Raw genomic sequence first — 50,512 nt, forward strand, 5'->3', positions numbered from 1 at the left:
ACTGCGACGAGCTGATCCGCGGGGAGGCCAAGCACACGGCGGGCCAGGCCCTGTCCCGGCTGCTGAACCTCACGGACGGGCTGCTCGGCCAGGGCCGCAACGTCCTGGTCGGCGTCACCACCAACGAGGACCTGGAGCGGCTGCACCCGGCCGTGGTGCGGCCGGGCCGCTGCCTGGCCCGCATCGAGGTCGGGCCGCTGACCCGCCGGGAGGCGGTGTCCTGGCTGGGCTCGGAGGAGGGCGTCGGGCGCGAGGGCGCGACGCTGGCGGAGCTGTTCGCCTTGCGGCGCGGCAGCGGGCCGGCATCGGTGCCGGCGTCGCGGGACGGCGGGGCGGACGCGGGGTTGTACCTGTGACGTCCGCGGGCCGGCGGCGGCCCTAGCCGTACACCGCCCGCAGCGCTTCTTCCGCCGCCGCGCGGGCGGCCTCCCGGTCCAGGCCGAGCCTCTGTGCCCGTTCCGCGAAGGCGGCGGCCGCGGCCGCCGCCTCGCGGGCCGCCGTGTCGCCCGGTGCGGCGACGAAGGAGCCGTGGCGGCCGCGGGTCTCGATGACGCCGTCGGCCTCCAGGGCGCGGTAGGCCTTGGCGACGGTGTTCGCGGCGAGGCCCAGCTCCTCGGCGAAGCCGCGGACCGTGGGGAGCTTGTAGCCGACGGGGAGCTCGCCGGAGCGGGCGCGCTCGGCGATCCGGGCACGGATCTGCTCGAAGGGCGGCTCGGCCGCGTCCGGGTCGACGGTGATCTTCAGGGCCACGGGCCGGACTCTACAGCTCCAGCGCAGTGTCGTGCATGCGCAGCCAGGTGTCCAGGTTGAGGACGAGCTCCGTGGCGGAGCGGAAGGCCTCGCCGGCGTCGTCGGCGAGGGACCCGGCGACGGCCCCGGTGTCGAGGAGGGGCCGTACGGGCGCGTCCTTGTCGGCGAGGACGCGGGCGAGCTCGGTGCGCAGCGCGGCGGCGTAGCGGGGGTCCTGGATGCTGGGGTAGGGGCTCTTGACGCGGTCGGCGACGACGTCCGGCAGGACGTCGCGGGTGGCGGCGCGCAGGAGGGACTTCTCGCGGCCGTCGAAGGTCTTCATGGCCCAGGGGGTGTTGAAGACGTACTCGACGAGGCGGTGGTCGCAGAACGGGACCCGCACCTCCAGGCCGACGGCCATGCTGGCGCGGTCCTTGCGGTCGAGGAGGAGCTGGACGAAGCGGGTGAGGTGCAGGTAGCCGATCTCGCGCATGCGCCGTTCGAGGCCGGCCTCGCCGGGCAGGCGGGGCACTTCGGAGAGGGCCTCGCGGTAGCGGGCGTCCTCGTACGCGGTGAGGTCGAGCTTGGCGAGGAGGCCGCGGTCGAGGAGGGCGGCGCGGCCGCCGCTCTGCTCGCCGGCGAAGCGGTCCGCGGCGCGGGCGGCGGCCCAGGGGAACGTGTCGGCCCGCACGTGGTCGGGGTTGTGGAACCATGCGTAGCCGCCGAAGACCTCGTCGGCGGACTCGCCGGACAGGGCGACGGTGGACTGTTCGCGGATGGCCTTGAAGAGCAGGTAGAGGGAGACGTCGCCGTCGCCGAAGCCGCTGATGGGCATGTCGCGGGCGGTGAGGACGGCGTCGCGGTTGGCCTTGGCGATCAGGTCGGCGGCGTCCAGGACGATGTCGGAGTGGTCCGAGGAGACGTGGGCGGCGAGGGCGTGGGCGTAGGGGCCGTCGGGGGTGGGCCGCATGGGGTCGGGGCGGAAGTTCTCGGTGTGGCCGGTGAAGTCGACCGAGAAGGAGCGGACGGGCCCGGCGCCGCCGGCGGCGAGGCCCCGGGCGGCGAGCGCGGTGATGGCGGAGGAGTCGAGGCCGCCGGAGAGCAGGGTGCACAGGGGGACGTCGGCGATGAGCTGGCGGCCGACGATGTCGTCGAGCAGGTCGCGGACGTGGCGGACGGTGGTGTCGAGGTCGTCCGTGTGCTCGCGGGCCTCCAGGCCCCAGTAGCGGCGGAGGACCAGGCCTCCGCGGCGTATGCGGGCGGTGTGGCCGGGGGGCAGTTCGTACATGCCCTTGTAGGCGGCGTGGCCGGGCGTCTTGGTGAAGGCGATGAGCTCGGCGAGGCCTTCGGCGTCGACGGCGGGGCGTACGGCGGGGTGGGCGAGGATCGCCTTGGGTTCGGAGCCGAAGAGGACGCCGTCGGGGAGCGGGAAGTAGTAGAGGGGCTTGATGCCCATGCGGTCGCGGACGAGGAGGAGTTCCTCGGTGCGCGGGTCCCACAGGGCGAACGCGTACATGCCGTTGAGGCGCTCGGTGAAGGCCTCGCCCCATTGGAGGTAGGCGTGCAGGACGACCTCGGTGTCACTGCTGGTGCGGAAGGCGTGGCCGTGGCTCTCGAGTTCGGCGCGCAGCTCGCGGTAGTTGTAGACCTCGCCGCTGTAGGTGGTGACGAGGAGGGTGCGGCCGTCGCGTTCGGCCTGCATGGGCTGGGCGCCGCCGGCGATGTCGATGACGGCGAGGCGGCGGTGGCCGAGGGCGGCGTGGGTGCTGATCCAGGTGCCGCCGGCGTCGGGTCCGCGGCAGGCCATGGTGTGGGTCATCGCGTCGAGCGTGCCGCGCGCGGTGGTGAGGTCCTGGTCGTAGGAGATCCATCCGGTGATCCCGCACATCGTTGCGGTCTCCCTCTCGGTAGGCCGCCCGGGCGCTCCCGGGCATGGCTGATCCCCCGTCGGGCGCGGTCCCCGCCTCGGGGGCGGCGGGGACCGCGTGGATCACGGTACGCCCATTTAGATGCATGAGCCATCCATGTCGGAGTGAAACGCCGGGAAACCAGTGGGAACCGGCCAACTGCGGTGCGCACGGCTGCCCTTTGCCCGGCCGGCCAGCTGCCCGGCTGCCCGGCGCCCGCGCGGCGTTTGCCCGGCCTCCCGGCATTTGCTCAGGACAGGAAGTGGAACCCCGGGGCCGGGTGCATCAGGAACGCGTGGTGCGAGATGTTCCACGCGTACGCGCCCGCCATCGCGAAGGCGATCCGGTCCCCCGCCCGCAGCCCGGCCACCGGCACCGCCCGCGCGAGGACGTCCTTCGGCGTGCACAGCTGCCCGCAGAGGGTCACCGGCTCGTCCACCGCGGCCGGGCGCGGCCAGGGCCGGTCCCACGCGCCGGAGGGCAGCACGGTGAAGGGCTGGTCGTGCCCTTTGGCGGCGGGGGTGCGCAGGTGGTGGGTGCCGCCGCGCACCACCGCGAACGCCTCGCCGTGGCTGTGCCGGACGTCGAGGACCTCGGTGACGTACCAGCCGCAGTACGCGGTCAGGGCGCGGCCGGGCTCGATGCGCAGCCGGTGGCCCGGGTGTTCCGCGGCGAGCCGGGCGAGGCCCGCCCCGTAGGCGGCCCAGTCGAAGCGGGCGCGCGGGCGGGTGTAGTCGACGGCCATGCCGCCGCCCACGTTGACCTCGCCGAGGCCGAGCCCGTGCCGCCGGTCGAGGTCACGCGTCCAGGCGGTGACGCGGGCGGCGACGGCCAGGAGGGCGGGCGCGCCGAGCCCGCTGGCGAGGTGGGCGTGGATGCCGCGCAGCCGCAGCCGGGTGCCGCGCAGCAGGGGCAGGCAGGCTTCGGCGCGGCGCGGGTCGAGGCCGAAGGGGCCGGGGCGGCCGCCCATCGCGAGGGCGGCGCCGCCGAGCTCCCCGCCCTCCGCGGGCAGGTTGACGCGGAGCAGGACGTCCACGGGTGCGCCGCCGGGGCGTTCCGCGGCGAGGGCGGCGAGCAGGCGCAGTTCGCTCTCGCTCTCGACGTGGATGCGCTCGGCGCCCAGTTCCAGGGCGAGCCGCAGTTCGGGCTCGGTCTTGCCGGGCCCGCCGAAGGCGACCGGCAGGCCGGGGACGGCCTTGCGGAGATGGGCGAGTTCGCCGCCGGAGGCGGCCTCGAAGCCGCTGACGTGCGGCGCGAGGGTCCTGAGGAGCTCGGGGGCGGGGTTGGCCTTGGCCGCGTAGTACAGCTCGGTCTCCGGCGGCAGGGCCGCGCGCACCGCGGCGGCGTGCCCGGCCAGGTCCGCGAGGTCGTGGACGTAGGCGGGCAGGCCGGCGCCGGGCAGGCCTGCGGCGTGGGCGGCGACGCGGGGAGTGATCACGGCGCGGCGCTCCGGGTCCCGGTGCGGGCGGGCGGGGCGAGGCCGGCGAAGGTGGACAGCAGGTCCGGCACCAGGGGCGAGGCGATGCGGACGTAGCCGGCGTCGCGGTCGGCCTTGCGCTCCCAGCGCGTGAGGAGGTTGGCCTTGGCGGGCAGCGGCGCCCCGGCGACGAGGGCACGGAGCGGCGGGGGGTTGCCGTGGGCGGCGGCGCGGCCGGCGAGGACGCGGCGGACGGCGGACCACAGCCCGGCTTCGAGGCGGGGGTGGCGGTCGGCGAGGACGGCGAGCATCTCGGCGATGTGGTTGACGACCAGGCAGTACACGAGGCGGTCCCAGCCCCGTTCGCGGTCGTACGTCATGGGCCGGGCCACCTCCGCGGGGAGGGCCGCGAGGGCGGCGGCGTGGTGGCCGGGGAGCAGCTTGGTGCCTTCGAGGTCGCGGAAGAGGACCTGCCGGGGCGTGCCGTCGGCGGCCACGCCGAGGACGACGTTCTGCAGGTGGGGTTCGAGGACGACGCCGTGGTCGAAGTAGGCGGCGAGCACGGGCGGGACGAGCAGGCCGAGGTAGGAGCGCCACCAGGCGAGGGCCGCGGCGGGGCCCGCGCCGTGCAGCAGTCTGCCGAGGTGGGCGCCGCCGGTGGGGTACTCGTCGGCGACGGCGGCGGCCAGCAGGCCGGTGACGCCGGGGGCGAGGCGGGCGCCGAGGCCTTCGCGGACGATGACGCCGAACCCCTCGGCGAGTTCGCGGCCGCCGAGGCCGAGGGTGCGGTAGCCGGGCTCGCGGAGCAGGGCGGTGCCCGGGAAGCGGGCCTCCAGGTCGGTGGCGACGGGTTCCAGCAGGCGGGTGAGGGCGACGGCGCCGGCCAGCTCGTACTCGGCGTTCTTGCGCAGGCAGTTGGTGATGCGGACGTTGAGGCTGAACTTGAGGAAGTCCCGTCCGTCGTAGAGGGTCCGCACGGACGCGGTGGGCTCGAAGGGCTCGCCGCCGGGGCCGAGGTCGAGGACGTCGCCGCGGGCGACGGCGGCGCGCAGCACCGGGTGGTCGCGCAGCATCGCGTACTGCCAGGGGTGGGCGGGCAGCAGCAGATAACCGCGGGGGACGGGCCGCTGCCGGTCGAGGGCGGCGAGGGCCCCGTCGGCCGCGGTCTCCTGCCGTACGTGCTCGCGCCGCACGGCCAGGTGGTGCAGGGGGAAGCGGGCGCGGGCCTCGGGGGCGTAGCGGGTCCAGTCCGCGGCGGTGCCGGTGCGGGCCTTGGGGGTGGGGTGGAAGCGGTGGCCGAAGACCAGCGACTGCTCGGAGTCCATGTAGGCGTCGGCTCCCGCCCCGGTGCGGGGGGTGCCGAGGGCGGCGGTGACGCCGGCGTGGCTGGAGGCCACCTGGCCGAGGAACTCCTCGTTGCGGACGCCGGTGCGCAGCTCCAGCTCGCGGTGGATGTGCTCGGCGAGGGCCTGCCAGGTCAGCTCCGTCCAGGTGCCGTCGCGCCGGGCGCGTACGGGGCCGGTGAAGCGGTGGGCGCCGATGAGGGAGACGCGGCGCAGCCCGACGCGGAGCAGGACGCCGCAGCGGGGCAGCCGCAGCAGCAGGTGGCCGTCGGCGACGGCGGTCCGGTGGCCGGGCCCGGAGACCTCGCGGAGCAGGCAGTTGAGCAAGGTGTGGGCGACCACGTGGTCGGCGGACGCCACGCCGGTGAGGGCGGCGGGTGGGGAGGACATTCAGCGGCTCCAGCGGGTGCGGAGGAGGTGGGGGTGCTGGGGCGTGCCCACGAGCATGGCCTGGCCCGGCAGCCGGCCGGCGTCGAGGGCGCGGGCGCGCGGGACGGCGGCGGCCGCGGGCAGGAAGCCGAGGGTGACGGAGCCGGCCGGGCTCAGCGCGAGGAGGTGCAGCCGCACGGGGTCCGCCTTTCGGCAGGGCTACGGGGTGGAGGTGCGGCTCCCTTCCCGGTGGTTCGCGCGCTCCCCCACGTCCTCAATGCCCCGTCCGCGACGCCCGGAGCCTTAGCTTCCCAGCCCGATCCGCCGGTAGCGCGCACGCCGCTCGGCCAGGCGTTCGCCCTGCTCGCGCGCCCCGAGGGCGGCCATTTCGGCGCCCAGAAGGGCTCCGAGGCGCGGCAGGAAATCGCCGGTCGCCGCGGCCGGCCCGGCGTCCGGCTCCTCGACCACAAGGTCGGCGATGCCGTGCGCGAGGAGATCCGCGGAGCGCACGCCCTGCCGGCCGGCGACCTCGTGGGCCCGGTCCGTCGTGCGGTGGAGGATCGCCGACGCCCCCTCGGGCGGCAGCGGCGACAGCCACGCGTGCCGGAGCGCGACGACGCGGTCGGCGGGGAGCAGGGCGAGCGCGGCGCCGCCCGCGCCCTGGCCGAGCAGCAGGCACAGCGTCGGCGCGGGCAGGGTCACCAGGTCGGCCAGGCAGCGCGCGATCTCGCCGGCCAGGCCGCCCTCCTCGGCGTCCCGGGACAGCGCGGCGCCCGCCGTGTCGACCACGGTGAGCAGCGGCAGGCCCAGTTCGGCGGCGATCCGCATCCCGCGCCGGGCCGCGCGCAGTCCGGCGGGGCCGAGCGCCTGCCCGGCGGCGGGCACGCCACCGGCACCCCCGGCGGCCTCGGCACCCCCAACGCTCCCGGCATCCCCGGCCGTACGGCTTCCGCGGTCGTGGCCGAGCACCACGCAGGGCGTGCCGCCGACGCGTGCGAGCGCGAGCAGCAGCCCGGGGTCGCGCTCCCCCGCGCCCGTGCCGCTGAGGAGGGTGACGTCGGTGGCGGCGGCGTCCAGCAGCGTGCGGACGCCGGGGCGCCCGGGGTCGCGGGAGCGGCGGATCGACTCGGCGGCGGAGGGGGCGGGGACGGGGGCGGCGAGGGTCTCGGGGGTCTCGGGGGTCTCGGGGGTCTCGGGGGCTTCCGGGGGCTCGGTGGCCTCCGGGGGCTCGGTGGCCTCCGGGGCTTCCGGGGTCTCCGCGGCCTCCCGGGAGGAGGCCGCGGGCGACGGCTCGCCGCACAGCACCGCCAGCGCCCGCCCGATGACCCCCGGCAGCTGCTCGGCGGTCAGAACGGCGTCCACGAGGCCGTGGGCCAGCAGGTTCTCCGCGACCTGCACTCCCGGCGGGAACTCCTCGCCGTACAGGGCCTCGTGGACGCGCGGGCCCAGGAAGCCGATGAGGGCGCCCGGTTCGGCGGACGTGAGGTGGCCGAGCGAGCCCCACGAGGCGAGGACGCCGCCCGTCGTGGGGTGCCGGAGGTGGACGAGGTAGGGCAGGCCGGCCGCCTTGTGGTCGGTGATGGCGGCGGCGACCTTGACCATCTGCAGGAAGGCCACCGTGCCCTCCTGCATCCGCGTGCCGCCCGAGGCCGGCGCCGCGAGCAGCGGCAGCCGCTCGGCCGTGGCCCGCTCCACCGCGCGGACCAGCCGCTCCCCCGCCGCGACGCCGATCGACCCGGCCAGGAAGCGGAACTCGCAGGCCACGACGGCCACTCGGCGGCCGTGCACCCGCCCCTCGCCGGTGACGACGGACTCGTCGAGCCCGGTGCGCTCGCGCGCGGCGAGGAGGTCGGCGCGGTAGGCGGGGTCGTCCGTCGTGATGCCGGCGGGCTCGTCCCAGCAGTGCCAGCTGCCGGGATCCACCACGGTGCGGACGAGATCGAGGGCGGGGGTGCGGGAGGCAGGGGTGCGAGGGCTGCGGCTCGCGCCCGCGGGGCTGCTTGCGTCCATGCCGTCACCCTGTCACGAGCGGCCCCACCACGTCCTTGGTCACGTGCTGGTAGATCACGGAGCTGCGGAAGTCCACGACCTCGCGGCGTCCGGAGAAGCGGTCCATCAGCAGGCTGTGCAGGTCGTCGACTTCGGGCACGGCCACGTGGACCAGGAAGTCGTCCCCGCCCGCGACGACGTACACGTTGAGCACCTCGGGCAGCCCGATGAGATACGCCTTGAAGCCCTCGATGACCTCCCGGCTCATCGGCCGGATCCGCACCGACAGCAGGGCCTGCACCGGCCGCCCGAGCGCCCGCAGGTCGACCGTCGCCCGGTACCCGGTGATCACCCCGCGCTGCCGCAGCGCCCGCACCCGCTCCAGGCAGGTGGAGGGGGCGATGCCGAGGGTGCGGGCCAGGTCGCGGTTGGTCTGCCGTGCATCGCGCTGCAGTTCCCTGACGATCGCCGAATCTATGTCGTCCATGGGGCCACATAATGCCGCACGCGCCGAATTTCGTTCGGCGGGATCCCCACGCTCCCACCGGTCCGGCTAACTTCGGCCCCCGTGACCGTACGAACCACCCACGCTCCCGCCCCTCCCCGGCCGTCCGTTCGGCGGCTCGGCATCGGCGGCGGTACCGCCCTGTGCGCCGGGGCCGTCCTCGGCCCGGGCGTCCTGGCCCTGCCCGCGCTGGCCGCCGACGCGGCCGGCCCGGCCTCGATCCTGGCCTGGCTGGTCCTGCTCGTGACGAGCGTGCCCGTGGCCCTGTCGTTCGCCGCCCTGGGCGCCCGGTTCCCGGACGGCGGCGGGGTGGCGACCTTCGTGCACCGGGCGGCGGGCCCGCGGGCCGCGGCCGCGGTCGGCTGGTGGTTCTACGGGGCCGTGCCGATCGGCGTCGTGGCGGCGGCCCTGATCGGCGGCCAGTACGTGGCGGGGGCGCTCGGCCTGGGCACGACGGCCGCCACGGCGATCGGGGCCGTGGTCATCGCCGCGTCGTTCGCGGCCAACTGCGGCGGGCTGCACCTCTCCGGGCGCGTCCAGCTGCTGCTCGTCGGCCTGCTGGCGGCGGTGCTGCTGGGCGCCGCGCTCGCGGCCGCGCCCCACATGACCTCCGCGCACTTCACCCCGTTCATGCCGCACGGCTGGGGCTCGGTGGGCTCCGCCGCGGGCGTGCTGTTCTTCGCCTTCGCGGGCTGGGAGGCGGCCAGCCACCTGTCCGGCGAGTTCGCGGACCCGGCCCGCGACCTGCCCCGGGTCACCGCGTACACCCTGGCCGTGGTCTCCGTCCTCTACCTCGGCCTCGCCGTGACGACGATCGGCGCCCTCGGCCCGGCCGCGGCGGACACGGACACCCCGCTGACCGACCTGCTCGCGCAGAGCGCGGGAACGGCAGCCCGCCCGATCGCCGCGGTGGCGGCCCTCTTCCTCACCTTCGGCGCCGTCAACACCTATCTCGCCGGCGCCTCCCGCCTGGGCGCCGCCCTCGGCCGCGACGGCGCCGCGCCCCGCTGGCTGGCCCGCGGCGGCGGCCCCGGCGAGGTGCCGCGGCGGAGCCTGGCCGTACTGGCGGGCGCCTGCACGGCGGTCGGCGTTGCGGCCCGGCTCGGCGGGGGCGACCTGGACGGCCTGATGCGCGCCACCTCCACCTGCCTCGCCTCGGTCACCCTGGCGGGCCTCCTGTCGGCACTCGCCCTCCTCCCCCGGCGGACGTGGCTGCGGTACGCGGCGGTGGGGAGCTCCCTGCTGACGACGGGGGTGCTGGCCTTCTCGGGGGCGCTGCTGCTGATCCCGGCGGTACTGGGGGCGGCGTCGCTGGGCTTCTCGTCCTTCCGGAGGGGAAGGGGGCGGGACTAGCAGCTGAAGCACGCCTGTTCTTCCCTGACCGGCCTGCCGGGACCCTAACCGGCCTGCCGGAACCGCCGCCCGGCGAGGCCCGTCAGCGAGGCCACCGTTATCCGCGGGGGACGCCGGAGGTCCCGGTCGGGGCGGAGGAGCGGGCGGGCCAGGGCCCGGACCAGAGCGCCGAGGACGAAGCCGTACACCGCCACCAGTCCGTGCCCGTTGGACTGGGCGAACCACATGGCCAGGCCGGCGACGGGCACGGCGAGCGCGAGCAGCCGCTCCACCGGCGTACCGCCACGGGCGGCGCGCAGCAGGAGGGCGGCGGCGAGGGTCGCGGCGAGGAAGTAGGTGGCGCCCGAACTCCCGGCGAAGTTGCGGGGATCGGCAGTGGCCCGGTCGGACTCGCCGAAGAGGGCGTCGATGTGCTGCGGCAGGAGAATGCCCGCGGCGAACAGGCCCACCATCAGAGGGGCGCCCCAGAACCACTCCGCGAGCGCGGCGACGACCACGAGGGTGGCGATGTTCCACGCCCCGCCGAAGAGGCCGCCGTTCTGCATGAAGACCGAGGTGACCACGCGCCACCAGCCCGTCTTGCCCGGGTCGGCGTCGAAGGCGTCCATCGCCCCCGACCAGCACAGCTGCGTCACCACCGCGCCGATCGCGATCACGGCCAGCCCGGCCGCGGCCCACGGCGGACGGCGCCGGCCCACGGTCTCCGGCCCGATCAGGGCCATGCCGGCCTTGAACATCAGCACCATCAGCCCAGCCGTGGTCACGTTGAACACGATCGCGCCCATCGCCGCCCCCATCCCCCTGTTTGACCTGCGATGACAGGGACCTTAGCGGCAGCGGCGGCCAGATTCAAACAGTGTTGGAAAACTGTGGATACCCTTGCGTCCATGAAGCTGACCGCGGACCTGATCATCGACGCAGGCATGACCGTGTTCGCTGAATCGGGATATCAGGGACTGTCCATGCGAAAGGTGGCGGAGCGGCTCGGCGTGCACGCCGGGAGCCTCTACTACCACGTGCCCAGCAAGAGCGCCCTGCTCCAGCTGATGGCGGACCGGCTGGCCCGGCAGGCCTACGACGCCGGCACGGCCGCGCTCACGGCCCTCCCCGGGCAGGCCGGCTGGAAGAGCCGGCTGGAGGCCCAGGCCGTCGCGCTGCGCCACAGCATCCGGCAACATCCCGGCGGTGCCGACCTGTTCGCCGACAGCCCGAAGGTCCTCAGCACCGGAGCGCTGTCGTTGATGGAACGGCTGCTGCAGACCCTGCTGGACGCCGGAGTGCCCGAGGGGCAGCGCGGCGTCGCCGCCGATGCGCTGCTCAGCCACGTCACCGGGTTCGTGCTGCAGGAGCAGGGCGATCCGCCCGCCGTGCCCGTCACACCCGGGGCCGTCGCCGAACTCCACGAACGCTTTCCGATGACCGTGTCCGCGGCGTCGGCCTCGGCCCATGACCTGGACGAGAAGTTCGTACGGAGCGTGCGGTTGCTCTGCGACGGCATCGAAGCCCAGATCCGGCCGCCCGCACACCCCTGACCCGGGCCGGCGCGAGCCGGACCCTTCAGGGGCGGGGCGGCCTTGGCCGCTCCGCCGCCGATGAGGCGGCCGGCGCCGGCGGTCGCAGCCGCCGCAGCGTCGCGCACGCCATCGTCACCGCCACTCCCGCCACCGCCCATGCCGACAGCACCAGCAGGGGTGCGGTCAGGCCGTTGCCGTGGAAGTAGGCGATGGAGCGGGCGGACCAGGTGCCGGCGCCCGGCGGGAGGGCGGGGCCGATGGCGTTCCAGAAGGGGGGCAGGAGGGGGTACGGGTAGGCGCCGCCCGCGCTGGGGTTGCCGAGGACGACCACGATGGCGATGGCCAGGCCGATGCCGACGATGCCGGCGAGGCCCTGGAGGGCGAGCGTCGTCGCCCCGACCGCGAAGACCACCAGCGTTCCCAGGCCCCACAGTCCGAGGATGCCGCCGGGCAGCGCGTCCAGGACGGGGCCCGCGATGACGGTCCCGAGGAGGCCGGCGGCGGCCGCGTAGAGGGCGAGGGCGCCGAGGCGGATGACGGCCCGGTGGGGGTTGGCGGGCCGGGCGCCCGCGCTGATGGCGAGGATCGCGGCGCACAGGTAGCCGCCCACGCACCACCCGACCACCAGGTAGAAGGACGTCAGGCCGCGGGCGTCGCCGGCCGCGGCGGGCGCGACGTCCTTGACCCGTACCGTGCGCCCGTCGGCCGCCTCGGCCCGGGTGAGCACCGCCTCGGTGGCCTGGGCGAGGGAGGCGCCCGCGCCGCCGGCGACGAGGAGGGTGTCGGTGGTGCCGCGGGGGTCGACGACGAGGGCGGCGTCGAGGTCGCGGTTGCGGATCTTCGCGGCGGCCTCCGGCTCGCCCCCGTCCACCGTGCGCGGGTCCAGGGGATCGCCCGGCAGCCCGTCCAGCCGCTGCACCAGCTGCCCGCCGATCTGCCGCGGGGCGACGACGCCGAGGGCGACGTCCTTCGGGCGGGGGCTGTGGAAGGCACCGACGTAGGACGCGATGAAGGCGAGCTGGAGCACCAGGGTGCCGATCACCAGGACGGCGGCCCGGCCCGTCACCGCGCTCCGCAGTTCCTGGACGAATGAGGGCATGCCCCGAGCCTGCGGGGTGCGGCGGCCCCGCGCAGGCCGTGCGGGCCGTCCGGGTGATCGCAGCCCCGCCTCGTACCCCGCCGTCGTGGCCGCACCTTCCCCGCACTCGCAAACGTGTTCGTACGAATGTTCGAGAGCGTGGTTTATGGTGGAGAGAGAGGGCGGTTTTCAGCCAGGGGGTGACAGGAACGGCAGGAGGTGCGATGACCGGGGTCGGCGCGTTCACGCACCTGCACACCGCATCGGGCTTCTCGATGCGCTACGGGGCCACGCACCCCGAGCGGCTGGCCGAGCGCGCCGCCGAGCGCGGCATGGACGCCGTCGCCCTCACCGACCGCGACACCCTCGCCGGAGCGGTCCGGTTCGCCGTGGCGAGCGCCGCGGCCGGAGTGCGCCCGGTGTTCGGCGTGGACCTGGCCGTGCGGGAGGAGCCGCCGCGGCAGGACCCGCGGCGGCGCCGCACCCCCGTGCGCGGCGGCGCCTTCGTCGACGAGTCCGCGCCCCGCGCCGTCTTCCTCGCCCGGGACGGCGCGCGCGGCTGGGCCGCCCTGTGCGGGCTGGTCTCCGCGGCCCACGCGAACCCCGCCGCCGGCCGCCCCGAGCTCACCCGCGACGACCTCGCAGCGGCCGCCCCCGGCATCCGCGCCCCCCTGCACGTCCTCCTCGGCCCCGCTTCCGAGCCCGGCCGCGCCCTCGCCGCCGGCCGCCCGGACCGGGCCGCCCGGCTGCTCGCGCCCTGGCGGGAAATGTTCGGTGACGCCCTGCGGCTGGAGGTCGTCTGCCACGGCCGCACCGGTCCCGGCTCCCTGCGGCTCGCCGCCCGTACCGCCGGCTTCGCCGCCGACCAGGGCGTCCCCGCCGTCCTCAGCAACGCCGTGCGCTACGCCGACCCCGGCCAGGGGCCCGTCGCCGACGTCCTCGACGCGGCCCGCCGGCTGGTGCCGATCGACCCCCGTGAGCCGGAGTCCCTCGACAGCGGCGAGCGCTGGCTCAAGGGGCCCGCCGCCATGGCCGCCCTCGCCGGGCGGATCACCGAGGCGGCCGGGCTCGGCCGGGACGCGGCCCGCCGGCTGCTCGCCACGACCGAGGAGACCGCCGCCGCGTGCCTGGTCGACCCCGAGGACGACCTGGGGCTCGGCGGCATCCACTTCCCCGAGGCGCACCTGGTCGGCGCCGGTCGCCGCACCGCCGACCGCGTGCTGCGCTCCCGCTGCACGGCGGGCATGGTGCTGCGCGGATACGACCGGAAGCACCGCTACCGGCAGCGGCTGGAGGAGGAGCTGGACACCATCGCCCGGCGCGGCCTCGCCTCGTACTTCCTCACCGTCGCCCGGGTCGTGGACGACACCCGCGCCCTCGGCATCCGGGTCACCGCCCGCGGTTCCGGCGCGGGCTCCCTCGTCAACCACCTGCTCGGCATCGCGCACGCCGACCCCGTCGAGCACGGCCTGCTGATGGAGCGCTTCCTGTCCGCCCACCGCAAGGCGCTGCCCGACATCGACGTCGACGTGGAGTCCGCGCGCCGCCTGGACGTCTACCGCGCGATCTTCGACCGCTTCGGCGCGGACCGGGTCGCGACCGTCTCCATGCCCGAGACCTACCGGGTCCGGCACGCGATCCGGGACGTGGGCGCGGCCCTCGGCAAGGACCCGGCCGAGGTGGACCGGCTCGCCAAGGCGTTCCCGCACATCCGCGCCCGCGACGCCCGCGCGGCGCTGGCCGAGCTGCCCGAGCTGCGCGAGGTGGCTGCGGAGGACCACGGCCGGCTGTGGGAGCTGGTCGAGGCGCTGGACGGGCTGCCGCGCGGCATCGCCATGCACCCGTGCGGCGTGCTGCTGTCCGACGCGACCCTGCGCGCCCGCACGCCCGTCGTGCCGACCAGCGGCGAGGGCTTCCCCATGGCGCAGTTCGACAAGGACGACGTGGAGCGGCTCGGGCTGCTCAAGCTCGACGTGCTGGGCGTGCGGATGCAGTCCGCGATGGCGCACGCGGTGGCCGAGGTCGAGCGGGCCACCGGGCGGCACATCGACCTCGACGACCCCGCGGACGTGCCGCCGGGCGACCCCCGCACGTACGAGCTGATCCGCTCCACCGAGACGCTCGGCTGCTTCCAGATCGAGTCGCCGGGCCAGCGCGACCTCGTCGGCCGGCTGCAGCCCGCGACCTTCCACGACCTCGTGGTGGACATCTCCCTCTTCCGGCCGGGCCCGGTCGCGGCGGACATGGTGCGGCCCTTCATCGAGGCCCGGCACGGGCGGGCGCCCGTGCGCTACCCGCACCCGGAGCTGGAGGAAGCGCTGCGCGAGACGTACGGCGTGGTCGTCTTCCACGAGCAGATCATCGAGATCCTGCACATCATGACCGGCTGCGACCGGCACTTCGCGGACGAGACGCGCCGCGCGCTGTCGGACCCGCAGCTGGTGGGCCGGGTGCGGGTGTGGTTCGAGCGGGAGGCGGCGAAGCTCGGCCGCTCGCCCGAATCCGTGCGCCGCACCTGGGAGATCGTGGAGGCGTTCGGCAGCTACGGCTTCTGCAAGGCGCACGCCGTCGCGTTCGCCGTGCCGACCTACCAGTCGGCGTGGCTGAAGGCCCATCACCCGGCGGCCTTCTACGCGGGGCTGCTCACCCACGACCCGGGCATGTACCCCAAGCGGCTGCTGCTCGCGGACGCGCGGCGGCGCGGGGTGCCGATCCTGCCGCTGGACGTGAACCGGTCGGGCACGGCCTATTCGATCGAACTGGTGTCCGGTAATCAGGGGGACGGCGGCGGCGTGTGGGGACTCCGCATGGCCCTCTCCGACGTCCAGGGCATCGGCGAGGCCGAGGCCGCGCGCATCGCGGACGGCCGCCCGTACACCTCCCTCCCCGATCTGTGGCACCGCGCCCGGCCCGCCCGGCCCGTCGCCGAGCGCCTCGCCCGGGTGGGCGCGCTGGATGCCTTCGGCGGCAACCGCCGCGACCTGCTGCTGCACATCGCCGAACTGCACCGAGGACAACGACATGGACAGCGGCATGGGCAGCCGCGCGGGGGCGCGACCCAGCCCACCCTCGTCGACGGCGTCCGGGCCGAGCCCATCGGCCTGCCCGACCTGGACGCGGAGGAACGGCTCGGCGCCGAGCTCGGCGTGCTCGGCATGGACGCCTCCCGGCACCTGATGTCCGACCACCGCGCGTTCCTCGGCGAGCTGGGCGTCATCCCCGCCCGGCGGCTGCAGGGCGCCCGGCACGGCGAGACCGTCCTGGTCGCGGGCGCCAAGGCCGCCACTCAGACGCCGCCGGTCCGCTCCGGCCGCCGCGTCATCTTCACCACCCTCGACGACGGCACGGGCCTGGTCGACTGCGCCTTCTTCGACGACAGCCACCCCGCCTGCGCGCACACCGTCTTCCACTCCTGGCTGCTGCTCGTCCGCGGCGTCGTCCAGCGCCGCGGGCCGCGCAGCCTGAGCGTGGTGGGCGCGGCGGCGTGGGACCTCGCGCAGCTGACGAGGCTCCGCGCGGAGGGCGGGCTGGACGCGGTCGCCGCGCTCCTCGCAGAGGGCACCACCTCCTCCGCTGCCGCCCCCTCTTCCGCCTCCGGCACCGACGCGTCCGGCCGCCGCATCCACCTGCCCACCGGTTACGTCATGCACCCCTGGGCCGACCTCCGGCCCGCCGGCGAAGGCACGCCCACGGGGCGCAAGCTGTGGCACGCGAGCCCGGGGAGCGCGGGATGAGCGCCCGGCCGCGGCTCGCCGCGGTGCCGGACGCGCGGCCCGGCCCGCCCACCGTGCTGTACCTCCACTTCCACGCGGAGGGGGGCGCGCCCCTCGGCGAGGAGACCTACGACGGGCTGCTCGCGCTGCTCGCCGAGGTGTCGCCCGTCGTGCAGGCGGTCCCGCCGGACGCGGCGCTGATGGAAGTCCGCGGCGCCACGCGCTACTTCGACCGGGATCCCGCCGGGCTCGCCGCGCTCGTCCGGGTGCGGGCCCTCGCCCGGTACGGGGCCGACTGCACGGCCGGCATCGCGCACAACCCGATGCTGGCCAGGATGGCCGCGCAGGACGGCCCGCCCGGCGCGGTGCGCACGCTCCCCGGGGACCCGGCCGCCGTGGCCGCGTTCCTCGCGGGCAAGCCGGCCGCCGCCCTGTACGGCGTGGGCCCGGCCACCGCCCGCACCCTGGGCACGTACGGGCTCGGCACGGTCGGCCGGATCGCCGCCGCGCCGCTGCCCGCGCTGCAGCGGATCCTGGGGCCCGCGGCCGGGCGGCGGCTGCACGAGCGGGCGCACGGCATCGACCCGACCCCCGTCACCCCCGGGGCGCGGGCCCGTTCGGCGGCCGCGGAGCACCGCTTCGACCGGGACGAGCTGGACGCCGGCCGGCGCCGCCGCGCGCTGCTGACGCTCGCCGACCGGCTGGGCGCCCGGCTGCGGGAGAGCAACCAGGTCGCCCGGGGGCTGACCCTCACCGTGCGCTACGCGGACGGGTCGGCGACCACCCGCTCCCGGACCTTCGCCGAGCCGACCGCGCACACCCCCGAGCTGACCGCGACCGCGTACGCGCTGCACGACACGCTCGGGCTGCAGCGCGCCCGGGTGCGGGTGGTCGCGCTGCGCGCGGAGGGCCTCGGCGACGCCGGAGCCACCGCGCACCAGCTGTCGTTCGACCCCGCCGACGAGAAGGCGCGCCGGGTCGAGGCGGCCGTCGACCGGGCGCGCGCCCGCTTCGGGCCGTCGGCGGTGGGTCCCGCGGCGGCGCTGGGCGGCCGGCGGCACGTGGCCTGACCCGCAACCGCCGCGCCGTAGCGGCCTCCTGTTACGTGGCTGATTCCTGAGCATGAAAAACACGTGTCTGCTTCTTGACCGTTCAAGGTCCGCAACGCATTCTTACTCGCAGGTAAGTTGACGCCGTTTCAGCCCAACTCCCGTACCCGGTCACCCGTGTGCCCACCGCCGGGGACCACCCCCCACCAGCGAGGTGTTCATATGAAGCTGCCCTGGAGACCCCTGCGCACCCTGCTCCCCGCCCTTGCCCTCGCCCTTTCGGCCGCCGCCCTCACCGCTCCCGAAGCCGCGGCCGCTCCGTCGCCCGGCTCCCGGCCCGCCACCGACTCCCGCGCCTCCGCCGCGACCGTCAGCAGCGGCTGGAACGACTACTCCTGCAAGCCGTCGGCCGCCCACCCGCGCCCCGTCGTCCTCGTGCACGGCACCATGGGCAACTCCGTGGACAACTGGCTCGTCCTCGCGCCCTACCTGAAGAACCGCGGCTACTGCGTCTTCTCCCTCGACTACGGCAAGCTGCCCGGCGTACCGCTCTTCCACGGCCTCGGCCCGGTCGCGAAGTCGGCCGAGGAGCTCTCCGCGTACGTCGACAAGGTCCGCACCGCCACCGGGGCGGACAAGGTGGACCTCGTCGGCCACTCCCAGGGCGGCGCGATGCCGCGCTACTACCTCAACTTCCTGGGCGGCAAGGACAAGGTGAACTCCCTCACCGGCATCGCCCCCAACAACCACGGCACGACGCTGTCGGGCCTGGTCACCCTCATGGACAAGATCCCCGGCGCCCGCAACGCGCTCGGCGGCCTGACCCCCGGCCTCACCGACCAGGCGATCGGCTCCGACTACCTCAAGCGCCTGAACTCCGTGCCCGACACCGTGCCGGGCGTCCGCTACACGGTCATCGCGACCAAGTACGACGAGGTCGTCACGCCGTACACCTCCGGCTACCTGTCCGGCCCCGGCGTGCGGAACGTCCTGCTCCAGGAACTCTGCTCCCTGGACTTCTCCGAGCACATCGCGATCGGCACCGTCGACCGCGTCGTCGCCCACGAGGTCCTCAACGCCCTCGACCCGGCCCACGCCACCCCGACCACCTGCGCCTCGGCGGTGACCGGCTAAAACCGGTGGCCCCGGCCCTCCCTCATGGGGAAACCTCAGCCCCATGAGCACCTTGGATCCCTTGAACGCGTCGAGCACCTTGAGCTCTTCGAGCACCACCCTTGAGGCCGGCAGTGACGTGACGGTCACGCTGGTCAAGGAGTCCCGGTCCGGTATCGGGTACCCCGCGGTCGTCGTGCGCGACGACGGCGTCCACGCCGTCGTCCGCGCCCCGTGGGCGGCCCCGGCGGACCGGGACTTCGGCTTCGTCCGCTTCGAACGCGGCGACGTCCTCACCGAGCACTACTGGCGCGACCGCTGGCACGCCGTCAAGGAGGTGCGCGCCGCCGACGGCACCCTGAAGGGCTGGTACTGCGACATCACCCGCCCCGCCGGGATCACCCCGGGCGCCGTCGTCTCCACCGATCTGGACCTCGACCTGTGGGTCTCGGCCGACGGCGCCACGGTGCTCCGCCTGGACGAGGACGAGTTCGCGGAGAGCGGCCTGGAACGGCGCGACCCGGAAGCCGCGGCGAAGGCCCGCGCGGCCCTGGACGAACTGGAGGGCCTGGCCCGGGCCGGAAGGCTGACGGACTTGCTGGGCCAGGGTCTGGGGGGCTAGGGGGCTGGGGGGGCTGGGAAGCGTCAGCCCTGCGCGTGTCCGTACCGAGCGCTGAGCGGCGCGAGGTCCGGCTCGCCGAACCGGCTGCGCAAGGCCTGGAACGCGGCGGTCTTTTCCGCACCGAACCGGCTCACGTGCGCGGCATAGGCGTCGAAGGAGAGGAAGGCCGGAGGAGCGGTCTTCGTGTGGAACTTGTCCGCGTACATCACCAGCCGCTCCTCGCCGGTCTCGGCCACGTAGTCGGCCGCCGGCAGGGGCAGCCCCTGCCGCTCGACGTCGTGCCGCGTGATCCCGACGCCGGTGTGACAGGAGCAGAAGCGGCACAGCCGCTCGGGGAAGCCCTCCTCCCGGAGGATCTCGTGCCCGAGCACCCCGTGGCGGACGTACTCGCCGGCCCGGAGCCGCCCCGCGCCGTCGTAGAGCCGGTAGACGCCGATGTCGTGGAGGAGGGCGCCCGCGCGGACAAGGCCGGTGTCGAGCCCGTGGCCGTCGGTGGCCAGCAGCTGCTCGGCGATCCGCCAGACGATCTCGCAGTGCGTGTACACGAGGTCGAACGCCTCGCGCGTCGGCGCGTACTTCTCGTGCAGCGCGCGTATGTCGTCGACCGTCGGCAGCATCACGGCGGGAGCGTAGCAATTCCGGCACCGGCCGGCGGTAGCGGTTCGGCGCGGCAGTGCGGCGGCGGCGGTTCGCAGGCGGTGGCCGGAGGCGCCGGTAAGGGCCGGTCGCCCGAGGGCGCGCGCACGGTCGTGTGCGCTCCGTCGTGCACTGATGCGCTGTTGGAGAATCGGGGCCGGGCCATGGATCCTGCGGCGCGCCGGGGTGGACCCTGTGGCATCAGCATCCCTCGTCCTTGAGGAACGTCGTGCCCATCGTGCCCCGTTTCCGGCCGCCGGTCACCGATCTCCCCGAGTCCGGACTTCCCGGGGACGGACTTCCCGGGGCCGGCCCCTTGCCGGTCAGCCCGTATCTTGACGAAGCCGCCGCGTTCACCGACCGCTGGGTGCGGCGCACCGGGCTGATCCAGTCCTTCTCCGCCCAGCGGCGCTTCCGCAGGGCGGGCTGCGTGGAGTTCGCGGCGCGGGTGGCGCCGGAGGCCGCGTGCGGGCGGCTGCAGCGGGTCGCGGCCTGGCTGGTGTGGTTCCACGTCCTCGACGACCGGTTCCACCACCGGGAGGAGGGCGCGTACGGGTACGAGGCGCTGCCCGACTTCCTGCCGCCGGACGGCGGGCGCACCCAGCCGCCGCGGACCGCCCTGCAGAGAGCGCTCGCCGACGTCTGGCGGATGACCGCGCCCGGGATGTCGCCCGCGTGGCGCGCGCGGGTCGCCGCACGCTTCCGGGAGTGCGCGGCCGGACGGCGGGCGTGGGACGGGCTCGCTCCGGCGTCCGTGCCCGACCTTGCCGAATACGTCTGCGGGTGCGAGATCCCGGCCCCGGTGCGGGAACTGGCGTCCTTTCAGACTCTCCTCGACTCCGCCGCGGTGCTGTTCGCCCACGACGCCTCCGCCGAGGCGGCCTTCCGGAGCGCACTCGTCCGCCTCGGGCAGGACGCGGACCCGGTGGCCCTCGCCCCCTGGATCCGCACGCTCTCCCTCTGGGCCGACGGCCACCTGGCCTGGGCCCTGCGCGAGGGCCCGGCCGGAAAGACCCGGCCGCTCCTGCTCGCCGACGACGTCACCGGCGCCCCCGTGGACCTCCTCCGCCCCCGGCGTCCCGCGCCGCCGCCCGTCCCCTCCACCAGCGGCGGCGCGGGCACCGCTCTACATCGTGGCCGCGAGTAGCTCGCGCGTGTAGGGGGCCTTCGGATCGTCGAAGACCTCGTCCCGCGGGCCGCTCTCGACCACGCTCCCGGCCCGCATCACCGCCACCCGGTCGCAGAAGTGCCGGACGACGGCGAGGTCGTGCGAGACGAACAGCAGGGACAGGCCCAGTTCGGCGCGGAGGTCCATGAGCAGGTTGAGCACCTGGGCCTGCACGGACACGTCCAGCGCCGACACGGGCTCGTCCGCGATGACCAGGCGCGGGCGGAGGGCGAGCGCGCGGGCTATGCCGATGCGCTGGCGCTGGCCGCCGGAGAACTCGTGCGGGTAGCGGTGCAGATGATCCGTTCGCAGGCCCACCTGCTCCAGCAGCTCGGCCGCCCGTGCGCGCCGCTCCCCCTTGTCCAGGCCGGTGTGCACCCGCAGCGGGGTGGTCACGATCTCCTCGACCGTACGACGCGGGTTGAGCGACGCGTACGGGTCCTGGAAGACCAGCTGTACGTCGCGGCTGAGCTCGCGGCGCAGGCGGGTGTCGCCCGCGGCGCGGGAGATGTCCCGGCCGTCGAACCGCACGTCCCCCGACGTGGGCCGTTGCAGCCCCGCGAGGACCCTCGCCGTGGTCGACTTCCCGGACCCGGACTCCCCCACGAGGCCGAGCGTCTCCCCGGCGTCGATGCGCAGACTCACGTCCCGTACGGCTTGCACGGCACCACCTCGCCCTCGCCGGAGGAGCCCGCGGCGGCCCCCGAACTCGACCCGAAGACCGACGACCTCGGCGAGGGGACGGGCGGGGGCGGGTGACCGCTCCTGCCCGGCGGCGTCCGGCGCCGGCACCGGCACCGGCACGTCGACCGTCGGCAAGCGCGTGCCCGGCACCGTGTTCAGCGTCGGTGCCGCGCCGATCAGGGCGCGGGTGTACGGGTGTGCCGCGTCCGTCAGGAGTTTGCGGGTGGGGCCCTCCTCCAGACCCCGCCCGCCCCGCATGACGAGCATGCGGTCGCACGTCCCGGCCACGACGCCCACGTCGTGCGTGACGAGCAGCACCGCCGTACCGCTCTCCTCCCGCAGCTCCGCGAGCAGTCCGAGGATCTGCCGCTGCACGCGCGCGTCCAGCGCGGTCGTCGGTTCGTCGGCTATCACCACGTCCGGGCTGTTCACGAGCGCCATCGCGATCATCACCCGCTGCCGCATGCCGCCCGAGAACTGGTGCGGGTAGTCGCGGGCCCGGGCGGCCGGGATGCCGACGCGTTCCAGCATCGCGAGGGCCTTCTCCCTCGCTTCGGCCCGCCGCCCCGCCCCCGCCGGAGCGTGTATGCGCCAGGCCTCTGCCACCTGCGCGCCCACCGTGTGGAAGGGCGAGAGCGCGGCCAGGGCGTCCTGGAAGACCATGCCGATCCGGGAGCCGCGCAGCGCACGCACCGCGGACTCGGGCGCGCCCACCACCTGCGTCCCCCCGACCAGCACGCTTCCGCTCACCCGCGTACGGGCCGGGTCGTGGAGCCCCATCGCGGCCAGCCCGACGGTGGACTTGCCCGAGCCGGACTCCCCCACCAGGCCGAGCACTTCACCGCGCTCCAGCTCGAAGGAGAGGCCGTCGACGGCCGTGGTCTCCGTACCGCCCCGCCCCCGGAAAGAAACCGTCAGGTCCCGTACGGACAAAGCAGCGGACAGAGCCGGTGTCGTCATGCGAGCCTCACCCTCGGGTCGAGCCGGGCCACCACCAGGTCGGCGAGGGCCACGAACACCACGACGAAGAAGGCGGCGAACAGCACCGTGCCGACGACCGTCGGCAGGTCGTTCTGGACGACGGCGTCGACGGCGAGCTTGCCGACGCCGCCGAGCCCGAAGACGGTCTCGGTGATGAACGCGCCGCCGAAGAGCGCCCCGGCCTCCAGCCCGAGCAGCTGGACGAGGGGCCCGGCGGCGCCGCGCGCCGTGTACTTCACGTGGGCCCGCAGCGCGGTGAGCCCCTTGCCGCGGGCCGTCCGCACGTACCCCTCGTGCATCGTCTCCAGCGTCTGGGAGCGCGTGAGACGGGCGAAGACGGCGGCGTTGACGAAGCCGAGGACGAGCCAGGGAAGGAACAGCCCGGCGGCCCACGGGCCCGGCCCGTCGGCGAGGGGTGCGTAGCCGGGCAGCGGTACGAGCCCGGTCCGGTAGACGAGCAGGTACTGCACGGCGTAGCCGAGGAAGTAGATCTGCACGCTCGCGCCGACCAGGGTGAAGCCGGACAGCAGCCGGTCGGTGGCCGTGCCGCGGCGCAGCGCAGCGGTGAAACCGGCGCCGGTGCCGAGGACGACGATCACCACGAGCGCCCCGCCCGCCAGCGACAGGGTGACGGGGAAGCGGTCGCCGATGGCGTCGAGGACCGGCTGGTGGAGGGTGTAGGAGTAGCCGAGGCAGGGGGCGGCGCAGTCGATGGGGCTGCCGTCGACGTCGCTGATGGTGCGGCCGGCGACGAGGCCGCGCAGGTAGTCGAGATACTGGCCGGTCAGTGGCTGGTCGAGGCCCATGCTGTGGCGGACGGCCTCGACCTGTGCGGTGTCGCACTTGGGGCCGCAGGCGATGAGCGCGGGGTCGGAGGGGGCGGCGTAGAAGAGGCCGAAGGCGGCGGCGGTGATCGCGAGGAGCACCGCCGCGGCCTGGAGGGCCCGCCGCAGGAGGTAGCCGGTCATGGAGCCTTACGACCTCTTCAGGTACAGGTCGGCCGCCGCGATGGAGCCGTAGATCGGGTGGATGGCGGCGCCGCCGATGTTCTTCCCGCGGAACTGGGTGACGCTCGTGTAGAGGAACGGCACGACCGGGACGTCCTTCATGACGGTCTGTTCGAGGGCGATGAGGGCGTCGGCCTTCTGCTGCGCCTCGCCGATGCCGGCGATGCGCTCCAGTTCCTTGTCGACCTCGGGGTTGCTGTAGCGGATGGAGTTGGCGAGGGCGTCGAGCTTGCTGTGGTAGCTGTCGGGCAGCAGCGTGGACGGGGTGGGCCAGTCGACGGAGTTGGTGGACAGCCACAGGTCGTAGGGGGCGGGGCCGCGGAAGACCTCGTTGGTGAACGCGGCCTTCTCCAGGGGCTTGGTGACGAGCTTGATGCCCGCCTTGGCGAAGGCGTCGACGAGGACCTGGGCGAGGCGGTCCTTCTCGGGGGCGTCGCTCTCGTACGCGTAGGTGAGCGTGTCGACCTTCGTCTTCGCCCTGGCGAGGTGTTCCTTGGCCTTCTCGACGTCCCCGGCGGGCGACACGGGGTAGAGGTCGTACTTCTTCCAGCCGACGACGGCGGGCGAGGAGAGCGTGGTGGCGAAGTCGCCCATGCGCGGGCCGCCGAGGACCTGCCGGGCCTGCTCGCGCGGAAAGAGGTAGTGGATGGCCTTGCGGACCTCGGGGTCGGTGACGCGGCTGTTCTTGATGTAGAGGTCGCTGGTGTAGGCGCCCTGGCTGCCGGCGACGAGGAGGTCCTTCTTGCCCGCGTCGCGCCGGGCCTCGGCGTAGAGCTCCGGCGGCACCTCGCTCTGGGTGGAGAGGGTGGCGGGGCCGTCGCCGCGCCCGTTGAGGACCTCCTGCGCGGTGTTGAGGATCTTCTTGCCGAAGGTGAACTCGAAGCGGTCGGCGTACTGGTGGCGGATGGGGTCGGTCTCCGGCTTCCAGTGCGGGTTGCGCTCCAGGGTCAGGCTCTGGTTCTGCTTGTGCGCGGCGATCCGGTAGGGGCCGGTGGCGAAGGGCCGGGTGTCGTAGCCGGTGCCGGTGTCCTTGTCCTTGCGGACGGGGGACGAGGAGGACTGGGCGGCCATGTAGGGCACGTCGGACTGCGGCTGCGGGAAGTGGAAGACGATCGTCTTGGCGTCGGGCGTCTCGATGGCGTCGAGGTCGCCGTGCTCGGGCCCGGCGTACTTCTTCACGGCGGCCGTGCGGTCCTCGGAGCCGGTGAGCCACTCGGGCCAGTAGCTGGGGCCGAGTTCGAAGCCTGGGGCGAAGGTGCGCTCGATGCCGTACTTGACGTGCTCGGACGTGATGGGCTCGCCGTCCTCCCAGGCGATGCCGTCCTTGAGCTTGTACGTCCAGGTGCGGCCGCCGTCGGAGGACTGCCCGGTGTCGGTGGCGAGGTCGCCCACGAGCTTGGGCTTGCCGCCGACGACCTGATACTGAGTCAGTTGGCGGCCCCACAGCAGGGACGTGCTGTACGACTCGCCCGCGTAGGTCTTCTGCGGGTCGAGATGGCCGTAGTCGTTGACGTTGGCGATGCGGATCGTGCCGCCGGTGCGGGCGCCCTCGACGGCGGGGGCCGGGCCCCGGCTGTCCTCGGCGGTACCGAGCGTGGCGGTCAGCCGCCGGCCGCTCTTGGTGGCGGCCTCGCCCTTCTCCTGATCCCCGCCGCCCGCACCGGCACCGGCCGAGCAGGAGCACATCAGCAGGGCGGCGGCGGTGGCGAGCGCCGGGACGGCTGCGGTGCGCGGGCTGAATCGGACCATGGTGAACTCCGGGTTGAGGAAGGACAGGGGAAAGGCGGAGCGCCCTGTAAGGGGCGCGGGGGACTGCGCGACCAGCCACGGACGACCCGCAGCCGGCGACGCTCCCGGCGGAGGCCTCAGCGGGCGATGCGCGGATCGAGCGCGTCCCGGACCGCGTCGCCGAGGAGATTGAAGGCGAGGACGAAGACGAGGATCGCCGCGCCCGGGAAGACCATGTAGGTCGGGTCGTCGTAGAAGACCTCGGAGCCGCGGGAGATCATGCGGCCCCAGTCGGGGACCGGCTCGTTGATGCCGACGCCGAGGAAGGACAGCGCGGCCTCGGCGGTGACGATGCCGGGGACGGCGAGCGTGACGTGCACGAGCACGGGCGCCCACACGTTGGGCAGCAGCTCGCGCAGCACGACGTGCCGGCGGCTCGCTCCGACGGCGCGCGCCGCCTCGACGAACTCCCGCTCGCGCAGGGCCCGTACGGAGGTGCGCAGGACCATGGCGAGCGGCACCCAGCCGAAGGCCGAGAACACCAGGACGAGCGAGGTGAACTGCATCCAGGCGGGCTCGTTCTCACCGGGGCCGACGAAGCGGGTCTGGATCACCGGGCTGAGCGCGAGGAGAAGCAGAAGTGTCGGAAAACCGAGCAGTGCATTGCATACGAAAGTGAAGGCCCGGTCGGCGAGGCCGCTCAGGTAGCCGACGGTCACGCCGAGGACGACGCCCACCACGGCGATCACGGCGACGGAGGCGAGGGCCACCAGCAGCGACGTGCGCATGCCGTACACGAGCTGGGCGAACACGTCGCGTCCGAGGCCGGGTTCGATGCCGAACCAGTGGTCGGCGGAGATGCCGCCGTTGGGCAGGACCGGAAGGCCCTCGGCGTTCAGCAGACCGGGGGTCTGCTGCCCGTAGTGGGAGGTGGGGTCCTTCCCGTAGAGGGCCGTGACCAGGGGCGCGGCGGCCGCGAGCAGCGCGCAGAACACGACGACGGCGAGGGCGGCCATGCCCGTGCGGTCGCGGCGGAAAGCCCGGCAGGCGGTGGCGAAGGGGCCGCGGGAGGGGGTGGCGGAGGGCCCGTGGGAGGGCGCTTCGAGGGTGTCCCGAGGGGGTCTCCCTGAGTGCTCTTCGGCCATTTGCTGCCGCGCTCCTGTATCGCTCCGGCCGCCGCTCGGTCACATGGCGGGCCTCTTTTCGGCCGGTGTGCGGGGATCGCCCGACCCGGCGTGCGGATCATTAGATCCAATGAAATGAGCGTCCGCAATCCATCTTCTTAAAGGCGAGTTGGGTAATTCGGCGTTGATTACAAGGAATCCTTGCTGGTCAATATCCCCGTAACATTAAATCCCCGCAATTACCCCGAAGCGGACGCCAGGCGAAACCGGACCCTGTCCACCGAGGCCCGTATGAGACGTGCCTCACACGAGATCCGGCCACTACCGAGGGTTTTCAACCAGCGACTGAAAGTGTTCGATCCATGTGCGTTCATGCCCAACTTGGGTAAGACTTCCGTCCGTTATCTGCAGCCACGAGCAAGGGAGTGTTCGGAATGCGGTACATCACTGGGGGCATCGCGATGGGCGCCGCGCTGGTACTGGGCGGCGGCCTCCTGGCCGCCGGAACGACGACCGCGAGCGCCGCACCTGCACCTGCACCTGCCCCCGCGATACAGGCGCAGAGCCTGTACGCGGCCTCCGCCATGGTCCTGACCACCGGCCACGGTGCCAACTCCACCGAGGCCTCGGTCGACCGCGCGGTGACCCTGACCTGTTTCCCCCAGGCGATCGGCACACACCCGAACCCGAAGGGTGCCTGCGACGCGCTGCGGGCGGCCGGCGGTGACTTCAAGAAGCTCACCACCATCAAGTCCGGCACCGCCTGCACCAAGGAATGGAACCCGATCGTCGTCACCGCCGACGGCGTCTGGGAGGGCCAGCGGATCCGCTTCGAGCGCACCTTCGGGAACCCGTGCGAGGCGAAGGCGGGCAAGGGCACGCTCTTCGAGTTCTGACGTCCCGCAGAGCGGCCGGACCGAACGTGAAGCGGCCCCCGGACACCGTGGAGGTGTGTCCGGGGGCCGCGGCATGCCGTGCGGAGGCGGGAAGCTCAGGGGATGGTCACGCCGTACGTGGCGAGGGGGCCCTGGACCGGCTGGAAGTACGTCCGCGGCGCCGGCACCGGCATCGTGCAGCTCCCCGAACCCCCGGACAGCAGGCCCAGCGCCTTGTCCCCGGCGAAGAGGGGGCCACCGCTGTCGCCCGCGCCGGCGCAGGCGGTCGTCTCGATCAGGCCGGTGACCTGGCCCTCCTGGTAGTTGACGGTGGCGTTGACGGCGGTGACCGTGCCCGTGCGCAGGCCCGTCGTCGAGCCGCTGCGGCTGATCGCCTGGCCGACGGTCGCGGTGCCGACGCCGGTGATGGCCCGCTGGCCGGGGTTCACGGCGCTCGGGTGCGGGACCGCGGCGGTGTACTCCGCGATGGCGAAGTCGTGGCCGGGGAACGTCCAGCCCCTCGTCTCCGCGACGGTCTGGCCGCCGTTCGTCGCCGACCAGCGGGACTCGGCCTGGCCGCAGTGGCCGGCCGTCAGGAAGCCGCCGTTCGGGTGGCCGGGCCACGTCACGTTGAAGCCGAGCGAGCAGCGGTGCCGCGCGCCCCAGATGGCGTCCCCGCCCGCGATGAACCGCGTGAGCTTCGCCGCCGACCTCCTGACCACCACGGTGCTGCCGAGCGAGCGCGCGGTCTCCTTCAGCTCCGCCAGGTCGGCCGCCGCGACCGTGGGGTCGGCGGTGACCACCACCTTGTTGAGGCGCGGGTCGGCCGCCCAGGCGGTGCCCGGGGTGTTGATGCGCGAGTCCAGCTCCGTGCGGGCGGCGTCGAGCTCGGCCTGGGAGTGCTCCACGAGGCGGGGCGCGGCACCCGCTTCGCGGACCGGGCCGGCGGCCTTCTCGTCGGTGACGTTGACGACGAGCCTGCCGAGGGCGGAGTCGTAGTACGAACCGGCGACGGCATCCCCCAAGGCGGCGACGAGCGTCCCGGCGAGGGAGGCGTCCGCGGCGGCGGACGGGGCGCGGGTGGTGGCGGTGGGGGAGGCATCGGCTTGCTGTGGACTGAGGGTCACCGCCGCGAGGACGACGGCGGACGCGGCGGCTAGGGCGGCGCGCGCGGGAATCCATCTACGCTTCAACTCGTCACCTCCAGTGGGGGGTTGGGCCGTGAGGCGCCGGGTCGTGCGCCGGTGCCCGGAGGACGTACGACACGGGCTCGCCGACGGCTTTACAGAGGGCGCGTCCATGCCAAGTTGACTCGTCGAGTATCCCGGACGCGGGGAGGGCGCGCACAAGGCGGAATTGCCTTGGCGCGGGGGGCGCTGCGCGCGCTCCGGGAGGAATTACGCGCGGGGTACGAGGGGTTGGGGCACGCCCCCGAGCGGTGATCCGGCGGCGCGGTGTTACGCCATCGGGGTACCGGGCGACCCCCTATTGCCGCAACGGATGCGACGTCACCGCAAGACGCCCCGACGGCGCCGCGCCGTGGCCGCACGGGCGCGGCAGATCACCACCGCACTCACGCTCGGGACCCCACCACCAACCCGCACCGCACTCCCTCACCGCCGCAACGGCGAGGCACCACCACGGCGCGGCCCGGCGGTGCCGTCCGTGCCGGACACCGCCGGGCCGCTTCTCCGGCCGTCAGGCCGGCCCGCTCGGCGGGAGCTCTTCCGGCGGGGGCGGCGCGGGGGTCTCGGAGACCTCAGGGACCTCGGGGGCTTCGGGGATCTCGGGGGCTTCGGGGGCCTCGCGGGCCGCAGGCCTCGCGCGGGGCGGCGGGTCCGGGGGGACCAGCCCCTGCTGCGCCGAGCGCTCCAGGAAGCGCAGGAGCTCCACCGGGAACGGCAGGACCAGCGTCGAGTTCTTCTCCGCCGCCACCGCCACCACCGTCTGCAGCAGCCGCAGCTGCAGCGCCGACGGCTGGTCGGCCATCGTGGCCGCCGCCTCGGCGAGCTTCTTCGACGCCAGCAGCTCCGCGTCCGCGTTGATCACCCGGGCCCGCCGCTCGCGCTCCGCCTCCGCCTGGCGGGACATGGACCGCTTCATCGTCTCCGGCAGCGAGACGTCCTTGATCTCCACCCGGTCGATCTGCACGCCCCAGCCGATCGCGGGGCTGTCGAGCATGAGCTCCAGGCCCTGGTTCAGCTTCTCCCGGTTGGAGAGGAGGTCGTCCAGATCGCTCTTGCCGATGATCGAGCGCAGGGACGTCTGGGCCATCTGGGAGACCGCGAAGCGGTAGTCCTCGACGGCGATCACCGCTTCGGCGGGGTTGACGACCTTGAAGTAGACGACGGCGTCCACCCGGACGGTGACGTTGTCGCGGGTGATGCCCTCCTGGGCCGGCACGGGCATCGTGACGATCTGCATGTTCACCTTGCGCAGCCGGTCGACGCCCGGAATGACCAGGGTGAACCCCGGCGGCCGGATCTCGGGCATGAGCCGCCCGAGCCGCAGCACCACGCCGCGCTCGTACTGCTTGACCACACGGGCCGCCGCCATGACGTACACCGCCCCGGCGGACGCCACGCCCACCGCTGCCACCACCAGATCTTCGACCATGGGAGGCCCCCTGCCGTCCATCTCAGGCGTTATGTCCACGGTATGCCCGTATCCGGCGCAGGGTCGAGCCCCCGGCCCCGGCGTGCGGACCCGGGGCTCCTGTGCTGCCGGCCGGGAAGGCGTGCGGCGCGGTGGTGCCCGCCCCGGCCGGCGGCCGTCAGCCGATGGTCACGCCGTAGGCCTTCAGCGCGGGGCCGACGGGCTGGAAGAACGTCGTCCCGCCGGAGCTGCAGTTCCCGCTGCCGCCGGAGGTGAGGCCGAGGGCGGTGGAGCCCGCGAAGAGGGCGCCGCCGCTGTCACCGGGCTCGGCGCACACAGTGGTTTTGATCAGGCCGCGGACGACCTGGCCGTTGCCGTAGTTGACGGTGGCGTTGAGGCCGGTGACCTTGCCGCCGTGCACGCCGGTCGTGGAGCCGCTGCGCTGGACGGCCTGGCCGACGCTCGCGTTGCCCGCGCCGGTGATCCGCTGGGTGCGGCCGTTGTAGAGGTTGACCTCGCTCGGGTGCGGGAGGGAGCCGTTCGTGTACTGCACGATGCCGTAGTCGTTGCCCGGGAAGCTGGTGCCGGTGGTCGGGCCGATGCTGGTGGTGTGCCCGGAGTTGGTGTAGTAGGGCGGCTTGCCCTGGGTGCAGTGGCCTGCGGTGAGGAAGTAGGCGGTGCTGCCCTTGTGCACGTTGAAGCCGAGCGAGCAGCGCCAGGTGGGCGCGTAGATCGCGTCGCCGCCGGCGAGGTACGGACGGAGGGTGCCGGGCGTCCGTTCGATGCGTATGGCCCCGGCGGCGGGGCCGGCCTGCTGCTTGATTCTCGCGAGGGCGGTGTCGGAGACGGTGGAGTCGGCGGTGACCACGAGCGTGCCGCTGTCCTGGTCGACGGCCCAGGCGGTGCCGGCGACGTCCGCCGCCTGGACGGCCGCTCCGGCGGAGGCGAGCCGGGCCGTGACCGACGCCGCGGCCGCGGTGGATCCGGAGGTGGTCTCGGCGTGGGCGGCCGTGCCGACGAGGGCCGCGCCGGCCGCGAGGGCGGAGGCGAGGGCGATGCGGGTCGCCGTGCGGGCGAGCGGGCGGGGGGTGGTGCGCTTGATCCTCACGTGGTTCTTCACGTGGTTCCTCCCGAGTGGGGTCGGTGAGGCGCAGCCATACGGGCACGCGGGATTCCGTTTTCGTCGTGCCCCTGACAAGCGCTGTTCGGGAGTATTCGGGCCGTCCGGCGCCCGGCGCAAGAGCCGCGGCCCGCTTTCGGACGGCGGCTTCCGGCGTCGCACGCCGGTGGCAAGGGGTCCGCTTCGGCCACGGAGGGCCTCCCGTTCAGCCACGGGAGGCCCTTGGGCGAATGTCCCGTTCAGCCGCGCAGGACGTCCCGCTCCCCCGCCTCCAGGGCGAACGGCAGCTCGTTGCCCGGCGGGGGGAACGGGCAGATGAAGTGGTCCGCGAAGGCGCACGGCGGCAGCAGCGCCCGGTTGAAGTCGAGCGTCACCTGCCCGCCGGCGCCCGGCGCGGGCGCGCGCAGGAAACGGAACCGGTAGCTCGACGTGCCGCTCGTCGCGTCGGCGAAGACCGCCCACAGGGTGCCGTCCACCTCCACCGCGACCTGCAGGGCGTGTTCACCGCCGCCGGCGCGGCCGGGGGCGGTGAACACGAGCTCGCCGTCGAGGCCCAGGCTCCGCTCCCGCCCGTCCGCGTTCGCCACGCTGATCCGCCGGCGGCTGCCGTGCGGGCGGAAGGAACCGGAGCGCGCCCACTCCTCGTCGTGGCCGAAGACGTCGATCCCGGCGAACTCCCGCCGCCCGGCCGAGCCGGGGTCGAAGACGCGCACCGCCCACAGCCCCTCCCGCCGTATCACCACGAGCTTGCGCCCCCCGTACGAGACCCGGGCGGCGGCCGCCGGGCCCTTGTCCGCGCGGAGCCGGACCACGCCGTCCAGCGGCCGGCCGTCCAGGGTGAGTCCGTCGGTGGCCGCGGCGGTCAGCCGGACCGCGTCCTCCTCCGCGGCCCACTGCCCGGGAATGGCGGGAATGCGCCCCTCGGGGGCGTCGGCGAGCCAGTACGTGCCCGTCAGGGCCAGGGGTCCGTACGGCGCCGAGACCGTCTCCGTGCGCTCTTCGCGCCACGCCTTCCACTGCTGTCGTGCGTCGCCGCGCGTGTCCGTGCTCATGAGCGTCAAGGTTTCCATACGGGCAGTGGCAACCCGAGGTGCTCGCGGAGCGTCGCGCCCGCGTATTCCGTACGGAACGCGCCACGTTCCTGCAGCAGCGGCACGACGCGGTCGACGAAGTCGTCCAGCCCGCCGGGGGTGAGGTGCGGGATGAGGATGAAGCCGTCGGCGGCGCCGGCCGTGACGAACTCGTCCAGCTGTGCGGCGACCGAGGCGGGAGTGCCGATGAAGGACTGCCGCCCGGTCGTCTCGATGACGGTCTGCCGTATGGACAGCCCCTTGGCCTCGGCCAGGGCCCGCCAGCGCGCGGCGACGGCGAACGGGTCGGCGACCCGGACCCGCCCCTGGGCCACTTCGCCGTCCGGGTCCGGGTCGATGGCGGGCAGCGGTCCGTCGGGGTCGTAGCCGGACAGGTCCCGGCCCCACACCTGTTCGAGGGCGAGCAGCGCGTTCTGCGGTGACACCTGCTGCTTGCGGATCCCGGCGGCCTTCTCCTGGGCCTCGGCGTCGGTGTCCCCGAGGACCAGCGTCACGCCCGGCATGATCTTCAGGTCGCCGGGCTGCCGGCCGTACGCGGGCAGCCGCCGTTTGACGTCGGCGTAGAAGGCCTGCCCGGCCTCCAGGGTGCCGTGCCTGGTGAAGATCACGTCGGCGGCGGAGGCGGCGAACTCCCGTCCCTCGCCGGAGTCCCCGGCCTGGATGACGACCGGGTGTCCCTGCGGGCTGCGGGCCACGTCGAAGGTGCCCGAGACGGAGAAGTGGCGCCCGTGGTGGGCGAAGGGCCGCGGCACGCCTTCGGGCGTCCAGGAGTCCCAGAGTTCGCGCGCGGTGGCGACGAACTCGGCGGCGCGCTCGTACCGTTCGGCGCGGTCGAGGTAGCCGCCGCGGCGGAAGTTCTCGCCGGTGAAGGCGTCGGAGGAGGTGACGGCGTTCCAGGCGGCGCGGCCGCCGCTGAGGTGGTCCAGGGAGGCGAGCCGGCGGGCCAGTTCGTAGGGCTCGTTGAACGTGGTGTTGACGGTGGCGGCCAGGCCGATCCGCTCGGTGACGGCGGCGAGGGCGCTGAGCACGGTGATCGATTCGGGGCGGCCCACGACGTCCAGGTCGTGGATGCGGCCCTTGTGCTCGCGCAGCCGCAGCCCTTCGGCGAGGAAGAAGAAGTCGAACAGGCCGCGTTCGGCGGTGGCGGCGAGGTGCCGGAAGGACGGGAAGGCGGTCTGGCTCCCCGACCGGGGGTCGGTCCACACCGTCGTGCTGTTGACGCCGGGGAAGTGTGCGGCCAGGTGCATCTGCTTGCGCTGCCGTGCCCTGGGGGCGGTCATGCGGGCCTCCTCACGGTGGCGTAGCGGTTGGCGGGGCGCGGCAGGCAGAGGTGCTCGCGGAGCGTGCCGCCGGGGTAGAAGGAGCGGAGCAGACCCCGGTGCTGGAGCACGGGCACGGTCCCGTCGACCAGCAGGGCGAGGTCCCGGTCGGGGTCCCGGGGCCGGAAGTGGAAGCCGTCGGCGACGCCGTCCGCCCACCAGGAGCCGGCCAGGTCGGCGAGGGCGACGGCGTCGGCGGCCGTGTGCAGCGCGACGGGCAGCGAGGCGAGGACGAGGAACCGGCCCGGGTCGCGGCCGAGGTCGCGCAGCCGGGCGTGCAGGTCCTCGCGGGCGGCGCGGACCGCGCCGGGCGCGGGCGCGGGCCCGGTGCGGACGTAGGCGACGTCGGCGTGGCGGGCGGCGGCGGCCCGGGCCGGCAGGCGGGTGGCGTCGATGGCCGTGACCGGGCGCCCTTGCGGGGGCCGGGGCACGATGGACGGCCCGCGGACGGACCAGCCGGGGCCCTCGAAGTCGACGTAGTGCAGCTTGTCGCGGTCGATGAAGCGGCCGGTGGCGGTGTCGCGGATCTCGGCGTCGTCCTCCCAGCTGTCCCAGAGCCGGGCGGCGACGTCGGCGACCGCGGCGGCCTCGTCCCACAGCTCGCCGGCGGGGGCCGGGGCGCGGCGGCCGAAGTGGCGGGCCTCGGCCTCGGTGGCGGACACCTCGACGGTCCAGCCGGCGCGGCCGTTGCTCACCCAGTCGAGGGTGGAGACGGCGTTGGAGACGTGGAACGGCTCGGTGTGGGTGGTGGTGACGGTGGGCACCAGGCCGATCCGTTCGGTGGCGGGCGCGACGCGGGCGAGGACGGCGAGGGCGTCGAGGCGGCTCTCGCCGCGCCGGGGCGGGCCGAGGGTGTCGCCGAGGGTGACGAAGTCCAGCCGGCCGCGCTCGGCGAGGCGCGCGGCGCGGACGTAGGGCTCGGCGTCGCGGACGCCGGGGCGGTCGATGCTCACGGCCAGGTGCAGCGGCCGGATGGGTGCGGACATGGGTTTCCCTGGGGGTGTGGGGGTCGCCACGGTCAGGCCGGTGGCTCGGTCAGTGGTGTGCGCGCGCCGTCGCGGCCTCGCGGCCCGGGCCCGTACGCCCCGGCCCCGTACGGCCCGCGACCGCACGCAGGAAGCTCAGCGCGGCGCGCGCCGTGGCGTCGTTCTGCCGGAAGGCCGGGGCGTTGGTGCCGGGCCGGGCGAAGGCCCCGTTGGCCCGGGCGTCGGTGTGCGGGCCGAGGGCGAAGCGGCGCGGGTGCGGGCGCCCGTCACGGTCCAGGACGCGGCCGTCCGCGGGGCTGACGGCCAGCAGGCCGGCGGGCGTGGTGGCGGCCTCGGGGTGGAGGGAGCGCAGCAGGGGGTCGAGGGAGCGGGCGACGGACGGGGGCGGCAGGCGCGCCTCGACGAGGGCCCGCGCGCCGGTGACGACGCCGGGCGCGCTCTCGCTGCGCGCCAGGAACAGGCCGTGCTCCTCGTCGGGCGTGACGGTCGTGCCGGCGCCGAGGAAGCGCACGACCCCGGCGCGGGAGAGCGCGAGCAGCTGCCGGAGCCGGGGGCCGGGCGGGCCGGAGGCGAGGTAGCTGAAGAAGCCGTGCCACCACGGACCGGTGTCGCCGAGCCCGGCGAGCTGGCCGTAGACGGAGAGCAGACCGAGGAAGACGGCGAGGTCGGGGCTGTGCCGCGGGTCGTGGCGGCGGTCGAGGTCGGCCCGGATGTGGGCGCGCAGGCCGTCCTGCAGGGCGTCGGCGCCGGCGAAGCGGCGGCCGGCCAGGGGGTGGTCGAGCGCGGCCAGGTCGAGCCGGTCGGCGGGATCGGGCACGGCGGCGGCGACCAGGGCGAGGAGCCCGGCGCTGCCGGGCGCGCGGGCGGCGTACCGCTCCTCGAAGGCCGGCCAGGGCATGCGGGTGCGTTCGGGGTGGGCGGTGAAGAGCCGGTGGTAGTGGGCGAACCCGAGCTCCTTCTCGGCGAGGGGCCGCACGTCCCGGTGGAAGTCGAGGGGGCCGGGCCGGTCGCGCAGCGCCGCGGCCTCGGCGGGGCCGAAGAAGCGGGGCAGCGGGGGCCGTTCGCCCCGCAGGTCGTAGCCGATCTTCGAGCGGTACGGGACGCCGCGCCGGGAGCCCACGTGCAGGACGGGTTCGCGGCCCGAGGGGCGGTAGACGGGATCGCCGCCGGGCCCGGTGGCGTACGTGCCGCCGCGTCCCTCGGTGAGCAGCACCATGAGGTCGACGAAGGCGAGCCCGAAGCCGCGGACGATCACCGGTTCGCCGGGGCGCAGGGCGCTCAGGTCGCTGTCGGCGGTGAAGTCGGGCGGCAGGTACGCGAGCCGGTGGCGCACGGCGAAGCGGGCGAGCGCGTCCTGGCGGGCGTCGGGGGCGGAGGGCAGGTGGCCGAGGGCGAGGACGACGAGGTCGGCGGGGAGCGGCGCGCGGCGCCCCTCCAGCCATACGGACTGCCGTCCGTCGCGGGGGCCGGACACGCGTAAGGCGCGCCGGCGGTGTTCGTGCACGGTGACTTCGGGCGGGAGGGCGGCCACGGCCTGCTCGTACACCCAGCGCAGGTACGCGCTCTGCAGCCGTCTGCCGGCGAAGCTCCGCCCGGTGAGGGCGTGCGCCTCGGCCGCGGTCGCGGGGTCGGCCGGGGCGGGCAGGGTTCCGGCCCGGACGCGCGCCGCCCACTGGGAGAGGGAGGGGCCGGGGCGCACGGGACCCTCGGCCCGCACCGAGGCGTCGGTGTACATCGTGACGTCCTCGGCCATGGAGTTCATCCACAGCAGCGGGGACTGGTCGTGGCGCCAGATCCGGCCGCCGCCGGGCGGGCAGGGGTCCACGAGGTGCAGGTCGAGGCCGGCGCCCGCGAGGAGTCCGGGGGCGTTGGCGGCGATGCGTTCGAGGATGCCGGTGCCGCGGGGGCCGGCGCCGATGATGACGAGGGAGGGCATGCGAAGGCTCCGTGGAGACGGGGGCGAGCACGGGTGGTGCCTTCACGTCGGATGCGGCGGGCGCGTCCGGCCGTGCCCCTCAGCACGGCCGAACTCCGAGGCTATTCCGGTGTCCTGGCCAACTGTCAACCCCGTCCGTACACCTGTCCACACTGCGGACGGTTCCGTCTCAGCACGGTTGACGGGGAAACGGAAGGCTGTTCCACTTGGCCCATGCACCCAGGGCCACGGCTCGTCACCCGGAACCACATCGACTTCGGTCGGGTGTGGTCCGCGTCGTGTCCGGGCTTCCGTGCGCCCCTTCCGGGCCTCTGTCAGGGCTGACCGCGCGCGACTCGCAGGTCACGCATCTCGCCCCACCCCCGCACGCCCCACCCGTCACGCCTTCACATCAGCGGCATATGCGCATCGCTCAGCGGCTTGTGCGCACCGCCGCACCCCTCCCCTCATATCCCCTTGCAGTTCCTCAAACCATCCCAACCCAGTCCAAACCATCCCACATCCCTGCGGGCTCAACAGCCGCAATCACAGCCACCGCAGTCGCAGCAGTCGCAGTTACCGCAACAATCACAGCAGTTACAGCAATCGCCGCAGCCGCTGCAATCGCAGTCGCCGCAGTCGCACTTGTGGCACCAGCCTTCCCGCCGCTGTCCGTCCCACGGGTCGAAGTACGGGTCCCGGCAGCAGACCTGACACGTGCAGAAAAGCGTGGCCCACACCGCACAGCCGGCGATCAGCCCGCGCTGCCGTCCGCGCCGCGGCGGCTCGGGCGGCGCGCCGGGCGGCATGCCACCGGGCGGCGCCGCGCCGGGCGGCGGCATCACCGGCGGCGGCCCGAACGCGCCCTGCGGCGCGCCGTCCTGGTGCGCGACGGAAGCGGCGTGCCCGGCCGGACCGGTGTGCCCGCCGTGCCCGCCGTGCCCGCAACTCGCCGTACCGAACGCCCGGTCGACGGCGCGCTCCAGCTCATGGGCGAGGAGCACGTGCGCGAGCCGGCTCTGGCTCTTGCTCGCGAAGTCGACCTCGCGCAGCGCCAGGCGGACGCCGTGCACCGCGTCGTCGCACAGCCTGCGCACCTCGGTGAGGCTCGTACCCGTCGCGGCGACGGGGTTCCACGCGCCGCTCTCCGCGTCCTCGGCGAGGTCCTCGACGGCGTCCAGCAGGTGGGCCAGCCGCCCGAAGAGCCTGCCCGCCTCCTCCAACGGCGCCTTGTTGCCGGGCCGTCCGGCGAGTACGGCGGTGTAGCCGAAGGCCGCGGCGGTGGCCGTCTCGGTGGGCTCGGTCACCGTCAGCAGTGACGTTCCCGCACCGGCCAGCGCCTCGATGCCGGCCTGCCGTTCGACCGCGTCGACCAGCACCGCCGTGTCGAAACCGAGGTCGGCGCCCGTGCGGGCACCGGCGCGGTCCCACTTGGCGGCCACGCGGCGCGCCGCCGCGGCGACCGGCCGGCGGGCCAACACGCCGTCGCCGTCGGCGACATGGTCACGCATCTTCGCCGAGGCCAGCACGAGCGACACGGAGGCGGCGAGCCGCGCGCCCTCGCCCTTGGCCACGGAAGCGGTGCGCATGCCGCGCAGGGGACACGGTCCGGCCGTGCGCCGCCAGGAGTTGGCGCCCTCGTCCGCCGGGGACTGCGCCTCCACCAGGACCGAGATGACCAGACCGTCGTAGTTGGTGGCCGCGCGCGCGAACTGTCCGTGGTCGCCGCGCAGCGCGAGGCACAGTCCGCACAGATGCGCCATCCATTCCGTGCGCATGGCCTCTGACAACCGGTGCCGGCATGGCCTTATGATCCCGAACAAAACCCAGCCCCCGTGTGTGGTGCGAATGGACCCGGGCATCCTAATCATCTGACCACCCGACCCGACCGGGGCCCGCGCCCCGCCCCCGAATCGCCCGTCGCAACCGCATATGCCCAGGTCCAGGGCGCAAGAAGGGGACTGCGGGGTTTCTGACGCATCGCCACCCGGTTTGCACCAGATGCGTCACGAAATGCTCGTCCGGCGGCTATCCGCTTGGCACACCATCCGCATCATGGACGACGATAGAGAAGCGGACGGAACACACCGCGTGTGAGAGGAGGCGTCCATGGGATCGGTGCGCAAGGCGAGTGCCTGGCTCGGCCTCGTCGACGACAGCGATGACGAGCGCTACTACGGCGGCTACGAGGAGGACTCGGACGAGGGGGCCGAGCCCGGCGACGCCTGGGTCACCAACCCGAAGGTGCGGGTGGCGGACGAGGTCGCACAGGAGCAGGGCACCCGCATCGCCACCGTCACCCCGGACGGCTTCCGCGACGCCCGGGGCATCGGCGAGCTCTTCCGCGAGGGCGTGCCCGTGATCGTCAACCTCACCGGCATGGAGCCCAACGACGCCAAGCGCGTCGTGGACTTCGCCGCCGGGCTGACGTTCGGGCTGCGCGGCTCCATCGAGCGCGTGGCCAACCGGGTCTTCCTGCTGACCCCCGCCGACTACAAGGTCGTCAGCGGGGAGCCGGTGGGGCGGGCGAACGGCGGCTTCTACAACCAGAGCTGAGAACGGCCCGGAACCGGGCCGCGTCGCACGGCGAAGGCCGTGCCCCGGGCGAGGGCTTACCGGAAGGCGTCGAGGCCGGTGAGCGCCTTGCCCAGCACCAGCTGGTGCATCTCCACCGTGCCCTCGTACGTCAGCACGGACTCCAGGTTCGTGGCGTGCCGCATCACCGGGTACTCCAGCGAGATCCCGTTCGCACCGAGGACCGTCCGCGCCGTCCTGCAGATCTCGATCGCCTCCCGCACGTTGTTGAGCTTGCCGAAGCTCACCTGTTCCGGCCGCAGCGTCCCCGCGTCCATCCGCCGCCCCAGGTGGTGGGCCAGCAGGATCCCCTTGTGCAGCTCCACCGCCATGTCGGCGAGCTTGGCCTGGGTGAGCTGGAAGGCGCCGATGGGCTTCCCGAACTGCTCGCGCGTGCGCGCGTAGTCGAGCGCCGTCTCGAAGCACGTGCGCGCGGCGCCCATCGAACCCCAGACGATGCCGTAGCGGGCGTGGCTCAGGCAGCTCAGCGGGCCGCGCAGGCCGGTGACCTCCGGCAGCACCGCGTCCGCCGGCAGCCGCACCTCGTCCAGGACCAGCTCGCTGGTGACCGAGGCGCGCAGCGACCACTTGTGCCGGATCTCCGGCGCGGACAGGCCGGGGCGGTCCGTGGGCACGACGAAGCCCCTGATGCCGTCGTCCGTCTGCGCCCAGACGACGGCGACGCCGGCGACCGAGCCGTTGGTGATCCACATCTTGCGGCCGGTCAGCACCCAGTCGCCGCCGGCGGCGCGCTTGGCGTACGTGCGCATGCCCGCGGGGTCCGAGCCGTGGTCCGGCTCCGTCAGGCCGAAGCAGCCGATGGTCTCGCCCGCCGCCATCGCCGGCAGCCACTGCTGCTTCTGCTCCTCGGACCCGAAGCGGTGGATCGCGTACATCGCGAGGGAGCCCTGCACCGAGACCAGGGAGCGGATGCCGGAGTCGGCGGCCTCCAGCTCCAGGCAGGCCAGGCCGTACTGCACGGCGCTCGCGCCCGCGCAGCCGTAGCCGCCGAGCTGCATGCCGAGGGCGCCGATCGCGCCGAGCTCGCGGGCGAGCTCGCGGACGCCGGGGAGCTCGCCGGCCTCGTACCACTGCGCGATGTGCGGGAGGACGCGGTCGGCGGCCCATTGCCGGACGGTGTCGCGGACGGCGCGGTCCTCGTCGGTGAGGAGGTCGTCGATGCCGAGGGGGTCATGCGGGTCGAACACGGGGGCCTCCGGCGGGGTGCGGGCGAATGAGTGATCGCTTTCGCTTCGCCAGCACGCTACGGCCGGGTAACCGGCCGAGTCCAGAGGATCCGGGCGCCCGTTCGGCGCCCGGCCCGTCGCTACGTGACCGGCGGTGCCGGGCTCACCTCGGCCGGTGCCGGGGACGTGACCGCCCCGCAGTCCATCGCCCGCGGCAACCGCAACGCCGCCACCGCCCCCATCAGCAGCAGGCACGCGCTCAGCGCGAGCGTCACGTGCAGGCCGTGCACGAACGCGTCGCGCGCCGCGACCCGCAGGGCGGATCCCGCCGGTCCCCCCAGCCGGGAGGCGACCTCGTAGGCCTCGCCGAGGGAGTGGCTCGCGGAGGCGCCCGCCTCGCTGGGGACGCCGGGGACGGAGGCGACGCCCGGCGCGTAGGCGGCGTTCATGACGCTGCCGAGGAGGGCGATGCCGATGCCCGCCCCGAGCTGGTACGAGGTCTCGCCGATCGCGGCGGCGCCGCCCGCGGACTCCACGGGCGCCTCGCTGAGCATCGACTCGTACGCGCCGAAGAGCGTGGTCTCCAGGCCGAAGCCGAGCAGGACGAAGCAGCCGACGAGCACGCCGGGCCGGTCGTGCAGGCCCATCGCGGTCAGCGAGGCGACCGCCGCCGCGGTCAGCACGAAGCCGAGGGCGACCATCGCGCGGGGGCCGAGCCGCTGCAGGAGCCGGGAGCCGACGAGCCCCGCGGCCATCGCGGCGAGCGTGAGCGGCAGCAGCCGCAGCCCCGTCTCCAGCGGGGTGAGCCCGAGGACGAGCTGGAGGTACTGCGCGGCGATCAGCTCCAGGCCGACGAGCGCGAGCATGGCGAGCACGATGCACCCGACGGACGTCCCGAAGGCCGGCCGGGAGAACATCCGGAGGTCGACGAGCGGGTGGGTCCGCCGCCGCTGCCGGCGGACGAAGAGGACGAGCAGGGCCGCCCCGACCGCCCCCGGCACGACCGTGCCGAGCGAGAGCGCGTCCCCCGTGCCGGCCCGCTTCACGCCGAGGACGAGCCCGAACAGCCCGAACGCGGCCATGAGCGCGCCGGTCACGTCCCAGGGCCCGTCGCGGGGCCCGGTCGACTCGGGCAGCAGCAGGCGCCCGACCGGGAGCGCGGCGGCCATCAGCGGGATGTTGATGAGGAAGACCGATCCCCACCAGAAGTGTTCGAGGAGGAAGCCGCCGAGCAGCGGTCCGACCGCCGCGCCCACCGCCGCGACCGCGCTCCACACGCCGACTGCGAGGGCCCGCTCGCGCCGGTCGGGGAAGACCGTGCGGAGGATCGACAGCGTCGCCGGCATGATCATCGCGCCGCCGGCGCCGAGCAGGGCGCGCGCCGCGATGAGCACTTCCGGGGTGGGCGCGAAGGCCGCGACCGCGGAGGCGGCGCCGAAGAGCCCGTAGCCGATCAGCAGGATCCGGCGGCGGCCGACGCGGTCGCCGAGGGTGCCGAAGAGGATGAGCAGCGAGGCGCACACCAGCGGGTAGACGTCGACGATCCAGAGCAGCTGGATCGCGCCGGGCCGCAGGTCCTCGGTGACGGCAGGGACGGCGACGTGCAGGACGGTCGCGTCGACGGCGACGAGGAGCAGGCTGACGCAGAGGACGACGAGGACGGTCCAGCGGTTCACCCCGGCTCCGGGTGCGGGCGCGCTCGGCGGCTGCTGCCGCTGTCCTCGCCGGTACCGCTGCCGGGGGACGCCACCGGCCCGCGGCGGGCCGGCCGTGGTCGTCCCGGACATTCACACCTCCGTGTCGTGCGCTCGCGGCCGCCCGCGGGCCCTGGGGACTGTGGACCGCGCGGCGTCGCCGGCGAGTGACTCGACAGCGTACGCGAGTCCCGGCCACGGATCCGTGTGCTCCGTCACCGTCCGGGCCGATCGTGGAGGCGCTCCGCGCGTGCTGGACAATTGGCCGGTGACCGATCTTGTTTCTCCCGCCGGTACGGGCGCCGGGGCGGACCGCCCCCGGGCCGCCCTCCGGGCGCGTGGCGCACTGCGCCGCGCGCTGCCCGCCCTGCTGGTCTACGCGGGGGTGCGGGCGCTGGGGATCGCGGTCCTCGCGGTGTGGGGGTACGGCACGGGCAAGAGCCCGCACCAGCTGCTCTCGGCGCGCTGGGACTCCCTCTGGTACTCCCGCATCGCCGAGCAGGGCTACGGCTACACCCTTCACCTGCCGGGCGGGAAGGTCCACTCCGACCTGGCGTTCTTCCCGCTGCTGCCGTGGCTGGAGCGGGGCCTGTCGGCGGTCTTCCCGCTGTCCGCGGCGGACGCGGGCCTGGTGGTCAGCGGGGTGTCCTCGCTGCTGGCGGCGTGGGCGGTCTTCCTGACCGGGGAGCGGCTGTACGGGCGCCGGGCGGGTGTGGCGCTGGTGGCGCTGTGGGCGGCGCTGCCGGTCGGCATCGTGCAGTCGATGGCGTACTCGGAGTCGCTGTTCACGGCGCTGGCGGCGTGGAGCCTGTACGGGGTGCTCACCCGGCGCTGGGTGTGGGCGGGTTCCTTCGCGGCGCTGGCCGGGCTGACGCGTCCGGTGGGGGCGGCGGTGGTCCTGGCCGTGTGGCTGGGGGTGCTGGTCGCGCTGCGGCGCGGGGGACGGCAGGAGCAGCGGGAGCCGTGGGAGCGGCGGGAGCTGCCCCGGATGCTGCTGGGCGCGGCGCTCGCACCGCTGGGCTGGCTCGCGTACTTCGCGTGGGTCGGTGTGCGGACCGGCAGCCCCACGGGCTATCTGGACGTGCAGGGCGGCTGGGGGAACGGCTTCGACGGCGGGCTGGCGTTCGGGGCGTTCGTCGCGCAGCGGCTCTTCGGCCCGGCGTTCCTCGCGGGGCTGGGGCTGCTGGTGGGCGTGGGTCTGGTGGTGTGGCTGTACGTGGCGTGCGTGCGGCAGCGCCAGCCGCTGCCGGTGCTCGGCTACGCGGGGGCCGTACTGCTGCTGGCCCTGACGGCGAAGGGGTACTTCGGGTCGAAGCCGCGCCTGATGCTGCCGGCGTTCCCGCTGCTGCTGCCGCTCGCGGTGGCCCTCGCGCGGGCCCGGCCGGCCCGGGCGGTGCTCACGGTGAGTGCGATGGTGCTGGGGTCGGCGGTGTACGGGGCGTTCTGGCTGAACGGCTCCGGCCCTCCGTGATCGCGCACCCTCCGCACCGCGCGCGTACCGCTGATCGTTTTCCGGACCGGCGTCCGGGACGCGCTCCGGTGCCGGGGAAAACGCCGTGGAACGCCGCGGCCAATCCCGGATAAACAACGGGCCGGAATTCCCGGCAAAACCTCTCCGGCGGACGGCCGGAGCAGTTCCGGAATTCCCGGTGCGACGGTTGCTCCGGGGAATCGAATGTGGCGCATGTCATGGCTGAGACGCATTCCACATCACATCGTCATCACAAACAGGCCCGATCGGCCGAACCTTCCTGTCACTCAATGTAACGTCGATTGAGTGCGTACCAACGACGAGCTCGTCCAAGCGGAGGAGCGCCCGACCGAGCCCGTGCGGCCGCGGATGACCCGGACCCGCCTGGGGATCTTCGTGGCGACCTCCGTGGTGTACCTGGCGATCGTGGTCGGCGTGCTCACCACGTCCTGGCCGGTGCGGTTCGACTGGCAGGTCATGCTCTTCCGGCCGTACAAGCAGTGGCCGGAGATCCACACCTTCCTCGACTACTTCGTGGTGCTGGGCCAGCGCGGCCCGACCGCCGTCGCGGTGGCCGCCTGGCTGGGCTGGCGCACCTACAAGCAGGGCACGCTGCGGCCGCTGCTGGTCCTCGGCACGTCCCTGCTGCTGCTCAACGCGACCGTGGGCGCGGCGAAGATCGGCATGGGCCGGCTCGGCCCGCACTACGCCACCTCGATCGGCTCGAACGAGATGTTCGCGGGCGGCGACATATTCCCCTCCGGGCACACCGCGAACGCCGTGGTGACCTGGGGCGTCCTGGCCTATCTGGCCACCACGCCGCGCACCCGCCGGGTGGCCTCGGTGATCGCCGCGCTCCTCGCACTGGGCGTCGGCATGACGACGGTCTACCTCGGTACGCACTGGATGAGCGACGTGACCCTCGGCTGGACCGCGGGCCTGCTGGTGCTGCTCGCCCTGCCCTGGTTCGAGGCGCCGATGGCCCGTGCCGAGGTGTGGCTGCTGGCCCTGTGGCGCCGGGTGCGCGAGCGCGGTGTGCTCGTGCCCGTCCCGGTGGCTCCGGTGCCCGTGGCCGCCCCGCGCGCCCCGGCCGACGACGAGCAGCCGGCCCGCGAGCCGGTGGGCGTCGGGAGCCGTTCCGCGGGCGTCCGGGCCCTCGAGGGCCGGCCCCACCTGCCGGCCCGGCCGCACACGGCGCGCTCCGAGCGGACCCCGGTCACGCCGACCGGCAGCCGCCGCCCGCCGAACGCCGACCGGGTGCCGCGCACCACCCCGCTGGCCCCGGCCCCGGGCCGCGGCCGGACGGTCGGTGGCTGACGGCCCCTCAGTACTCCGTACGCCTGCGGCCCCGGACCCTCTCTTGGCAGAGGGTCCGGGGCCGCAGGCGTACGGAGTGCCGTCATCCCTTCCAGCAGCGCGTCACGACGCCGTTCTCGGCCTCGAAGTTCAGCCGCCCCGCCTGGTACTCCATGGTGACGATCGTGCCCGGCGGGAGGGCGCGCACGGTCGCCCAGCCGCGGGCGCGGGCCCGCTCGGTCGCGGCGGCGGTGCCGAGGCCCACGTAGGCGGTCAGGTCGTCGTCGGGGTCGGCGGGGACGTTCGGTAGAGGTGCCATGCCCGTCACCGTAGGCGGCCCCGCGGCCGGGCGGAAGCGGAGCCCCCGGGGCGGCGGAGCACGGTGGCGTGCCGCTGCCGTCGGCGGGCGGTCACACTTCTGTCACAGAAAACCCGCGGTGGTTTGCCGCGTAATGCTTCACCCCTACGAGGATTACGGCGGCGGGCCGGGTTTCTTCACAAGGCGTCGGCGGGAAATGCACGCCGCCTTTTCCGAAGCCCCGCCGGAAATCCTCGCACGAGGCGCCCGAATGACCGCACAAGGGGACGGCCCGGATATTGCGGATCCGTGTTCACGGTCATGGGAATGCTGCGGTCCGGAAGTATCCGGAATAGAGAATTCCGATTAGGAGGCACCCTCGCGCGCGGGGCGCGGGACGAGCATCATGGCGTGAGCCCGCAAGCCCGCCGAGGTGCACGACCGAGCGAGGGAGCGCAATGGGGACGGACACCGCGCAGGCGACCACCGGCCCGGTGCGGGAGCGCCGGCCGGGCCGGCTCGTCGTCAGCTGGCTCACCACCACCGACCACAAGATCATCGGCCATCTCTATCTGATCACCTCGTTCGCCTTCTTCCTGGCGGGCGGCCTGCTGGCGATGCTGATGCGCGCCGAGCTGGCCCGGCCGGGGCTGCAGCTGATGACCAACGAGTCGTTCAACGAGGCGTTCACGGCCCACGGCACGATCATGCTGCTGCTCTTCGCGACCCCGGCCTTCGCCGGCTTCGCCAACGCGATCATGCCACTGCAGATCGGCTCCCCGGACGTGGCCTTCCCCCGGCTGAACATGTTCGCGTACTGGCTGTACCTCTTCGGCGGCCTGATCGTGGTCGCCAGCCTGCTGATGCCGCAGGGCGGCGCCACCTTCGGCTGGACCGCCTACGCCCCGCTCAACAGCATGGCCCGCTCCCCCGGCATCGGCACCGACATGTGGATCATGGGGCTGGCGCTGTCCGGCTTCGGCACGATCCTCGGCGCGGTGAACTTCCTGACCACCATCATCGGGATGCGCGCCCCCGGGATGACGATGTTCCGGATGCCCGTCTTCACCTGGAACGTGCTCTTCACCTCGATCCTGATCCTGCTGGCGTTCCCCGTGCTGGCGGCGTCGCTGCTGGTGCTGGAGGCGGACCGGCGGTTCTCGTCCCTGGTCTTCGACCCGGCGGGCGGCGGGGCGCTGCTGTGGCAGCACCTGTTCTGGTTCTTCGGCCACCCCGAGGTCTACATCATCGCGCTGCCGTTCTTCGGCATCATCAGCGAGATCATCCCGGTGTTCTCCCGGAAGCCGATCTTCGGCTATCTGACGCTCATCGGCGCCACCATGGCCATCACGGCCCTGTCGGTGGTGGTCTGGGCGCACCACATGTTCGCCACCGGGGCGGTGCTGCTGCCCTTCTTCTCCTTCATGTCGTTCCTCATCGCGGTGCCGACCGGCGTGAAGTTCTTCAACTGGATCGGCACCATGCTGCACGGCTCGCTGTCGTTCGAGGCGCCGATGCTGTGGGCCGTCGGCTTCCTGGTGAGCTTCCTCTTCGGCGGCCTGACCGGGGTCATCCTCGCGTCGCCGCCGCTGGACTTCCACGTCACGGACACCTACTTCGTCGTCGCGCACTTCCACTACGTGGTGTTCGGGACGGTGGTCTTCGCGACGTTCGCGGGCTTCTACTTCTGGTGGCCGAAGCTCACGGGCAAGATGCTGGAGGAACGGCTGGGGAAGGTCCACTTCTGGACGCTGTTCCTGGGCTTCCACCTGACGTTCCTCGTCCAGCACTGGCTGGGCGCCCAGGGCATGCCCCGCCGCTACGCCGACTACCTCGCGGCCGACGGCTTCACGGCCCTCAACACGGTGTCGACCATCGGCGCGTTCCTGCTGGGCCTGTCCAACCTGCCGTTCTTCTACAACATCTGGAAAACCGCCAAGTACGGCAAGCCCGTCGAGGTGGACGACCCCTGGGGCTACGGGCGCTCGCTGGAGTGGGCGACGTCCTGCCCGCCGCCCCGGCACAACTTCGTCGCCCTCCCCCGGATCCGCTCCGAGTCGCCCGCCTTCGACCTGCACCACCCGGACGTGGCCCGGGCCACCGCGCCGCAGACGGCGGAAGCGCCCGGGGCGGCCGCTTCCTGACCGTCGTGCGGGAGACGTCCTGACCCGTCGCGCGCGGGAGACCCGGGGCCGGGCGGACGCCCTCCGGATCAGCCCGCGACGGGCGGGCGCTCCTCGATGCGGACCGCCAGGTCGTTGTCGGCGGTGTAGTACGGGCCGGCCTGGGCGGGCGCGTACTCCGCGTCGACGGGCAGCACGGGGTAGGTGAAGATCTGCTGCTTGTCGGCCACGTCGTCCAGGAGGCGGGCGACGCGCGCGGGCGCGGAACCGTCCGCCGGGCACAGCCACAGGTCCCAGACGTCCAGGCCGCCCCGCCACTCCGCGGCGAGGAGGCCGTAGTCCAGGGTGAAGGAGAAGTCCTGGCCGCCCTCCTCCGCGAGGGCCTCGTCCGCCGGCTCCTCCCGGGTGACCGGGACCGTGACGACCAGGTCGGGCGCGCGGCGGCAGCGGGCCTCCACGACGGCCCCCTCCAGCCAGGCGGCCGGGTCCGCGACGCGGTGCAGCCGGCCGTGGGCGGTCAGCCCGGAGGCGTCCGGGTGCAGGTCGCCGGCCTCGGCGTGCGGGCCGCGCAGCCAGCTGCGCAGCGAGAGGTTGCCGTGCTTGGTCGCGTACGGGATGCGGACCGTGAGCGGCGAGGTGCTGGGCCCGGGTCTGCGGTCGACCAGCGATCTGAGGTCGGCGAGACCGGGCACCAGGCGGCGGGGCTCGGCGTCCGCGAAGGCGACGTAGACGTCCCAGCGGCCCTCGGGCAGGGCGACGGTGCTGGGCAGCACGGCACGCAGCCGCCCCTCGCCGTCCGGCGCGAGCGGCAGGCGGACCTCCTCGGCCTCGTCGTCGCTGCCGCGGCGGCGCAGGACCAGCGCGGCGGACCAGTGGCCCGAGGCGTCGCCGGAGGCGGGGCCGGGGGCCGGCGCGTCGAGGTCGAAGGTGAGCCCGCCCGCGGAATCCGCGATGCAGTCGGCGCGCGGCGGTGCCGGGGCAGACACGATGGTGCTCTCCTCGGGGGTGGTGGGGCCGCCGGATCCGGCGGCGTTCGCGGGCGAAGGACGGTGGGAACCGGGCGTCATGCGGCACGCACCCGGCGCAGGGCGGAACGGCTCGCGTCCGAGGTCCTGAACGCGCTGCTGAGCAGGGCGCCGCGGGTGCGGTGCAGCGAACCGCGCAGCGAGCCGCGGGCCACCAGGTCGCCGAAGAGCTGCTCGTAGCGGCCGGCGACCTCCGCCGGGTCGAAGCGGGCGGAGCTCGCGAGCGCCGCCCGGCCCATGCGCTGCCGCAGCTCGTCGTCGTTGATCAGCTTCAGCAGACCGGCGGCGATCTTGTCGGTCTTGCCGACGGGCACCAGCAGGCCGTCGACGCCGTCGTCGATGATCTCGCCGGGGCCGTGCGGGCAGTCGGTGGAGACCACCGGCAGACCGCAGCGCATCGCCTCGACGATGGTCATGCCGAACGACTCCAGGCTGGAGGTCACGGCGCCGATCGAGCCCTTGACCCACTCGGGATCCAGGGGGTTGGCGGGGCCCATGAGAAAGACATGGTTGTAGAGGCCGCGCTTGTCGATGAGGGCGCGCAGCTTCGCGCGCTCGGCACCGGCACCGTAGATCCGCAGCTTCCAGTCGGGGCGCTCGGCCACGACCTTCTCGAAGGCCCGGATCAGCACGTCGTAGCGCTTGGCGGGGGCGAGCCGGCCGGCGGCGATCACCCACTTGCCGCTGCCGTCGGCGGGCGCCACGGCCGGGGCGGGGATGCTGTTGGGCACCGCCTCCACGCGCACGCCGGGCAGCCGCATCAGCTTGCGGTAGGTCGCGGCGTCGGCCTCGGTCACCGTGGTGACGGCGTCCAGCCGCGGGTAGTGCGTGCGCAGCGTCAGCTTGAGCGGCTGGGAGTGGGTGCTCAGCGTCAGGTGCTCCTGGCCGACCCGGACCGGGCCGCGGCGGGCCTGCTGGGCGATGTGCACGTTCAGGCCGGGGCGGGTGCCCACGACCACGTCGCAGTCCAGGGTGCGCAGGTGCTCGGCGATCCGCCGGTCGGTGAGGGCGCTGTACTGCTTGTAGCGGCCCTCGGTGGCGGGGAAGACCGAGGCGGGGCGCTCGTACTCGGGGTCGTCGCCCTCGTAGCCCGGCGTGCCCTTGCGCAGGTCGACCAGGTGGCGCAGGCGCACCTTGCCGCCCGGCCACAGGAGCGGCTCCTCCCGGTGGCGGAAGACGGAGACGATCTCCACGTCGTGCTGCTCGGCGAGGGTGCTCGCGAGGTTGAACGTGGTCCGGATCGTCCCGCCGATGCCGTACGCGTTGTGAATAAGGAATGAGATGTGCATTCGTCCCCAGCCGGTCGCCGCGGACGTTCCTTCCAGCCCGCCTACCGGAAAGATTAGACCGTGGTACGGGCCGGGAGGTTGGCCGTGATCACCAACTCGTTACGCGTGACCCCCGCCGCGGATCGCCCGTTGTGCTCTAACGAACCGGGAACCCCCGTGTGATACGCACCGATATCTAGGAGCCACCGTGCCGCGCATGCTCGACGTCAGTGACGACGTCCGCGCCGAGATCGGCGACGAAGAGGCCGAACGACTGCTGGGCGGTGACAGCGCCCCGGGCAGCTACGACTGCACGTCCTGCCGCACCCCCGGCAACACGGACCGGGAGCGGACCAGCACCGTGCTCTTCGTCGGCGAGGAGACGGCCGTGCTCGCGTTCGCGCACGCCGCCTGCATCCCTTCCCAGGTCGTCGCGGTCTCCGAGGAACAGCTCCAGGGCGCCGTGCGCTCCATCCAGGGCGAGGGCGAGCAGGCCGGTGAGCCCCGGTTGCCGGCGCCCGCCACCATGCCGACGATGCCCACCGCGCCCGACGGGCCCGTGCAGGCCGAGCTGGGCGTCACCAGCGGCCTGGTGTTCGTCGGCGGCGAGCTGCAGCCTGCGCTCGTCGTCGAGCCGCTCGGGCCGATCGCCCGCCCCGGGACGAGCGGGCCGGTCGACGTCTTCCTGCCGCTCCTGATCGAGCAGGGCTTCGCGCCCGTGGCCACCGTGGAGCAGGTGCCGCCGCCCACCCCGGGCTGGTCGGTGCTGCTCGCCATGGGCCAGCTGCACGCGATCCTGATGCCGGGCGCCCCGGGCACCGCACCGAGCGCGTGGTGGCAGGCGCACCAGGCGATGCAGGTCGCTCCCGAGTGGCGCTCGGCGGTGAACAAGACGAAGCGGGTGCTGGTCTTCGCGGCGCCGGTGGGCACGATCGGCGCCCAGCCGCGGGAGGACCTGCTGCGCGAGGCCCTGGACCGGGCCGCCGCGGCCGGGCGGCTCGTCGCCGCGTCCATGCCGCTCGCGGGCATGTGACGAGCGCCGTGCACCCCGTCCGCCACGCTCCGGCGGCCCATTACGGGCCGGGCCCGCATCCCCCGGGCCACGGACTCGTTGGCTCGTATGTGCACTCATACGAGCCTGCCCCGCGGATTCCGTACCCGAACCACATCCCCGGTATGCGCCCACCCCGCGACACCACCCCGCAGAGTCATCCCGTTTCGGTCACCCCGATCTACGATGCGCTCTACTCCGAGTACCGCCGCTCGTTCCGGGCCCTCCCCTTCGACCGTTCCGGCGAGGAGGAGCTGAGGTTCGTGGGCTTCGGTCCGCAGCTCGGCTACGGCCAGTACGGCGGCCACCAGGGCTACGCCGGCCAGCTGGGCTACCACGTCCCGTCGGGCTACCAGGCCGCCTGGGACACGCACTACGGGCGGCAGCGCGGCGGGCACGTGCCCGCCGCGCTGCCGCCCGCACCACGTGACGGCCGCATGCGCGGCTACTAGACGCGGCGTGGGGGGGGGGGGGGGCCCCCCCCCCCCCCCCCCCCCCCCCGCGGGGCCCCCGGGGGGCCCCCCCCCCCGGGCCCCCCCCCCCCCCCCGCGTGGGTGGGCGGGCCCCCCCCACCGCAAACCCACCCCCCCACACG

The 50,512-nt window shown here is 74.2% G+C and carries 42 protein-coding genes (1 of these 42 cut by a window edge); 15 read left to right on the forward strand and 27 right to left on the reverse strand.

Annotated elements, in window-relative coordinates; all coding sequences use genetic code 11:
• Positions 1-356, forward strand: partial view of a DUF5925 domain-containing protein gene (locus ACFZCD_RS27825; RefSeq protein ID WP_391835479.1) — the final stretch only. Its footprint begins 796 nt before the window's first position; the window shows 356 of its 1,152 coding nt (coding positions 797-1,152); its start codon lies beyond the left edge, outside the window; it ends in the stop codon at positions 354-356.
• 22 nt (positions 357-378) lie between these two features.
• Here the strand turns inward: ACFZCD_RS27825 and ACFZCD_RS27830 are convergent, their stop codons facing one another.
• From ACFZCD_RS27830 to ACFZCD_RS27860, 7 genes are all read right to left on the reverse strand, one after another.
• A complete protein-coding gene (locus ACFZCD_RS27830) occupies positions 379-750 on the reverse strand; it encodes a GntR family transcriptional regulator (RefSeq protein ID WP_391835481.1) in 372 nt (123 codons plus the stop codon).
• 10 nt (positions 751-760) lie between these two features.
• The gene (asnB, locus tag ACFZCD_RS27835; RefSeq protein ID WP_391835483.1) at positions 761-2,617 is read right to left on the reverse strand and encodes an asparagine synthase (glutamine-hydrolyzing); all 1,857 of its coding nucleotides are present in this window, start codon (positions 2,615-2,617) and stop codon (positions 761-763) included.
• A 269-nt stretch (positions 2,618-2,886) separates the two neighbouring features.
• Positions 2,887-4,074, reverse strand: a complete 1,188-nt coding sequence (locus ACFZCD_RS27840; RefSeq protein ID WP_391835485.1) for a type III PLP-dependent enzyme — start codon at positions 4,072-4,074, stop codon at positions 2,887-2,889.
• The gene (locus ACFZCD_RS27845) at positions 4,071-5,786 is read right to left on the reverse strand and encodes an IucA/IucC family protein (protein ID WP_391835487.1); all 1,716 of its coding nucleotides are present in this window, start codon (positions 5,784-5,786) and stop codon (positions 4,071-4,073) included. The genes ACFZCD_RS27840 and ACFZCD_RS27845 overlap by 4 nt, the downstream gene beginning before the upstream one ends.
• Positions 5,787-5,963 carry a hypothetical protein gene (locus tag ACFZCD_RS27850; RefSeq protein ID WP_391835489.1) on the reverse strand — a complete coding sequence of 59 codons (177 nt, stop codon included), beginning with the start codon at positions 5,961-5,963 and terminating at the stop codon, positions 5,787-5,789.
• Positions 5,964-6,068: 105 nt separating this feature from the next.
• The gene (locus tag ACFZCD_RS27855; RefSeq protein ID WP_391835491.1) at positions 6,069-7,775 is read right to left on the reverse strand and encodes a carboxyl transferase domain-containing protein; all 1,707 of its coding nucleotides are present in this window, start codon (positions 7,773-7,775) and stop codon (positions 6,069-6,071) included.
• A 4-nt stretch (positions 7,776-7,779) separates the two neighbouring features.
• On the reverse strand, positions 7,780-8,241 hold the full coding sequence (locus tag ACFZCD_RS27860; protein ID WP_391835493.1) for an Lrp/AsnC family transcriptional regulator: 462 nt from the start codon (positions 8,239-8,241) through the stop codon (positions 7,780-7,782).
• Between the two features lie 81 nt (positions 8,242-8,322).
• Between ACFZCD_RS27860 and ACFZCD_RS27865 the strand changes: the two genes are divergently transcribed.
• Complete coding sequence (locus tag ACFZCD_RS27865; RefSeq protein ID WP_391835495.1) at positions 8,323-9,612, forward strand: APC family permease; 1,290 nt, start codon at positions 8,323-8,325, stop codon at positions 9,610-9,612.
• A gap of 44 nt (positions 9,613-9,656) precedes the next feature.
• Here the strand turns inward: ACFZCD_RS27865 and ACFZCD_RS27870 are convergent, their stop codons facing one another.
• Positions 9,657-10,376, reverse strand: a complete 720-nt coding sequence (locus ACFZCD_RS27870; protein ID WP_391835497.1) for a hypothetical protein — start codon at positions 10,374-10,376, stop codon at positions 9,657-9,659.
• Positions 10,377-10,499: 123 nt separating this feature from the next.
• On the opposite strand from ACFZCD_RS27870, the gene ACFZCD_RS27875 reads away from it, so the two are divergent.
• Complete coding sequence (locus tag ACFZCD_RS27875; RefSeq protein WP_391835499.1) at positions 10,500-11,144, forward strand: TetR/AcrR family transcriptional regulator; 645 nt, start codon at positions 10,500-10,502, stop codon at positions 11,142-11,144.
• A 25-nt stretch (positions 11,145-11,169) separates the two neighbouring features.
• On the opposite strand, the gene ACFZCD_RS27880 is transcribed toward ACFZCD_RS27875, so the two are convergent.
• A complete protein-coding gene (locus ACFZCD_RS27880) occupies positions 11,170-12,225 on the reverse strand; it encodes a DUF3533 domain-containing protein (protein ID WP_391835501.1) in 1,056 nt (351 codons plus the stop codon).
• A 203-nt stretch (positions 12,226-12,428) separates the two neighbouring features.
• Between ACFZCD_RS27880 and ACFZCD_RS27885 the strand changes: the two genes are divergently transcribed.
• From ACFZCD_RS27885 to ACFZCD_RS27900, 4 genes are all read left to right on the forward strand, one after another.
• Positions 12,429-15,938 (forward strand): DNA polymerase III subunit alpha, encoded by a 3,510-nt coding sequence (locus ACFZCD_RS27885; protein ID WP_391835503.1) that lies wholly within the window; start codon positions 12,429-12,431, stop codon positions 15,936-15,938.
• Positions 15,935-16,987, forward strand: a complete 1,053-nt coding sequence (locus tag ACFZCD_RS27890) for a hypothetical protein (RefSeq protein WP_391835505.1) — start codon at positions 15,935-15,937, stop codon at positions 16,985-16,987. Before ACFZCD_RS27885 ends, ACFZCD_RS27890 begins: the two co-directional genes overlap by 4 nt.
• A 201-nt stretch (positions 16,988-17,188) precedes the next feature.
• Positions 17,189-18,100, forward strand: coding sequence for an esterase/lipase family protein (locus tag ACFZCD_RS27895; protein WP_391835507.1), 912 nt, complete (start codon positions 17,189-17,191; stop codon positions 18,098-18,100).
• 43 nt (positions 18,101-18,143) lie between these two features.
• Positions 18,144-18,701: a DUF402 domain-containing protein gene (locus ACFZCD_RS27900; protein ID WP_391835509.1), complete on the forward strand. Its 558-nt coding sequence runs from the start codon at positions 18,144-18,146 to the stop codon at positions 18,699-18,701.
• A 23-nt stretch (positions 18,702-18,724) separates the two neighbouring features.
• On the opposite strand, the gene ACFZCD_RS27905 is transcribed toward ACFZCD_RS27900, so the two are convergent.
• Complete coding sequence (locus ACFZCD_RS27905; RefSeq protein ID WP_391835665.1) at positions 18,725-19,318, reverse strand: HD domain-containing protein; 594 nt, start codon at positions 19,316-19,318, stop codon at positions 18,725-18,727.
• A gap of 248 nt (positions 19,319-19,566) precedes the next feature.
• On the opposite strand from ACFZCD_RS27905, the gene ACFZCD_RS27910 reads away from it, so the two are divergent.
• Positions 19,567-20,484 (forward strand): hypothetical protein, encoded by a 918-nt coding sequence (locus ACFZCD_RS27910; protein WP_391835511.1) that lies wholly within the window; start codon positions 19,567-19,569, stop codon positions 20,482-20,484.
• On the opposite strand, the gene ACFZCD_RS27915 is transcribed toward ACFZCD_RS27910, so the two are convergent.
• The 4 genes from ACFZCD_RS27915 to ACFZCD_RS27930 form a co-directional block, all read right to left on the reverse strand.
• On the reverse strand, positions 20,464-22,149 hold the full coding sequence (locus ACFZCD_RS27915; protein ID WP_391835513.1) for a dipeptide ABC transporter ATP-binding protein: 1,686 nt from the start codon (positions 22,147-22,149) through the stop codon (positions 20,464-20,466). The two genes, ACFZCD_RS27910 and ACFZCD_RS27915, sit on opposite strands and share 21 nt — an antisense overlap.
• Complete coding sequence (locus ACFZCD_RS27920) at positions 22,146-23,138, reverse strand: ABC transporter permease (RefSeq protein ID WP_391835515.1); 993 nt, start codon at positions 23,136-23,138, stop codon at positions 22,146-22,148. The genes ACFZCD_RS27915 and ACFZCD_RS27920 overlap by 4 nt, the downstream gene beginning before the upstream one ends.
• Positions 23,139-23,144: 6 nt before the next feature.
• Positions 23,145-24,926, reverse strand: coding sequence for an ABC transporter substrate-binding protein (locus ACFZCD_RS27925; protein ID WP_391835517.1), 1,782 nt, complete (start codon positions 24,924-24,926; stop codon positions 23,145-23,147).
• A gap of 116 nt (positions 24,927-25,042) precedes the next feature.
• Entirely contained in the window at positions 25,043-26,050 is a 1,008-nt protein-coding gene (locus tag ACFZCD_RS27930; protein WP_391835519.1) for an ABC transporter permease, read from the reverse strand.
• A 413-nt stretch (positions 26,051-26,463) separates the two neighbouring features.
• Here ACFZCD_RS27930 and ACFZCD_RS27935 point away from each other — a divergent pair, with 413 nt between their 5' ends.
• Positions 26,464-26,925, forward strand: a complete 462-nt coding sequence (locus ACFZCD_RS27935; RefSeq protein ID WP_391835521.1) for a subtilase-type protease inhibitor — start codon at positions 26,464-26,466, stop codon at positions 26,923-26,925.
• Positions 26,926-27,020: 95 nt separating this feature from the next.
• On the opposite strand, the gene ACFZCD_RS27940 is transcribed toward ACFZCD_RS27935, so the two are convergent.
• The 8 genes from ACFZCD_RS27940 to ACFZCD_RS27975 form a co-directional block, all read right to left on the reverse strand.
• Positions 27,021-28,097, reverse strand: coding sequence for a S1 family peptidase (locus ACFZCD_RS27940; RefSeq protein WP_391835523.1), 1,077 nt, complete (start codon positions 28,095-28,097; stop codon positions 27,021-27,023).
• Between the two features lie 505 nt (positions 28,098-28,602).
• The gene (locus tag ACFZCD_RS27945; RefSeq protein ID WP_391835525.1) at positions 28,603-29,520 is read right to left on the reverse strand and encodes a slipin family protein; all 918 of its coding nucleotides are present in this window, start codon (positions 29,518-29,520) and stop codon (positions 28,603-28,605) included.
• 157 nt (positions 29,521-29,677) lie between these two features.
• On the reverse strand, positions 29,678-30,607 hold the full coding sequence (locus ACFZCD_RS27950) for a S1 family peptidase (protein WP_391835667.1): 930 nt from the start codon (positions 30,605-30,607) through the stop codon (positions 29,678-29,680).
• A 251-nt stretch (positions 30,608-30,858) separates the two neighbouring features.
• Positions 30,859-31,671, reverse strand: a complete 813-nt coding sequence (locus ACFZCD_RS27955) for a DUF1684 domain-containing protein (RefSeq protein WP_391835527.1) — start codon at positions 31,669-31,671, stop codon at positions 30,859-30,861.
• Positions 31,672-31,676: 5 nt separating this feature from the next.
• On the reverse strand, positions 31,677-32,990 hold the full coding sequence (locus tag ACFZCD_RS27960; RefSeq protein WP_391835529.1) for an NtaA/DmoA family FMN-dependent monooxygenase: 1,314 nt from the start codon (positions 32,988-32,990) through the stop codon (positions 31,677-31,679).
• Positions 32,987-34,015: an LLM class flavin-dependent oxidoreductase gene (locus ACFZCD_RS27965; RefSeq protein WP_391835531.1), complete on the reverse strand. Its 1,029-nt coding sequence runs from the start codon at positions 34,013-34,015 to the stop codon at positions 32,987-32,989. Before ACFZCD_RS27965 ends, ACFZCD_RS27960 begins: the two co-directional genes overlap by 4 nt.
• A 49-nt stretch (positions 34,016-34,064) precedes the next feature.
• Positions 34,065-35,951 (reverse strand): FAD/NAD(P)-binding protein, encoded by a 1,887-nt coding sequence (locus ACFZCD_RS27970; RefSeq protein WP_391835533.1) that lies wholly within the window; start codon positions 35,949-35,951, stop codon positions 34,065-34,067.
• Positions 35,952-36,463: 512 nt separating this feature from the next.
• Positions 36,464-37,753, reverse strand: coding sequence for a DUF5685 family protein (locus tag ACFZCD_RS27975; protein WP_391835535.1), 1,290 nt, complete (start codon positions 37,751-37,753; stop codon positions 36,464-36,466).
• Positions 37,754-38,039: 286 nt separating this feature from the next.
• Between ACFZCD_RS27975 and ACFZCD_RS27980 the strand changes: the two genes are divergently transcribed.
• A complete protein-coding gene (locus ACFZCD_RS27980) occupies positions 38,040-38,486 on the forward strand; it encodes a cell division protein SepF (RefSeq protein WP_391835536.1) in 447 nt (148 codons plus the stop codon).
• Between the two features lie 56 nt (positions 38,487-38,542).
• Here ACFZCD_RS27980 and ACFZCD_RS27985 read toward each other — a convergent pair whose 3' ends face one another.
• Together ACFZCD_RS27985 and ACFZCD_RS27990 are read right to left on the reverse strand one after the other, a co-directional pair.
• On the reverse strand, positions 38,543-39,712 hold the full coding sequence (locus tag ACFZCD_RS27985) for an acyl-CoA dehydrogenase family protein (RefSeq protein WP_391835538.1): 1,170 nt from the start codon (positions 39,710-39,712) through the stop codon (positions 38,543-38,545).
• Positions 39,713-39,831: 119 nt separating this feature from the next.
• A complete protein-coding gene (locus tag ACFZCD_RS27990; protein WP_391835540.1) occupies positions 39,832-41,478 on the reverse strand; it encodes an MFS transporter in 1,647 nt (548 codons plus the stop codon).
• Between the two features lie 175 nt (positions 41,479-41,653).
• Between ACFZCD_RS27990 and ACFZCD_RS27995 the strand changes: the two genes are divergently transcribed.
• Both ACFZCD_RS27995 and ACFZCD_RS28000 read left to right on the forward strand, forming a co-directional pair.
• Positions 41,654-42,856 (forward strand): glycosyltransferase family 39 protein, encoded by a 1,203-nt coding sequence (locus ACFZCD_RS27995; protein WP_391835542.1) that lies wholly within the window; start codon positions 41,654-41,656, stop codon positions 42,854-42,856.
• A 306-nt stretch (positions 42,857-43,162) separates the two neighbouring features.
• Positions 43,163-44,173 carry a phosphatase PAP2 family protein gene (locus tag ACFZCD_RS28000; RefSeq protein ID WP_391835544.1) on the forward strand — a complete coding sequence of 337 codons (1,011 nt, stop codon included), beginning with the start codon at positions 43,163-43,165 and terminating at the stop codon, positions 44,171-44,173.
• A gap of 82 nt (positions 44,174-44,255) precedes the next feature.
• On the opposite strand, the gene ACFZCD_RS28005 is transcribed toward ACFZCD_RS28000, so the two are convergent.
• A complete protein-coding gene (locus tag ACFZCD_RS28005) occupies positions 44,256-44,471 on the reverse strand; it encodes an I78 family peptidase inhibitor (RefSeq protein WP_391835546.1) in 216 nt (71 codons plus the stop codon).
• A gap of 437 nt (positions 44,472-44,908) precedes the next feature.
• Between ACFZCD_RS28005 and ctaD the strand changes: the two genes are divergently transcribed.
• The gene (ctaD, locus tag ACFZCD_RS28010) at positions 44,909-46,594 is read left to right on the forward strand and encodes a cytochrome c oxidase subunit I (protein WP_391835548.1); all 1,686 of its coding nucleotides are present in this window, start codon (positions 44,909-44,911) and stop codon (positions 46,592-46,594) included.
• 68 nt (positions 46,595-46,662) lie between these two features.
• On the opposite strand, the gene ACFZCD_RS28015 is transcribed toward ctaD, so the two are convergent.
• Positions 46,663-47,559, reverse strand: a complete 897-nt coding sequence (locus ACFZCD_RS28015; RefSeq protein WP_391835550.1) for a hypothetical protein — start codon at positions 47,557-47,559, stop codon at positions 46,663-46,665.
• A 77-nt stretch (positions 47,560-47,636) separates the two neighbouring features.
• Positions 47,637-48,887, reverse strand: coding sequence for a glycosyltransferase family 4 protein (locus ACFZCD_RS28020; protein WP_391835552.1), 1,251 nt, complete (start codon positions 48,885-48,887; stop codon positions 47,637-47,639).
• A 187-nt stretch (positions 48,888-49,074) separates the two neighbouring features.
• On the opposite strand from ACFZCD_RS28020, the gene ACFZCD_RS28025 reads away from it, so the two are divergent.
• Both ACFZCD_RS28025 and ACFZCD_RS28030 read left to right on the forward strand, forming a co-directional pair.
• Positions 49,075-49,899, forward strand: a complete 825-nt coding sequence (locus ACFZCD_RS28025; protein WP_391835554.1) for a hypothetical protein — start codon at positions 49,075-49,077, stop codon at positions 49,897-49,899.
• 143 nt (positions 49,900-50,042) lie between these two features.
• Positions 50,043-50,369 carry a hypothetical protein gene (locus ACFZCD_RS28030; RefSeq protein WP_391835556.1) on the forward strand — a complete coding sequence of 109 codons (327 nt, stop codon included), beginning with the start codon at positions 50,043-50,045 and terminating at the stop codon, positions 50,367-50,369.
• Positions 50,370-50,512 lie beyond the last annotated feature (143 nt).

Origin of the sequence: Streptomyces sp. NPDC008001, from assembly GCF_042958085.1 — a bacterium.
GTDB lineage: Bacteria > Actinomycetota > Actinomycetes > Streptomycetales > Streptomycetaceae > Streptomyces.

What these genes read in the sequence shown, in the direction of transcription:
- ACFZCD_RS27900 (WP_391835509.1), top strand. Translation starts at nt 18,144, where the DNA reads ATGAGCACCTTGGATCCCTTGAACGCGTCGAGCACCTTGAGCTCTTCG.
- ACFZCD_RS27980 (WP_391835536.1), top strand. Translation starts at nt 38,040, where the DNA reads ATGGGATCGGTGCGCAAGGCGAGTGCCTGGCTCGGCCTCGTCGACGAC.
- ACFZCD_RS27925 (WP_391835517.1), bottom strand. Translation starts at nt 24,926, where the DNA reads ATGGTCCGATTCAGCCCGCGCACCGCAGCCGTCCCGGCGCTCGCCACC.
- ACFZCD_RS28005 (WP_391835546.1), bottom strand. Translation starts at nt 44,471, where the DNA reads ATGGCACCTCTACCGAACGTCCCCGCCGACCCCGACGACGACCTGACC.
- ACFZCD_RS27845 (WP_391835487.1), bottom strand. Translation starts at nt 5,786, where the DNA reads ATGTCCTCCCCACCCGCCGCCCTCACCGGCGTGGCGTCCGCCGACCAC.
- ACFZCD_RS27960 (WP_391835529.1), bottom strand. Translation starts at nt 32,990, where the DNA reads ATGACCGCCCCCAGGGCACGGCAGCGCAAGCAGATGCACCTGGCCGCA.
- ACFZCD_RS27875 (WP_391835499.1), top strand. Translation starts at nt 10,500, where the DNA reads ATGAAGCTGACCGCGGACCTGATCATCGACGCAGGCATGACCGTGTTC.
- ACFZCD_RS28030 (WP_391835556.1), top strand. Translation starts at nt 50,043, where the DNA reads ATGCGCCCACCCCGCGACACCACCCCGCAGAGTCATCCCGTTTCGGTC.
- ACFZCD_RS27855 (WP_391835491.1), bottom strand. Translation starts at nt 7,775, where the DNA reads ATGGACGCAAGCAGCCCCGCGGGCGCGAGCCGCAGCCCTCGCACCCCT.
- ACFZCD_RS28020 (WP_391835552.1), bottom strand. Translation starts at nt 48,887, where the DNA reads ATGCACATCTCATTCCTTATTCACAACGCGTACGGCATCGGCGGGACG.
- ACFZCD_RS27945 (WP_391835525.1), bottom strand. Translation starts at nt 29,520, where the DNA reads ATGGTCGAAGATCTGGTGGTGGCAGCGGTGGGCGTGGCGTCCGCCGGG.
- ACFZCD_RS27860 (WP_391835493.1), bottom strand. Translation starts at nt 8,241, where the DNA reads ATGGACGACATAGATTCGGCGATCGTCAGGGAACTGCAGCGCGATGCA.
- ACFZCD_RS27890 (WP_391835505.1), top strand. Translation starts at nt 15,935, where the DNA reads ATGAGCGCCCGGCCGCGGCTCGCCGCGGTGCCGGACGCGCGGCCCGGC.
- ACFZCD_RS27955 (WP_391835527.1), bottom strand. Translation starts at nt 31,671, where the DNA reads ATGAGCACGGACACGCGCGGCGACGCACGACAGCAGTGGAAGGCGTGG.
- ACFZCD_RS27895 (WP_391835507.1), top strand. Translation starts at nt 17,189, where the DNA reads ATGAAGCTGCCCTGGAGACCCCTGCGCACCCTGCTCCCCGCCCTTGCC.
- ACFZCD_RS27905 (WP_391835665.1), bottom strand. Translation starts at nt 19,318, where the DNA reads ATGCTGCCGACGGTCGACGACATACGCGCGCTGCACGAGAAGTACGCG.
- ACFZCD_RS27920 (WP_391835515.1), bottom strand. Translation starts at nt 23,138, where the DNA reads ATGACCGGCTACCTCCTGCGGCGGGCCCTCCAGGCCGCGGCGGTGCTC.
- ACFZCD_RS27935 (WP_391835521.1), top strand. Translation starts at nt 26,464, where the DNA reads ATGCGGTACATCACTGGGGGCATCGCGATGGGCGCCGCGCTGGTACTG.
- ACFZCD_RS27970 (WP_391835533.1), bottom strand. Translation starts at nt 35,951, where the DNA reads ATGCCCTCCCTCGTCATCATCGGCGCCGGCCCCCGCGGCACCGGCATC.
- ACFZCD_RS27880 (WP_391835501.1), bottom strand. Translation starts at nt 12,225, where the DNA reads ATGCCCTCATTCGTCCAGGAACTGCGGAGCGCGGTGACGGGCCGGGCC.
- ACFZCD_RS27990 (WP_391835540.1), bottom strand. Translation starts at nt 41,478, where the DNA reads ATGTCCGGGACGACCACGGCCGGCCCGCCGCGGGCCGGTGGCGTCCCC.
- asnB (WP_391835483.1), bottom strand. Translation starts at nt 2,617, where the DNA reads ATGTGCGGGATCACCGGATGGATCTCCTACGACCAGGACCTCACCACC.
- ACFZCD_RS27885 (WP_391835503.1), top strand. Translation starts at nt 12,429, where the DNA reads ATGACCGGGGTCGGCGCGTTCACGCACCTGCACACCGCATCGGGCTTC.
- ctaD (WP_391835548.1), top strand. Translation starts at nt 44,909, where the DNA reads ATGGGGACGGACACCGCGCAGGCGACCACCGGCCCGGTGCGGGAGCGC.
- ACFZCD_RS27965 (WP_391835531.1), bottom strand. Translation starts at nt 34,015, where the DNA reads ATGTCCGCACCCATCCGGCCGCTGCACCTGGCCGTGAGCATCGACCGC.
- ACFZCD_RS27915 (WP_391835513.1), bottom strand. Translation starts at nt 22,149, where the DNA reads ATGACGACACCGGCTCTGTCCGCTGCTTTGTCCGTACGGGACCTGACG.
- ACFZCD_RS27930 (WP_391835519.1), bottom strand. Translation starts at nt 26,050, where the DNA reads ATGGCCGAAGAGCACTCAGGGAGACCCCCTCGGGACACCCTCGAAGCG.